This is a genomic window from Sphingomonas corticis (genome assembly GCF_012035195.1).
In the GTDB taxonomy this organism is placed as follows: domain Bacteria; phylum Pseudomonadota; class Alphaproteobacteria; order Sphingomonadales; family Sphingomonadaceae; genus Sphingomonas; species Sphingomonas corticis.
Window position 1 is genome coordinate 278,187 of record NZ_JAAVJH010000001.1, and the last position, 54,063, is coordinate 332,249.

The window sequence follows — 54,063 nt, forward strand, 5'->3', positions numbered from 1 at the left end:
GCCCCTTCGATCGTTGCCGATGAACCCAGGTTATCCGCCGATTGCCGCTTCGCCTAGCCGCGCGCGTGTCCTATAGGGCTGACACAGGCCGAGGAGTTTTCGCTTCGATGATGCACCGCCCTATCGCCGCCCTTGCGATCGCCATCCCTCTCGCCGCGTGCGGCCTCAACAGCGTCCCTACCGCGGAGGAGACGGCCAAGGCGCGCTGGGCCGACGTGCAGAACGAATATCAGCGCCGCGCCGACCTGATCCCCAATCTGGTCGCCACGGTGAAGGGCTATGCCAAGCAGGAGTCGGACGTGCTGACCCGCGTCACCGAGGCGCGCGCCTCCGCCGGACGCGTGCAGGTGACGGGCGAGCAGCTGAGCGACCCCGCCGCGGTGCAGCGCTTCGCCGCCGCGCAGAATGCGGTCACGCTGTCGCTCCAGCGGCTGCAGGAGGCCTATCCCGACCTGAAGTCGAACCAGAACTTCCTCTCGCTGCAATCGCAGCTGGAGGGCACGGAGAACCGCATCACCATCGCCCGGCGCGACTATAACGAGGCGGTACAGGCGTACAACACGCGCATCCGCACCTTCCCCGACGCGATCGGCGCCAAGGTGATCTACGGCGCGAAGCCGCTGGTGCCGTTCCAGGCCACCTCGCCGGGCGCGGAGCAGGCACCGACGGTGAACTTCGGCGGGTGACGCCGTGTCACCGCTGCGGCGAATGCCGTCGCCCGGTCGCGAGGCCATCGTAATGGAGCGCGCCGCCCGTCGAGCGCCGTTGCCACTCTCGGGCACGGCGATCGCTGCGGTAGTGGCGATGGTGTTCGCTCTCCTCCTCGTCGGCTCCGCGGCGGCGCAGGACTTCCCCAGGCTCACCGGCCGCGTGGTCGATGCCGCCGGGCTGCTCGACGCCGCCCAGGTGCAGCAGCTCACCGCCTTGTCCGAGGAGGTGGAGAAGGCCTCGTCGCGACAGCTGGTCGTCGCCACGGTGCCCGACCTTCAGGGCTATGCGATCGAGGATTACGGCTACCGCCTCGGCCGCGCATGGAAGATCGGGCAGGAGGGCGCGAACAACGGCGTCATCCTCCTCGTCGCGCCCAGGGAGCGAAAGGTGCGGATCGAGGTGGGCTACGGGCTGGAGCCGATCGTGACCGACGCCTACGCCAGCGTCGTCGTCAACCAGACCGTCCTGCCGCGTTTCCGCGACGGCGACATGGCGGGCGGGATCGTCGCGGGGGCGCAGGCGATCGCCGAGCAGCTGAGGCTGCCGCTCGAGGCTGCCGAGCGGCGCGCGGCTGCCGCCGCGGCGAAGAAACAACGGCGCGGCGAGGATGCCGGCGAGTGGATGATCGCCGTGTTCTGGATCGCGGTGGTGCTGTTCCTCGTCGTTCTCCCGCTGCTGCGCCGCGCCGGCAAGGGACAGCGCTATCGCGGCGGCTTCGCCCCCGTCGTGATATGGGGCGGCGGCGACCGGGGCGGCGGCGGCCGATCCTCGTCGTGGGGCGGCGGGGGCGGATTTGGCGGGGGCGGAGGCTTCTCCGGCGGGGGCGGCTCCTTCGGCGGCGGCGGCGCGAGCGGGAGCTGGTGATGGCGCGACTGGTGCTGAGCGAGGCGGAGCGCGCCGCCGTCACCGCGGCGGTCGCGGCGGCGGAGGCGGGCACCGATGGGGAGATCGTGACCGTCGTCAGCGAACGCTCCGACGCGTATCACGACGTCGCGCTCCACTACGCGCTGGTCGCGGTGCTGGCGGTGCCGCTCGCCTCGCTCGCGTGGCCGGGGCTGCTGGAGCCGGCCAACGGCTGGGGCACGAGCCGCCCGCGCGAACTGGCGCTGCTGCTGATGGCGCAGGCGACCGCCTTCCTCCTCGTCCGCGTCGTGCTCGCCTGGATGCCGCTGCGCCTGCTGCTGACGCCGCGCGCGACGAAGGCGCGGCGGGTGCGGCGGCGCGCGGTGCAATATTTCCGCGTCGCCACCGAGCGCCGCACCGCGGGGCGGGACGGCGTGCTGCTCTACCTGTCCGCCGACGAACACGTGGCCGAGATCGTCGCCGACCTCGCGGTCCACCGTGCCGTGCCCGCCGAACGCTGGGGCGAGGCGATGGCGGCACTGGTCGACGCGGTGCGCGCCGGCCGCGCGGGCGAGGGCATGGTGGCCGCCGTTGGTGCGATCGGCGCGATCCTCTCCGAGCATCTGCCCAAAAGCGCGGGCAACGCCAACGAACTGCCGGACCGGGTGATCGAGCTATGACGGAGACGATGTGGTCGGGCCGCTACCTGCGGGCGCTGCGCGACGGGACGTGGGAATATGCCGCGCGCACGCGGGACATCACCGCCGCGGTGATCGTGGCGGTGACCGACGACGACGAGCTGGTGCTGGTGGAGCAGCATCGCGTGCCGCTGGGCCGCCGCACGATCGAGATGCCCGCGGGCCTCGTCGCCGACGAGGACGAGGGCGAGACGCTGGAGACCGCCGCCGCGCGCGAGCTGGAGGAGGAGACCGGCTATCGCGCCGCGCGGATCGAGCGGCTGGGCGAGTTCGCCTCCTCGCCCGGCATGACCAGCGAGACCTTCACGCTGGTCCGCGCCCATGGCCTGACCCGCGTCGGCCATGGGGGCGGGCACGAGGGCGAGGATATCACCGTCCACCTGGTGCCGCGCGCGGAGATCGGCGCCTTCGTCGCGGCGCGGCGGGCGGACGGGCTGGCGGTCGACGCGAAGATGCTGCTGCTGCTGGCGGGCGCGCTGGTCTGACGCGCGGCGCGGTGCTGAGATCGTCGCCGGTCTCAGCGGAAATTGTCGGCGTAGGCCTGCAGCTTCAGCGTCTTCGTCGGCGCCGGGATCACCGTATAGGCCAGCCCCTCGCGCTCGGCATAGGCGATCGCCGCCTCGCACGTCGGAAAGCCCAGCCTGATCTGGTCGCGCGTGTCGCCGCTGCCGGCCCAGCCGGTCAGCGGATCGGCGTGCTTCGCCTCGGCGGGCTCGTATTCCAGCTGCCAGGCATCGGTGCGGTGCTTGCCCGATTGCATGGCGTTCTTCGGACGTTGGAAGATGCGTGCGGTGGCCATGACGCCGCTCTTAGCGCGTCCCCCCGCGCCGCGCATCCGCCTTTTTCGTGCGCAGCGTCGCATTGGCCGCCGCGGGATCGTCGGGCCACGGGTGGCGCGGGTAGCGGCCGCGCATCTCCTTCGCCACGGCGATCCAGCTGCCGGACCAGAAGCCGGGCAGGTCGCGCGTCGTCTGGATCGGGCGCCCGGCCGGCGAGGTGAGCGACAGGACCAGCGGCACCCGCCCCTCGCCCACCACCGGGTGCTCGGCGACGCCGAACAGCGCCTGCACGCGCAGCTCCACCGTCGGCCCGGCCTCGGCGCCATAGTCGATCGCGTGGGTGCTGCCGGCCGGGCTGGTGAAGTCGGCGGGGGCGAGCCGGTCGACCTGCCGCATCGCGTCCCACCCGGCGAGCGTGCGCAGTGCGTCGGTCAGCGCGCCGGGCGGGATCACGTCGAGCCGCCGCCGCCCCTCCACCAGCGCCGGCAGCCACTCGTCCAGCCGCGCCAGCAGCGTCGCGTCGTCCAGCGGCACGCCGGCGAAGGCGGCGCGGCGCCGCAACGCCTGCGCGCCCGCGCTCCACGGCAGCAGCGCGAGACCGTGGGCGCGCACGCCCTCCACCAGAGCGGCGGCGATGGCGGCGGGATCGGCGGCGGTGTCGGGGCCGCTCGACAGCCGGATCGCGCCCAGACGCCGCTCGCGCAGCGGTCGCACGCCGCCGGTGCCGGCGTCGAACTCCGCGGTGCGACGTGTCTCGACCCGCCCGGCGAACAGCACCTCCACCGCGGTCGCGTCGATCGCGACGGCGGACAGGATGCGCGCGCCCGCGGCCATGCCCTGCGTCTCCGCCACCGCCAGCCATTCGCTGCGCGCCAGCGGGGAGGCGGGATCGAGTCGGAAGCCCCGCCCGCCGACCGAGGCCCAGCGTTCGCCGGTCGCGTCGCGGCGGCGTGCGATGCGGTCGGGAAAGGCGAGCGCGATGGCGGCGGGCAGAGCCGCGGTGTCGGGCATCGGGTGATCGCCCCGCCCCACCGACCTCGCCCACCGCTCCGCCAGCCCGCGCGCCGCCTGCGCCTTCGCGGAGCGATCGCCGCGCCAGCGCCGCAGCCGCACCTCCAGGTCGGCGTCGGTGCCGCCCAGCCCGCGCTCCTGCAGCAGCACCGCCGCCTCTGCCGCGACGCGCCGGTCGGGCGCGAGCAGCAGCATGTGCGCCAGCCGCGGTGCCATTGGCAGCGCCGCCATGGCGCGGCCGTGCGCGGTCGGCCGCCCGTCATCATCCAGCGCGCCCAGGCTCGCCAAGCGCGCGCGCGCCTCCGCCACCGCGGCCTCGGGCGGCGGGTCGATCCAGGCGAGCGCGCGCGGATCGGCGACGCCCCACATCGCGCTCGCCAGCAGCAGCGCGGAGAGGTCCGCCTCGAGCACCTCCGGCGGGTCGAAGCGCGGCATCCCCGCCGTCGCCGCCGCCTCCCACAGGCGATACGCCACTCCGGGCCCCTGCCGCGCCGCGCGCCCGGCACGCTGGATCGCCGCCGCCTGGCTGGCGCGTTCGGTGACGAGCCGCGTCATGCCCGCCGCGCGGTCGTAGCGCGGACGGCGGGCGAGGCCCGAATCGACCACCACGCGCACGCCGTCCAGCGTCAGGCTGGTCTCGGCGATGCTGGTCGCCAGCACGACCTTGCGCGCGTCGTCGGGCTCGGCGCGGATCGCTGCGCGCTGCGCGGCGGGATCGAGGCTGCCGTGGAGCCGGTGGACGCGCGTGCCGGCAGGCTCGCCCAGCGCATCGAACGTCCGCTCGATCTCCGCCACGCCGGGCAGGAACGCCAGGATGCCGCCGTCCGTTTCCGTGAGCGCGCGGCGGACCGTCGCCGCCACTTCCGCCTCGATCCGCGCCTCCGCCGCGCGGCCGACGTGGCGCAGCTCCAGCGGGAACGATCGCCCCTCGCTCTCCACCACCGGCGCGTCGCCCATCAGCGCGGCGAAGCGCGCGCCGTCCAGCGTCGCCGACATCGCGACCAGCCGAAGGTCGGGCCGCAGACCGCCCTGCGCGTCGAGCGCCAGCGCCAGCGCGAAGTCGCCGTCCAGACTGCGCTCGTGCACCTCGTCGAACAGGACGGCGGAGACGCCGGCGAGCTCGGGATCCGTCTGGAGCCGGGACAGGAAAATGCCTTCCGTCACCACCGTCACTCGCGTCGCTGCCGATCGCTTGCTATCCAGGCGCGTCGCATAGCCGAAGGTGCGCCCCACCGCCTCCCCCGCCAGCGCCGCCATCCGCTCCGCCGCGGCGCGCGCGGCCAGGCGCCGCGGGCTCGTCACCAGCACCTCGCCGGTGCACCACGGCTGACCGATCAGCGCGGGCGCGACCGCGGTCGTCTTGCCCGCGCCGGGCGGCGCCACCAGCACCGCATTGGGTCGGTCGCGCAGCGTGGCGAGCAGCGCGGGCAGCACGGCGTGGATGGGCATGACCGGCGTCATCGCAGGGGCGGCATCGCGCCTGTGCGCGACGTCCTCACGCATTGCCGCCGCCCGCGCGGATGCGGTAGGCGTGCGGTCCGCGTGATGGAAAAAGGATCAGCATGTTCAGCAATCTGGTCGACCGTCTCAAGGTCCGCTTCGCGCGCGGCGGCGAGTATGACAGCGTCTCGTTGCGGCGTCACTTCGCGCGCAAGCACGACATCGCGATCGGCCTCTACACGTTTGGTGCGTTCGACCGCTGGCGCATGCCGCCGGGCACGCGCATCGGGCGCTACTGCTCGATCGCACGCAACGCACGGCTGGTGGAGGCGGACCATCCGGTCGGCAACCTGACGACGCATCCGTTCCTCTACATGCCCGCGTTCGGCGTGACGCAGGCGCAGAAGGAGGCGGTGCCCGGCCAGGTGATCGAGGACGACGTTTGGCTGAGTCACAACGTCACCGTCCTGCCCGGCTGCAAGCGCATCGGCCGCGGCGCGATCGTCGGTGCGGGCGCCGTGGTGATCGCGGACGTGCCGCGCTACGCCGTGGCTGTCGGCGTGCCCGCGAAGGTGGTGCGCTACCGCTTTCCGACCGAGGTTCAGGCCGCCATCGAGGCGACGCGTTGGTGGGAACTCGACAAGCAGCAGCTCGCCACCGGGCTGCGGGCGGCCCCCGCCTTCGCCACCGCGCCGAGCGCGGAAGGCGCGCGCGCGTTCTTCCGCGCGGTGCACGGGCGCGAGCTGGAGATGCCGCCGACCGCCTGACTCGCGCCGTCCGTCCCCGCGCGAACCGCTCACACGCCCGCGGTCAGCGCCTTCAGGTCGGCGAGCGGCCGCGCGCCGAAATGGCCGATCACCTCCGCGGCGCAGATCGCGCCCAGCGTCAGCGATGCCTTCAGCGACTGGCCCTGTGCCTGGCCGTGGAGGAAGCCCGCGGCGAACAGGTCGCCCGCGCCGGTGGTGTCGACCACCGCGTCGACCGGCTCCGCGGCGACGCTGACGCGATCCGCGCCGGTGATGGCGCACGCCCCGCGCTCCGCCAGCGTCACGACGACCAGCGGCACCTTGTCGCGCACCGCGTCGATCGCCGCCTCCGTGTCGCCCGTCTGCGTCAGCGACATGATTTCCGCCTCGTTGGCGAACAGCACGTCGATCAGCCCGGCGTCGATCAGCTCGATGAAGGCGTCGCGGTGGCGGTCGATCACGAACTCCGCCGACAGCGTGAAGGCGACCTTGCGCCCCGCCGCGCGGGCGATGTCGATGGCGGCCCGCATCGCCGCGCGCGGCTCCTCCGGATCCCAGAGATAGCCTTCGAGATAGAGGTATTGGGCGCCCTCGATCAGCGAGCGGTCCAGCGCGCCGGCCGGCAGGTAGTGCGACGCGCCAAGGAAGGTGTTCATCGTGCGCTGGCCGTCCGGCGTCACGAAGATCAGGCAGCGCCCCGTGGTCGGCGCGCCGGTGCGGGCGGCGACGTCGAAGCGGATGCCCGCGGCCTGGATGTCGTGCGCGAACACCTCGCCCAGCTGGTCCTCGGCCACCTGGCCGATGAAGGCGCAGCGGCTGCCCAGCGCCGCCATGCCGGCGATCGTGTTCGCCGCGGACCCGCCCGACACTTCCTGCCCCGGCCCCATCTTCGCGTAGAGGGCGTCCGCCTCTTCCGGCGAGAAGACCAGCGCCATCGCGCCCTTGGTCATCCCGTTCTCCGCCAGGAAGGCGTCGGTGGTGGGCGACAGGATGTCGACGATGGCGTTGCCGATGGCGACAACGTCGTATTGCGGTTCGGTCAAGGCTGGCTGTTCCTGCGTGAAGCGCGGTCCGTGCGGGAGGCCGCGGACGAGCGACGGGAGCGATGAGGCGCCCTATCCGTCGCCTATCGCTTGCGCAACCGGGCGCCGCGCCCCATCCCGGCGGCACGATGGTGCGCGCGTTCCTCCTGTCCCTCGGCCAGCTCGGCGATCGCGTCTTCGTGGCGGTGCTGGCGAAGTCGCTGGCGCTGACGCTGGCGATCTTCCTCGCCGCCGGTGCCGGCTTGTGGTTCGGCATCGACCGGCTGCTGGCGGACTGGAGCGGGCACGGCGCGCTGGCCGGGGCGGCGGCGCTGGTGCTGACGGTGCTGGGTGCGTGGCTGCTGTTCCGCGCCGTCGCCATCGCGGTCGTCGGGCTGTTCGCCGACGCCATCGTCGAGGCGGTGGAGCGGCGCCACTATCCCGCCGCCCTGGCGAGCGCGCGGTCCGTCCCGCTGGCCCGCGGCATCGGCATGGGCCTCGCCTCCGCCGCGCGCGTCGTCGGCATCAACCTGCTGCTCGCGCCCGTGTATGTGGCGCTGCTGGTGACCGGGGTCGGCACCGCGGCGCTCTTCCTGCTGGTCAACGCCTGGCTGCTCGGCCGCGACCTGACCGACATGGTCGCGGCGCGCCACCTGCCGCGGCAGGCGCTCGCCGGTGTCCGCGCCGAAACGCGCGGACGGCGCTTCCTCCTCGGCCTCGCCGGCACGCTGCTGCTGACGGTGCCGCTGGTCAACATCCTGGCTCCCGTGCTCGGCGCGGCGATGGCCACCCACCTCTTCCACGGACACCGCCGATGAAGCCGCTCGCGCTCTTCCCGCTCCTCCTGCTCGCCGCCTGCGCCACCACGCCGCCGGCCAGCCGCACTGCCGCGCCGCGCATTCCCGTGCCGCTGCCGACCGTCGGGCTGGAGACGGTGATGGGGCAGAACGCCAACGCGCTGGTCCGGCTGTTCGGCGATCCCGACGCCGACGTGCGCGAGGGCACCGCGCGCAAGCTGCAGTTCGCCAGCACCATCTGCGTGCTCGACGCCTACCTCTATCCGGACGGCAAGGCCGAGCCGAAGGTCACATGGCTCGATGCGCGAGAGCGCGACGGCAGCCCGATCGACCGGGCCAGCTGCGTCGCCGCGCTGTCGCGCCGCACCGGCGGCAAGTAGCCGGAAGGTGTTGCGCGCGCGCGACGAACCGTTACGACCGGCGCGGATGACCAACGCCGCCGACGCCATCACCGCCGAGGGACTGGTCAAGCGATTCGGCGACCGCCGGGTCGTCGACGGCGTGGACCTGATCGTACCGCAGGGCGCGATCTACGGCGTCCTCGGTCCCAACGGCGCGGGCAAGACGACGACGCTGCGGATGCTGCTCGGCATCATCGAACCCGACGCCGGCGCCCGCACGCTGCTGGGCCGCGCGCACCCGCGCGACGCCAGCGACGAGGTCGGCTACCTGCCCGAGGAGCGTGGGCTCTACCCCGCGATGAAGGCGAAGGAGGCGATCGCCTTCATGGGTGCGTTGCGCGGGCTCGACTGGCGCACCGGCCGGGCGCGCGCGGTGGAGATGCTGGAGGCCGCCGGACTGGGCCACGCGGTGGACGAGAAGATCCGCAAGCTGTCGAAGGGCATGGCGCAGCTGGTGCAGCTGCTCGGCTCGGTGGTCCACCAGCCGCGGCTGATCGTGCTGGACGAGCCGTTCTCGGGCCTCGATCCCGTCAACCAGGAGCGGCTCGAGCGGCTGATCCTGGCGGAGCGGGACCGCGGCGCCACCATCCTCTTCTCCACCCACGTCATGGCGCATGCGCAGCGATTGTGCGACCGGCTCGCCATCATCGCGCGCGGGCGGCGGCGGTTCGAGGGAACGGTGGACGAGGCGCGCGGGCTGCTGCCGCAGCAGGTCCACTACGTGCCCCACCACGGCGGCACCGGCCTGTCCGCGCTGCTCCCCCCCGACGCGCGGGAGAGCGGCGACGGCTGGCGCTTCACCCTGCCCGGCGAGGGGATCGAGCAACTGCTCACCCGGCTGATCGCGGCAGGTCACGGCATCTCCGGCCTGTCGATCGAGCGGCCCGGCCTGCACGAGGCGTTCGTTCGCGTGGTCGAACAGGCCGATGCCGAGGCGGGAGGCGCCCGATGACCCCGCTGCGCCGCCAGTGGCGGCAGACGCTGACGATCGCGCGGCGCGATTTCGTCGCCACCGTCTTCACGCCGATCTTCCTCCTCTTCCTCTTTGCCCCGCTCATCATGGCGTCGTTCGGCGCGATCGGCGGCATGGGCGCGGCCAGCGTGTCCGCGGGATCGACCGACAAGGCGCGGCTCGTGCTGCTGCTGGACGCCGAGGAGGCAGCGGCGGTGCGCGTCGCCGACGCGCAGCTGCGCCCGCTGTTCTCCGGCGAGGCGCGACCACCCGAGCTGGAGGTGCGCGCGCCGGAGACGGACACCGGGCGGCAGGCGCGCACCGCATTGGACGATTCGCGCGTCGACGTGCCCGCGGTGATGCGCGGCCCGCTGGCGCACCCGGCGATCGTCTATGCCGCGGGCAGCCGCGACGGCGCGCGCTACTTGGCGGCGCTGGCGGATCGCGCGGTGCTGGGGCTCGCCGCCGGCGATGCGGTGCGATCGACCGCGCGGATCGAGCGGATCGTCACCACCGCGCCGTCGCAGGGCGGGCGCAAGGCGTCGGCCTTCTTCGCCGTCTTCGGCATCTTCTTCCTCACGCTCTTCCTCTCCGGCCAGGTGGTCGGCACCATGGCGGAGGAGCGCAACAACAAGGTGATCGAGGTGCTGGCTGCCGCGGTCCCATTGGAATCGGTATTTCTCGGCAAGCTGCTCGGCATGTTCGGCGTGGCGGTGCTGTTCGTCGCGTTCTGGGGGACGATCGTCGCGCAGGGCACGCAGTTCCTGCCGGCCGACGTCGCCTCCGGCCTGCGCCAGGTGGTGCCCGCGGTCGGCTACGGCTGGTTCGCGCTGCTGTTCGCGGCCTATTTCACGACCGCCTATCTGCTGCTCGGCTCGGTGTTCCTGGGCGTCGGCGCGCAGGCGTCGACCATGCGCGAGATCCAGATGCTGTCGCTGCCGATCACGATCGTGCAGGTCGCGATGTTCGCGCTGGCCAGCGCGGCCGCGTCGAAGCCGGGGACGTGGGTGGCGACGCTGGCGGAGGTGTTCCCGCTCTCCTCCCCCTTCGCCATGGCGGGGCACGCCGCCAACTCGCCCGCGCTCTGGCCTCACGCCGCGGCGCTGGCGTGGCAGCTGCTGTGGGTGGCGATCTTCATCACCGTGGGTGCGCGGCTGTTCCGCCGCGGCGTGCTCCAGTCGGGCAGCGCCAACCCGTTGTGGAAGCGGCTGCTGCGGCGGACGGAGACGCTTCCCCATTGACACGACTGTCGCTTAGGTTTTCTCTCGCAACCAAAATCAGGAGAGAGGACCGATGGCGACCCTGGCGCGAGACGTGGCGGCGCACGACCCCTTGGACGTCAGCCGCGCGGAGCTTTATCGCGACGACGTGTGGCAGCCGGTGTTCGCGCGCGCGCGGTCGGAGGCACCGATCCACTATGTCGAGGATTCGGAGTTCGGCCCCTATTGGTCGCTGTCCACGTACAAGCCGATCGTCGAGGTTGAATCGCTGCCCGACCTCTATTCCAGCGAGAAGGGCGGCTTCACGCTGACCCGCCCGGTGGAGAACGGCGTGACGATGCCGATGTTCATCGGCCGCGACCGCCCGATCCACACCGCGCAGCGCCGCACCGTCGCGCCCGCCTTCACGCCTTCGGAAATGCAGCGCCTGTCCGTGGACATTCGTCGCCGCACCGCCGAGGTGCTCGACGCGCTGCCGTGGCACAGCGAGTTCGACTGGGTCGACACCGTGTCGATCGAGCTGACGACGCAGATGCTGGCCATCCTGTTCGATTTCCCGTGGAAGGATCGCCGCAAGCTGACCGAATGGTCGGACTGGATGGGCGACATCGAGCTGTTCCGCGACGAGGGGCTGCGACAGAAGCGGCTGGAGAAGGTCTACGAGGCGGGAGCGTATTTCAAGCGGCTCTGGGATGCCAAGGTCGATGCCGAGCCGACGCCCGACCTCATCTCGATGATGATCCACTCGGACGCGATGAGCCACATGGACCATAACGAGTTCATGGGAAATCTCATCCTGCTGATCGTCGGCGGCAACGACACCACGCGCAACACGATGTCGGGCCTCGTCTACGCGCTCGACCGCTTTCCGGAGAGCCGGGCGAAGCTGGAGGCCGACCGCGCGCTGATCCCCAACACGGCGAGCGAGATCATCCGCTGGCAGACGCCGCTGGCGCACATGGCGCGTACGGCGACGCAGGATACGCAGCTGCACGGCCACCGCATCCGCGAGGGCGACAAGATCGCGATGTGGTACATTTCCGCCAATCGCGATCGCGAGGTGTTCGGCGACGATGCCGACGATTTCGTCGTCGACCGCGCCAACGCCCGCCGCCACCTCGCCTTTGGCCACGGTATCCATCGCTGCGTCGGCGCGCGACTGGCGGAGCTGCAGGTCGGCATCCTGATGGAGGAGATGGCGGAGCGGCGGATGCGCGTGAACGTGCTGCGCGAACCGGAGCGGGTCGCCGCCTGCTTCGTCCACGGCTATCGCCGGATGCCGGTGGAGATCACGCGCTACTAGGGTCTCGCCGCGCCTGAACGCGGGGCGGGCAGGCGACGGGGCTTGACCGGCGGCACGGCACGGGCACAACCCGTTGTCATGGTTGACGGGATCGAGGCGGCGGGGGATGTCGCGACCGGATCGTTGCTGGCCCGCGCGGTGGAGCCGCAGGCGGGCGGCGCGCACGGGCGCGACCATGGCCTGTGCCGCAATTGCGGCACGCACCTGATCGGCGAGCATTGCCATGCCTGCGGCCAGGCCGCCCACGTCCACCGCACTTTGGGCGCGTTCGGGCATGACATCCTGCACGGCGTCTTCCACTTCGAGGGCAAGTTCTGGAACACCCTGCCCCTGCTGTTCTTCCAGCCGGGCGAGCTGACGCGCCGCTACGTGGACGGCGAGCGGGCGCGCTTTGTGTCGCCGATGGCGATGTTCCTGTTCTCCGTGTTCCTGATGTTCGCCGTGGTCGCGAACCTGCCCGGCTGGACCTTCGCCAACTCGGACCTGCTGAAGACCGATGTCGCCGGCGGCATGGCGCAGGCGCGCGAGAAGCTGGGCGAGGAGAAGGCGAAGGCCGCCGCCGCCGTGGCCGAGGAGCAGGCCGCGCTGGCGGCGGAGCGCCGCGACAAGGCGCCCGACGCCGACCGGATCGTGCGGCTGGAGAAGCGCCTGGCGGAGGCACGCGAGGCGCAGATCGGACTGGAAACCGCCGCGCGGATGTTGCCGGCGCCCGCCTCGGCCACCGACGCGACCCCCGCCGCGCACGAGAATTGGTTCGAGGCGAAGTGGCGTCACGCGCGGGAGAACCCGAAGCTGATCCTCTACAAGGTGAAGACCAGCGCCTACAAATACAGCTGGGCGCTGATCCCGATCTCGCTGCCGTTCATCTGGTTGCTGTTCCCGTTCCGCCGCGACGTGAACATGTACGACCACGCCGTCTTCGCCACCTACTCGCTGACGTTCATGTCGCTGCTGACGATCCTGCTCGCGCTGCTGGGCGCGATCGGCGTCAGCGAGAGCGCGCTGTGGTTCGCCGCCATGCTGGCCCCGCCGCTGCACATCTACAAGCAGCTGAAGGGCGGCTATCGCCTGTCGCGCAGCGGTGCGCTTTGGCGCACCTTCCTGATGTTGAACTTCGCGCTGGTCACGACGATCCTGTTCGTCACGCTGCTGCTGTACCTGGGCCTGGCGGACTGAGGCGAGCACCCCCGTCCCACCCGTTCGGCCGAAGCGAAGTCGAAGGCCTCGCGCGCGGGTTCAGCGCGCCGTGCCGCCGTCAATCCCACCGCGCCGCGGCGGCATCGTCGCTGCCGCGCGCATCCACCCAGCGGGTCCCGCCGCCGACCGTCTCCTTCTTCCAGAACGGCGCGTGCGTCTTCAGCCGGTCGATCAGATAGGCGCACGCCTCCAGCGCGGCGGCCCGGTGCTCCGCGGCGGTGCCGACGAAGACGATGCGCTCGCCCGGGTGCATCGGGCCGACGCGGTGGACGACGCTCGCCGCGGACAGCGACCAGCGCGCCGTCGCCTCCGCCGCCAGCCGCTCCAGCGCCGCCTCGGTCGCGCCGGGGTAATGTTCCAGCTCCAGCGTGGCGACGCTGCCCTGGCCCTCGACCACGTCGGCGCGGACCAGCCCGGTGAAGGTCGCCACGGCCCCGCCGCGCTCGATCGACGCCATCTCCGCGGCGAGGTCGATCGGCTCGGTCGAGACGCGGACGCGGATCATCCTCCGGTCACCGGCGGGAAGATCGCCACCTCGCGCGCCCCGGCGATCGGCGCGTCGAGCGGCACGAACGCCTGGTCCACCGCCGCGCGCAGCCGTGCCGGCTCGGCGAAGGCGGCGGCGTGGCCCTCGCTTCGCCCCGCCAGCCACGCGGCGAGATCGGCCACGGTGGCCACCTCGCCGGGCGGCGTCACCTCCTCCTCGCCCGCGCCCACGCGCTCGCGCACCCACGCGAAGTACAGCACCCGCACCCGCGTCAATCCATGTGCTTCAGGCCGACGCGCAGGTAGTCCCAGCCCGTCACCATCGTCAGCGCCGCCGCCCCCCACAGGCAGGCGAGCCCCGTCACCTTCACGAAGGCGACGCCCGGCATCGCGCCCGCCAGGATCAGCGCGCCGAACGCGACCAGCTGCAGCGTCGTCTTCCACTTGGCGAGGCGCGAGACGGGGAGCGACACCTGCAGCCCGGCCAGGAACTCGCGCAGCCCGCTGACCGCGATCTCACGCAGCAGGATCACCAGCGCGGCGATGATGTGGACGCCGGTGATGACCGCGCTGTCCTCGTGCCGGGTGCCGACCAGCATCAGGATGACCGCCGCCACCATGATCTTGTCGGCGATGGGATCGAGGAACTGGCCCAGCTTCGACACCGTGCCGCGCGCGCGGGCGACATAGCCGTCGAAGTAATCGGTGATGCCCATCAGGCAGTAGAGCGCGAAGGCGAGCGCGAAGCCCGCCTCCCACCGCGGCCACCACAGCAGCGCCACCAGCAGCGGCACCGCGACGATGCGCGACAGGGTGAGGAGGTTCGGAAGCGACAGCATGGCCTTCCCCGACAGGTGGCGCGCCGCGCCGCGCAACGCAAGCGCGGATCGGCGCGCGGGCGAAATGCGTTGGTTCGCGGCATGACAGCGGTTATGCCGGATCACCGATCGGCTACCGGGGTTGTGTTCCGCGTCATGATTAATGCCCTCGGGCTTCTGAAGCGTCGGCGGTTCCTGCCGCTGTTCACCACCCAGTTCCTGGGCGCCTTCAACGACAATCTGTTCAAGACCGCGATGGTCCTGTTCGCGACCTACGAGATCTTCGCCGACGAGGCGCAGGAGAGCTTCTTCAACGCGCTGACCGCGGGGCTCTTCATCCTGCCCTTCTTCCTCCTGTCCGCGCTGGCCGGACAGCTGGCCGACACCGTCGACAAGACGCGGATCATCCGGATCGTGAAGACGGTGGAGATCCTTATCATGGCGGTCGGCGCCGCCGGCCTCGTGCTGGCGCGCACCGGACAGGTCACGCTGCCGCTGGCGCTGATGCTGCTCGCCATCGTCGGGCTGGGCGTCCACTCCACTTTCTTCGGCCCGATCAAATATGCGATCCTGCCGCAGCACCTGGGTGAGGACGACGTGCTGGGCGGTACCGGCCTGGTGGAGGCGGGGACGTATCTGTCGATCCTGCTCGGCACGATCGTCGCCGGCTTCGTCTACCATTCCACGGCGATCGTCGCGGTGCTGACGCTGGGCGTGGCCGTGCTCGGCTGGGCGACGGCGCGCGCGGTGCCGCCCGCGCCGCGGCTGGGGCCGCCGCTGAAGATCGACCTCAATCCCTTCCGCGCCTCGTGGAAGCTGGTGGCGGGGACGATGCACATCCCGCGGCTGTTCCTGGCGATCTGCGCGATCAGCTTCTTCTGGACGATCGGCAGCGTCCTCATCATCGTCTTTCCGCCGCTGGTGAAGAACGTGCTGACCGCCGACGCCAGCGTCGCCAGTCTGGTGCTCGCCGTCTTTTCCGTCGGCGTGGCGATCGGCTCCGTCGTCATCAACCTGCTGCTGAAGGGGCATATCTCCGCGCGCTTCTCGCCCGCGTCGGTGATCGCGATGGGCGCGACGGTGCTCGGCTTCTATGCGGTGATCCAGGGGTGGACGCCGGCACCGGCGGGCCGGCTGTACGATATCGCCGGCTTCCTCACGCAGCCGATCGCGCCGCTGGTGCTGGGTGCGCTGCTGGGCGTCGCGATCTTCGGCGGGATGTTCGTCGTCCCGCTCTACGCGTTCCTGACGACGACCGTGCCCAAGGACCAGACCGCGCGAACGGTGGCGGCGAACAACGTCGTCAACGCGGGCGCGATGACGCTGGGGTCGATCGTCGTCGCGGCGCTCTCGGGCGCGGGTGTCACCGCGCAGCAATTGCTGCTGGCGGTGGTGGCGATGTGCGGCGTGTCGGCGTGGATCGCGCAGAAGCTGCACCGCGCGTGCGACTGATCCGCGCCGTCCGCTACGCGATCATGGTGTAGAAGCAGATGAAGAAGGCGGCGAAGCTCAGCAGGAAGAGCTTCACGTCGTCGTCGCCGCTCCGCGTGGCCGCGACCTTCGGCGGCGGCGGCAGGGCACGGCGGAAGGGGTGACGGGCGGCTTCGTTGGTGGTGACGAGTCGACGGGTCATGGCGGATGCTTAACGCGCCGTTAGCGTTTCGGCCCATGAACGAAGAGGGTTAACGCCGGTCCCGGTTCGGGACATGGTCACAGGAGGACGAGGATGCCGCTCTACGCCTTTCGCGGGCAACGCCCGACCCGCCACGACACCGCCTGGGTGGCGCCCAGCGCGGACGTGATCGGCGACGTGGTGCTGGCCGAGGACGTCAGCGTCTGGTTCGGCGCGGTGATCCGCGGCGACAATACGCGCATCCCGATCGGCGCGCGCAGCAACGTGCAGGAGGGCGCGATGCTCCACTCCGATCCGCATGCGCCGCTGTCGATCGGCGAGGATTGCACGATCGGCCACCATGCCATCCTGCACGGCTGCACGATCGGTGACCGGGTGCTGATCGGCATGGGCGCGACCGTGCTGAACGGGGCGACGATCGCCGACGACTGCATCGTCGGCGCCAACGCGCTGGTGACGGAGGGGAAGAGCTTCCCGCCCGGCAGCCTGATCGTCGGCGCGCCGGCGCGCGCGGTGAAACAGCTGGACGAGCGCGCGACCGCCGGCCTGAAGCTCTCCGCCGCGCATTACGTGCAGAACGCCCGCGATGCCGCGGCGACGCTGGAGCGGGTGGAGTAAGGCCTTGCCGCGCGGCCGCGCAGGCTGGACAGCGCCGCTCCACCCTGCATAACTTGATTCATGTCCGTTCCGTCGATCCTCTCCCGCCTTCGCCTGCCGATCATCGGCTCGCCGCTGTTCATCATCTCCGGTCCCGATCTGGTCATCGCGCAGTGCAAGGCCGGGATCGTCGGCTCCTTCCCCGCGCTCAACGCCCGGCCGCAGTCGCTGCTTGACGAGTGGCTGCACCGCATCACCGAGGAACTGGCCGCGCACAACCGCGCGCATCCCGATCGTCCCGCTGCGCCGTTCGCCGTGAACCAGATCGTGCACAAGTCGAACGACCGGCTCGAGGGCGACCTCGCCATTTGCGAGAAGTGGCAGGTCCCGATCACGATCACCTCGCTGGGTGCGCGGGAGGAACTGAACCAGGCCGTCCACGGCTGGGGCGGCATCACGCTGCACGACATCATCGACGACCGCTTCGCGCGCAAGGCGGTGGAGAAGGGCGCCGACGGGCTGATCGCGGTCGCCGCCGGTGCGGGCGGTCACGCCGGCCGCCTTTCCCCCTTCGCGCTGGTGAGCGAGATCCGGCAGTGGTTCGACGGCCCCCTCGCCTTGTCCGGCTCGATCGCGACCGGCGATGCGGTGCTGGCGGCGCAGGCGATGGGCGCGGACTTCGCCTATATCGGCTCCCCCTTCATCGCCACCGACGAGGCGAACGCCGACGAGCGCTACAAGCAGGGCATCGTCGAGGGGCGCGCGTCCGACATCGTCTACTCGAACCTGTTCACCGGCGTCCACGGCAACTATCTGCGCGGCTCGATCGTCGCCGCGGGGCTGGATCCGGACAATCTGCCGGAAGGCAATCTGAAGACGATGGATTTCGGCACCGGGGGCAACGACCAGCCCAAGGCGAAGGCGTGGCGCGACATCTGGGGATCGGGCCAGGGCATCGGCGCGGTCAGCGAGGTGGAACCGGTCGCGGCTCGGGTCGACCGGCTGGAGCGCGAGTATCGCGCGGCGAAGGCGCGACTTGCCATGTAGCGCTCCATTCGTCCTGACGAGCCGTTGAGCGCAGTCGAAATGGCGTCTCGAAGGACAGCCGCCGGCGCATGTCCTTCGAGATGGGTCTTCGACTTCGCTCAGCCCCTCCTCAGGACGAACGGAAGTGGTCTCACTTCGCCCCCGCGATCCAGTCGTCGATCTTCTTCTCCAGCACCGTCATCGGCAGCGCGCCCGTGTCCAGCACCGCGGCGTGGAAGGCCCGCGGGTCGAATTTCGCGCCGAGCGCCCCCTGCGCCTTCTTCTTCAGCCGCTGGATCGTCAGCGCGCCGGTCTTGTACGACAGCGCCTGCGCCGGGTTAGCGATATAGCGCTCCACCTCCGCCGTGGCGTCGCTGAACGGCATCGGCGAGTTGTCGGTCATGTACTTGATCGCCTGGTCGCGCGTCCAACCCTTCGCATGAAGACCGGTGTCGACCACCAGCCGCATCGCGCGCAGCATCTCGTCGTTGAGGCCGCCCATCCGCTGATAGGGATCGCTCTCGACGCCCAGTTCCTTCCACAACGTCTCGGCGTAGAGCGCCCACCCTTCGACATAGGCGGTGTTCCCGCCGAAGCGCATGAACGCGGGCAGCGCCTCGTTCTCCTGCGCCAGGCTGATCTGGAAGTGATGCCCCGGCACCGCCTCGTGCAGGTACAGCGTCTCCTCGCCCCAGGTGTAGCGGTTCTTCAGGTCGTAGGTGTTGTAGAAGAAGATGCCGGGCCGCGCCCCGTCGGGCGTGCCCTGTTGGTACGAACCGGCGGCGTCGCCCTTCTCGCGGAAGGCGGGGACGGGGCGGATCTCCAGCGTGGCGCGCGGCACCAGCGCGAACTGCTCGGGAATGCGCTGCGCCACGCGGCGGCCGATCGCCTCGTAGTCCTCGCGCACCTGCTCCTTCGTCTTCGGCTGGAAAAGCGGCTCGGTGCGCAGGTAGGTGAAGAAGGCGGAGAGGTCGCCCTTGAAGCCGACCGCGGCCTTCTGCTTCTCCATCTCGCCCAGGATGCGCGCCACTTCGGACAGGCCCAGCCGGTGCACGTCCTCAGCCTTCTGCGGCAGCGTGGTCTGAGCCTCGATCAGATAGTCGTAATAGGCCGCCCCGCCCGGCAGCGCCGACAGGCCCACCGTGTCGCGCGCCTTGGGCAGATAGGTGTCGCGCAGGAAGTTGCGGATGCGCGCGTGCGCGGGGGTGATGACGTCGCGCACCTGCGCGGCATAGGCGGCACGCAGCCGCGCCTGGTCCGCCGGCGGCACGGTCGCAGGGAAGGTCTTCACCGGCGCGGTGAAGGTCGACCCCTCCACCCCCTCGGCGATCAGCGCGTCGAACTGGCCGATCATGTTGCGCACCACCAGCTTCGGCTCGGTGATCCCGTTCGCCAGGCCCTCGCGGAAGCGCGCCACGATGCGGTCCAGCGTAGCGGCATATTGCGCGTTGCGCTTCAGGTTGTTCTCATAGTCGGCGACCGTCTTGAACGGCGCGGCGCCCTTCCCGCTCGCCACGTCGGGATAGAAGGTCTGCATGCCGGAGAAATGCGTGATCGGCATCGCCCGATCAAGCTTCATGTATCCTGGCGCGAAGCCGCGCAGGTCCGTTTGCACGCCGGCGCGGAACACGTCGTAGGCGATCGCGTCGACGCGCGACAGCTTCGCGCGGTCGATCGTGCGCAGCGCGGCGAGATCCTGCTCCAGGTTCGCGCGGCGCTGCTGCTCGAATGCGTCGGTGTAGAAGTCGCCGATGCGGTCCGCGTAGCGCAGGTCGCCGCGGAACAGCGCGCCGATCGGCGACAACCGCAGCCCGGCCTCGTCGCTGTCGTGGAATAGCCGGCGCAGCCTGGCATCCTCCGCGCTCGCCCCCTGGCTGGCGGGCGGCGCGGTCTGCGCCATGGCGGGGACGGAAGCGGCGGCGAGCAGCAGGGCGATGAGGCGCAAGGTGGCGAATCTCCGATGGGGCGTGCGCGTGAGGCGTGCGCCCGGCCTAGCCGCAAAGCGCAGCTAAGCCAAAGCCAAGCATCGCTGGATTGCACCGCTTCTCGTCGCGGCCCATTTCGGCCGCATCATGGCGACCCTTCTCGATCCCGACGCGCGCGGCCGCGTCATCCTCGTCGGCGCGGGTCCGGGCGATCCCGGCCTGCTCACCGTCCGCGCGGTGGAGGCGCTGGCCTCCGCCGATGTCGTCGTCCACGACGGGCTGATCGACGATCGCGTGCTGGATCTCGCGCCCGCCGACGCGGTGCGCATCTCCGTCGCGAAGCGCCGCGCGCGCCACACGCTGCCGCAGGAGGCGATCAACGCGCTGATCGTCGCGCACGTGAAGACGGGCGCGCGCGTGGTGCGGCTGAAGGGCGGCGACCCGTTCATCTTCGGTCGCGGCGGCGAGGAAGTGGAGGCGGTGCGCGCCGCCGGGCTGCCGGTCGAGGTGATCCCCGGCGTCTCCGCGGCGCTCGGCTGCGCGGCGGAGGCGATGCTGCCGCTGACGCATCGCGACCATTCGAGCGCGGTCAGCTTCGTCGCCGGCCAGTGCAAGGGATTGAGCGAGCAGGACTGGTCGGGCCTCGCCGGCCGCGGACGCACGCTGGTGATCTACATGGGCGTCGCCACCGCGGAGGCGATCGCCGACAAGCTGATGGCGGACGGCGTCGCGCCCGACATGCCGGTGGCGGTGCTGGAGAAGGGCACCTGCCCCGGCCACCGCGCGCTCCGGACGCTGCTCGCCGATCTCGGCGCGATGGTCGCGCGCGAGGACGTGTGCAGCCCGGCGATCATCGTCGTGGGCGAGGTGGTCGACCTGTCCGATGCCGAGGATAAGCTGGCCTCCTATGCCAGAGTCGCGGAGACGATGGCATGAGGATCGTGACCGGCAACGATCTTGCCACCGGCGACGTGACGTGGTGGACCGGCCAAGGCTGGTCGCGTCACATCGAGGAGGCAGTGGACGCCGGTGCCCACGCCGAGGCGATCGCGCGCGAGGAGGAAGCCGCCCGCCGCGTCAACGGCCCCTACGTGATCGAAGCGACGGTGACGGCCGACGGCCCCCGTCCCGCGCACATCAAGGACCGCATCCGCGCGCTCGGCCCCACCGTGCGGCCGGACCTCACGCTGAAGCCCGCGGACCCGGCGGCGGGGAGTTGGGTGATATGAGCCTTTATCCTCCCCGGCACGGGGAGGGGGACCGCCCGGCGCAGCCGGGTGGTGGAGGGGGAGCACCGCGAGCGCACCTCCTGCCGCCCCCCCCCGCCACCGTCCTGCGGACGGTCCCCCTCCCCGTACCGGGGAGGATATAGGAAGCATCATGTACCGCTACGACGAATACGACCAGTCCATCGTCGACGCCCGCGTCGAGGAGTTCCGCGACCAGGTGCAGCGCCGCCTGTCGGGGGAGATCAGCGAGGACCAGTTCAAGCCGCTGCGGCTGATGAACGGCCTCTACCTGCAGCTGCATGCGTACATGCTGCGCGTGGCGGTGCCCTATGGCACGCTGGACGGGCGGCAGATGCGGATGCTGGCGCACATCGCGCGCAAATACGACCGCGGCTACGGCCATTTCACCACGCGGCAGAACATCCAGTACAATTGGATCAAGCTGGCCGAAGCGCCCGACATCCTCGCCGAGCTCGCGACGGTGGAGATGCACGCCATCCAGACCAGCGGCAATTGCATCCGCAACATCAGCAGCGACCAGTACGCCGGCGCTGCCGCTGACGAGGTGGCGGACCCGCGGCCGTGGGCGGAGCTGATCCGGCAGTGGAGCACCTTCCACCCCGAATTCAGCTACCTGCCGCGCAAGTTCAAGATCGCGGTGATCGCCGCGGACGAGGATCGCGCCGCGATGCGCCTCCACGACATTGGCCTTCGCCTCGTCGAGCGGGACGGCGTGCTGGGCGCGGAGGTGTACGTCGGCGGCGGCATGGGCCGCACGCCGATGATCGCCCCGCTGATCCGCGACTTCGTGCCCGCCGACGACCTGATGAGCTATCTCGAAGCCGCCTTGCGCGTCTACAACCGCTACGGCCGCCGCGACAACATCTACAAGGCGCGCATCAAGATCCTGGTCCACGAGATCGGCGCGGACGAGTATCGCCGCCAGGTCGAGGAGGAATTCGCGCTCGTCAAGCAGCTCGGCATCGATCCGCCCGCCGCCGAACTGGCGCGGATCACCGCGATGTTCGCGCCGCCCGCGCTAAACGACGGCGGCGCCGCGCCCGACCGGTCGGATCCCGATTTCGCGATCTGGCTCGACCGGAACGTCAAGCCGCACAAGGCGCGGGGCCACGCCATCGTCAACATCTCGCTCAAACCCATCGGCGGCATCCCCGGCGACGCCTCGGCCGATCAGATCGACGTCATGGCCGAGCTCGCCGAGCGGTACAGCCACGACGAACTGCGCGTCACCCACGCGCAGAACATCGTCCTGCCGCACGTCCGCCAGGGCGACCTGTACGCCGTGTGGCAAACGCTGGCCGACGCCGGCCTGGCGGAGGCGAATCTCGATCTCGTCAGCGACATCATCGCCTGCCCCGGGCTCGACTATTGCAGCCTCGCCAACGCGCGCTCGATCCCGGTCGCGCAGAAGATCGCGCAGCGTTTCGCCGATCCCGCGCGGCAGCGGGAGCTGGGCGAGCTGAAGCTGAAGATCAGCGGCTGCATCAACGCCTGCGGCCATCACCACGCCGGGCACATCGGCATCCTCGGCGTGGATCGTAAGGGGACGGAGAACTACCAGCTCCTGCTCGGCGGATCGGGCGCGGAGGATGTCAGCCTCGGCAAGATCACCGGACCCGGCTTCTCCGAGGACGGCGTCGTCGACGCGATCGAGCGCGTGACGGACAAGTATCTCGAGGTTCGCGAGGGCGCCGAGCGCTTCGTCGACACCTACCGCCGCGTCGGCATGGAGCCGTTCAAGGAGGCGATCTATGGCTGACCGCGACATCGTGACGCCCGCGCGGCCGCACGCCCTGTATGCCGCGCACGGCTATTCCCCTGCCGTGCGCGCCGGCGGGCTGCTCTTCGTGTCGGGACAGGTGGGCGCACGCGAGGACGGATCGCCCGAGCCGGAGCTGGAGGCGCAGGTGCGGCTCGCGTTCGACAACCTGCGCGGCATCCTCGATGCGGCAGGGCTCACCTTCGACGACGTGGTCGACGCGACGTTGATGTCCACGGTGCCGGACGAGGCCTTTCCCCTGGCCATCCGGTTGCTGCCCGACCTGTGGAACGGCAAGGCGCCGCCCGCGCTGACCGCGATCGGAGTCACCTGGCTGTCCGGCTTTCTGTTCGAGATCAAGGTGGTGGCAACGTTGCGGGAGACGAACGGTGGCTGACATGGCCGGCGATACGGACAAGCTTCTTCGTTTCCGCGACGACGAGGCGCACGACGAGCCGGCCGTAACGCTGGACTCCTTCGTCGCCGGGCAGACCAACGCGGGCGCCGTCCGGCTGGAGGCGGGCGATGACGTGCGCCAGCTGCTCGGCCGGCTCGACCGCGTGGCGCTGGTGGAGGTGAGCTTCCCCACCTTCCGCGACGGCCGCGGCTATTCCGCGGCGCGCATCCTGCGCGAGGCAGGCTATGCCGGAGAGCTGCGCGCCGCGGGCGACGTGCTGGTCGACCAGATCCCGTTCATGCGTCGCTGCGGCTTCGACAGCTTCGCGCCCGAGGCGCCGGTGGACCCCGCGGCGCTGGACCGCGCGCTCGCCCGCTACGACCATCATTACCAGCGCGCGGCCGACGCGGCGGTGCCGGTGTGGAAGCTGCGTCATGGCTGAGCCGGCCCGCGCGCTCGACCAGATCGACGTCCGCCCCGCCTTCACCGCGGCAGATGCGGCGGCGCTGGAGGCGCGCTTCGCCGGCGTGACGACGCAGGAGATGCTGCGCGCGCTGCTGACCGGCGAGCTGCGCGGGCGGGTGGCGGCGGTATCCTCCTTCGGGGCGGAATCGGCGGTGCTGCTGCACATGATCGCGGAGGTCGATCGCGACGTGCCCGTCATCTTCACGAACACGCAGAAGATGTTCGGCGAGACGCTGGCCTATCGCGACGAACTGGCCGAGCGGCTGGGCTTCACCGACCTGCGCGTGTTCCGGCCCGATCCCCGGCTGCTGCGCCTGAAGGACGACAAGGGGCTGCGCTGGTCCTACGATCCCGACGGCTGCTGCGACCTGCGCAAGGTAGAGCCGCTGCGGCGCGCGCTGGCGCCGTTCGATGCCTGGATCTCCGGCCGCAAGGGCTTCCAGGCGAAGAGCCGCACCGCCCTGCCCCGCTTCGAGATCGACGAGGGGCGATTGAAGCTGAACCCGCTCGCCGACTGGGACAAGGCGCGGCTCGACGCCTACTTCTCCGAGCACGACCTGCCGCGCCATCCGCTGGAGGCGCAGGGCTATCTCTCGATCGGCTGCGCCCCCTGCACCAGCAAGGTGCGGCCCGGCGAGGACCCGCGCGCGGGGCGCTGGCGCGGCTGGGACAAGGTGGAATGCGGCATCCACGTACCGGAAACGCCGGGCGAGGAACGCGCCTTCTAGGTTCCCCCGCGAAGGTTGCGCAACCGAAACGGCCCGCTCGGCGTTTGCGGTAGATCATGTTCCGCGCCCTCCCTCTGTTGCCGCTGATCTTGCTGTCCGCCTGTCAGCGCGACGCCGGCAATCCCGCGCCGCCGCGCGCGACGGGGCACGTCGACCTGCCCGAGGAGCGATCCACGCTGACGGTGCCGATCCTCGCCTCGCTGGACGCAGTGGAACGCGGGCTGGAGCGCGAGACGCCGCGCGTGCTGTGGCGCATCGACGAGCATCGCGACGCATGCGTGGCGGGGCGCAAGGTGGCGGGCGTGAAGGTGACGCCGGACCTCGGCTGTCGCATCGTCGGCGAGGCGCGGCGCGGGCGCATCCGGCTCGCCGGCGCAGGCGAGCGGCTGACGATCGAGATGCCGGTCGACGCGCGCGTCAGCATCCGCGACCTGGGCGGGGTGGCCGGAGAGACCGCCACGGGCGCCGCCATGGTGCGCGCCGACACCCGGTTGCGCATCGCGGGCGACTGGCAGCCGCGCGCGGCGCTCGACATCCGCTACGCGTGGCGGCGCGAGCCGGGGCTCGACATCCTGGGCCAGCGCGTCACCTTCACGCGTCAGGCCGAGGAGAAGCTGCGCGGCATCGTCGCCAAGCTGGAGCGCGACCTGCCGCGCGAGGTCGCTCGGGTGGAGCTGAGGAAGCAGCTCGACCGGGCGTGGCGGCAGGCGTTCACGACCTTCTCGATCAGCAAGCGCAATCCACCCGCCTGGATGCGCATCGCGCCGCAGCAGGTGGGCTATGGGGGCTACCGCGTCGACGGCCGCACGCTGCGGCTGACGCTGTCGGCGGGGGCGCTGACGCAGACGTTCGTCGGCGACCGGCCGGCGGATGTCGCAGCCACGCCGCTCCCCCCACCCTCTGCGGTGACGGGTACGCCGGGGCTGCGCTTCTTCATTCCCGTCCTCGCCGACTATCGGCAGCTGGAGCCGGTAGTGGAACGCGAGCTGAAGGAGCTGGCGGCGAAAGGCATCACGCTGACCGGCGTGGGGCCGGTCGACGCGGAATTCGGCAAGGTCACGATCTACGCCACCCAGGGCAATCGCCTGGCCGTGGGCGTGAAGGCGAAGGTGAAGGCGCGGTCGGGGTCGCTCGGCGCGACGAAGGGCGAGATCTGGCTGACCGCAGTGCCGTGGAACGAGGAGGGATCGCAGCTCGTCCGTGCCCGCGACGTCCGCTTCGCCACGCGCACCGACTCGGCGGTGGTGAACCTGCTGGTCGCCCTGTTCGAGAATGCGGCGGTCCGCACCGGCGTCGAGCAGGCACTGACACACGACTTCTCCGGCGATTATGCCAAGCTGCTGGCCAAGGCGAAGGCCGCGATCGAGGCGCGGCGCGAGGGCGACTTCCTCCTCTCCGCCACCGTCACCCGAGTCACCAACGGCCGGATCCAGGCGACGGCCGACGGCCTGTTCCTGCCGGTGCGCGCGGAGGGCAAGGCGCGGATCGAGTATCGGCCGCGGTAAGGCCACGGCGCAGGCCGCCCGCCGTTCGTGCTGAGCGAAGTCGAAGCGCAGCCACCGTCTCGCATGGCCTTCGACGTCGCTCAGGCCGAACGGGGGCGGGCCGCCTCAATAGCCCGCATAATCGCTGAAGCGCGTGATCGTCGGATCGAACTTCAGCGTCACCTTGCCCGTCGCGCCGTGGCGCTGCTTGGCGACGATCAGCTCGGCGAGGCCGTAGACGCGCTCCATGTCCGCGGCCCAGGCGGCGTGGTCCTCGAAGATCTTCGTGTTGTCGCCCTCGCTCGGCCGCTTCGGCTCCTTGGCGGCGACGTAATAATCCTCGCGATAGACGAACCATACCATGTCCGCGTCCTGCTCGATCGATCCCGATTCGCGCAGGTCCGACAGCTGCGGGCGCTTGTCCTCGCGCTGCTCCACCGCGCGGGAGAGCTGCGACAGCGCCAGGACGGGAACGTTCAGGTCCTTGGCCAGCGTCTTCAGCCCGCGGCTGATCTCCGAGATTTCCTGCACGCGATTGCCGTCGCTCGACTTGCCCGATCCGGACAAAAGCTGGAGGTAGTCGACCACGACCAGCCCGATCTCGTTGTTGTGGCGGCGTTGCAGGCGCCGCACGCGGGTGTGCAGCGCGCCGATGCTGAGGCCGCCGGTGTCGTCGATGAACAGCGGCAGGTTCTCCAGTTCCGCGGCGGCGGTGGCCAGCTGCTCGAATTCGGTCTTGCTGATCTTGCCCATGCGCAGCGCCTCGGAGCTGATCCGCGACTGTTCGGCCAGAATACGCGTGGCCAGCTGGTCGGCGCTCATCTCCAGGCTGAAGAAGGCCACTTTCGCGCCCACCGACTTGGCCGGCGGGATGCCGTCGCGCATGTCATGCATCCAGCGCTGCGCCGCGTTGAAGGCGATGTTCGTCGCCAGCGACGTCTTGCCCATGCCGGGACGCCCGGCCAGGATCATGAGGTCGGAATGGTGCAGGCCGCCGATCTTCGCGTTGACGCTGTCGAGGCCCGTCGTGACGCCCGACAGGTTCCCGCCCCAGTTCAGCGCCTTCTCCGCCATCGCGACCGCCATGGTGCTGGCCTGGGCGAAGCTTTTGACCGCATTCTCCGTCTGCCCGTCGGCGGAGACCTTGAACAGCTCCTCCTCCGCCGCCTCGATCTGCGCGCGCGGGTTCACCTCCTCGCTGGTGTCCATCGCGCGATCGACCAGCGTGCGGCCGACGGTGACGAGCGCGCGCAGCATGGCGAGGTCGTAGATCTGCTGCGCGAACTGGCGCGCGCCGATCAGCCCGGCGCCCGATCCGGTCAGCTGCGCCAGATAGGCCGGCCCGCCCAGCTCGCGCATCCCCTCATCCGCCTCGAACATCGGGCGCAGCGTGACGGGGGAGGCGAGCATATCCTTGCCGCGCAGCGTCTTGATCGCGGCGAAGACGCGGCCGTGGACCGGCTCGAAGAAGTGCGCGGGCTCCAGCCGGTCGACGATGTCGTCGGCCAGGCGATTGTCGATCATCATCGCCCCCAGCATCGCCGCTTCCGCCTCGACGTTGGCAGGCAGTTGGACGGGTTCGGCCGGAGCCGGTTGCGGGAAAAGCAGAGTCGCCATGATCGACCCGCAATAGCCGACAGGCGCAGATAGCGGAATGACCGAGCCTGTGGATGACGGGCAAATCCGTCGGCCCTGCACAGGCATGGGCCGATTACTGGTGCGTCGGGCGAGACAGTCCCCGCACGCGCCACATCATCGTGGCTGTCGGTACGCCACGATCCGTCAGCCAGGGACACCGGCCTTCGCAGGGGTGACGAACAAGAAAACCGTCTCTATCGACACGATCATGGCCGATCCGCGGATCATCGACATCGAACTGGACGAGCGCACCATCCTGTGGCGCTCCGCCGATATCGAGCAGGAGCGGCGGATCGCGATCTTCGACCTGGTCGAGGACAATCGCTTCGCGCCGCAACGCCAGCATCCCGACGGCTATGCCGGACCGTACCGCGTCCGCCTGTCGGTGGAGGAAGGACGGCTGGGCATCCACATCGCGCGGGAGGACGGCACGCCGCTGGAGACGCTGATCCTCGGTCTCGCCCGCTTCCGCCGCCCGATCCGCGACTATTTCGCGATCTGCGACAGCTATTACCAGGCGATCCGCCAGGCCACGCCGCAGCAGATCGAGACCGTCGACATGGCGCGCCGCGGCGTCCACAACGAGGCGGCGGAGCTGCTGCGCGAGCGGCTGGCAGGCAAGATCGAGGTCGATTTCGACACGGCGCGGCGCCTGTTCACGCTCATCTGCGTCCTCCACATCAAGGCGTGAGCATGTACGGTGCCGGTCGCCTCGTCCTGATCCTGGCCGCGCTGGCGCTCGCCGCCGTGGCGGGCTGGCGGCTCGCGGTACGCTGGCACCCGTCGATCGAGCGCTACCCGGTGCAGGGCATCGACGTGTCGGAGGGGAACGGGGCGGTCGAATGGTCGGTGGCCAAGGGTGCCGGCGTCGATTTCGGCTATGCGGTCGCGACGCGCGGCCACAACGTGCGCGATCGCCTGTTCCAGCAGCATTGGGACGCGATGGCCGCCGCCGGCGTCCGCCGCGGTGCGATCCACGTCTTCTCGCTCTGCCAGCCGGGCGCGGACCAGGCGGACGCGTTCAACACCGTCGTCCCGGTCACGCCCGGCGCACTGCCTGCCGCGATCGACCTGCACTATGACGAGGCGTGCGCCGCCCGCCCGCCCCGCGCCGCGCTGGTGGCGGAGGTGGCCGAGGCGGCGAAGCGGATCGAGGCGCACACCGGCGCGCCCGTGCTGCTGAAGCTCGCCGCCGACGTGGAGGACGACTATCGCCTCAGCGAGGCGCTGAAGCGAAACCTGTGGCTCGGCGGCAATTTCCTGCGCCCCGCCTATGCCGCCCGGCCGTGGCGGATGTGGCAGGCGAGCGACATCCGCCGCATCGACGGCGTGGAGGGTCCGGTGAACTGGGACGTGGCGGCGCAATGAACGACGCATCGATGGACGAGGCGACCCTGCTGGTCGCGCGCGCGCGCGCGGCGGCGCGGCACGCGCACGCGCCCTACTCCCGCTTCGCCGTCGGCGCCGCGGTGCTGCTGGCGGACGGCACGATCGTGACCGGCGCCAACGTGGAGAATGCGAGCTACGGCCTGTCGCTCTGCGCGGAGACGGTCGCCATCGCCACCGTGGCGGCGCAGGGCCGGCTGGCCGAGGTGGTGGCGGTGGGCGTGATCGGCGGCGCGATGGACGCCGCGGGGCACGCCACCGGCAGCGACCCGGTGCGCCCCTGCGGCCGCTGTCGCCAGGTCATCAACGAGGCGGCGCAGATGGGCGGTCGCGACGTGGCGGTGCATTGCGCGGGCGCGCAAGGCGAGGCGGTGGCGAGCTACCGCCTGTCGCAGCTGCTGCCCGACGCCTTCGGCCCCGCCGATCTCGGCATCGCCTGAAGGGCGCGCGCGAGCGCGCCTGAAAGGCGCGCGCGAGCCGCCCTTCAGGCGCTCAGCGCATCCGCGCTCGCGTCGCCCAGGTCGCTGCCGCCGTCGACGTTCAGGATCGTGCCCGTCACGTATTTCGCCGCCCCGCTCGACAGGTACAGCGCGGCCTCGGCGATGTCGCCCTTCGTGCCATAGTCGCGCAGCGCCAGCCGCCGCTTGATCGCCGACTCCCGCTCCGGATCGGCGAGCCGCTTCATGCCCTCGGTGTCGGCGATCGGGCCGGGGGAGATGGCGTTCACGCGCACGCCGGCGGGGCCCCATTCCAGTGCCAGGCACTTCGTCACCATGTTGACGCCCGCCTTCGCGGCGCAGGCGTGGACCTGGAACGACATGGGGTGCACCGCCTGTCCCGCGGTGATCGCGATCAGCGAGGCGCCGGGCTTCACCAGATGGTCGAAGCTGGCGCGGAACACGTTGTAGGTGCCGAGCAGGTCGATATCGACCACGGTCTTGAACGCATTGGCGCTCACCTTCAGCGCGGGCGCCAGGAAATTGCCCGCTGCCCCCGACACGACCACGTCGAGCGCCCCGTGACGCTCGCGCGCCGCGGCGAAGGCGGCCTCCAGCCCGGCATAGTCGCGCACGTCGCACGCGATCCCCTGCGCGTCGACGCCCGCGTCGCGCAGCCCCGCCGCCGCCGCCTCGATCTTGTCCGCGCTGCGACTCAGCACCGTCACCCGCGCTCCCGCCGCGCCGAAGGCGTGCGCGATGGCCAGGTTGATCCCGCTCGACGCGCCCGCGACGAACACGTTCCTGCCGGCGAACTCGCTCATCCGTCATCCTCCCCACCGATTGTTGCGACGGGGATGGCGCGCGAGGCGCGAGGACGCAAGTCGATCGCTTTAGATTGTGGTACGGGTGGTCGGACTCGAACCGACAATCTGTTGCCAGAGGCGGATTTTGAGTCCGCTGCGTCTACCATTCCGCCACACCCGCGTGCGCGCGGCGTGCCTTGCACCAGCACGCGGGGCGCGTCCAGTGCCGTCAGCGCGGCTTGGCGCCGCCGAACGGAGCGGCGGGCGGGGTGCCGATCGGCTTGCGCGCGCGCTGGGGATCGATCTCCCGGTCGAAGGCGATGCCGGCGCGGCCCTCGGTCTGCCACGCGACCCGGCCCTTCACCCAGCCGATGCCGCGTACCTCCACCTTCACCGCGCTCTCCGGCGCGATCGGCAACGGCAGCTCGGCCATCAGCCCGCCGGGCGACAGGTTGCGGACGCGCACCGACATTTCCTCGTCGATCCCGTCAACGCGCAACCGCGCCATCAGGAACAGGCTGTCGCGCCCCCGCGGCCCTTCCCTGGTCGCCTCGGCGTCGTCGAACACACGTTTTCCGATCTGTTCCATCGCATCCACCGGCTCGATCCCGGCGAATGCGCTACCGTCGATGCGGTAAACCAAAAGTTACCGCGTCCCGCGCCGGGACAGGTCCGGCGCGATTGGCCGGACGATGCGCCGCGCGGACACTCAATCGTCGCGCGAGACCTTCTCGTTGCGCTCGTGCCGCTCCTGCGCCTCGACCGTCATCGTGGCGATCGGTCGCGCCTCCAGCCGACCCAGGCTGATGGGCTCGCCGGTCACCTCGCAATAGCCGTACTCGCCCTCCTCGATGCGGCGCAGCGCGGCGTCGATCTTGCTGACCAGCTTGCGCTGCCGGTCGCGGGTGCGCAGCTCGATCGACCAGTCGGTCTCGCTTGACGCGCGATCGGTCAGGTCCGCCTCCCGCAGCGAGTCGATCTGCAGCTGAGAGAGCGTTCCCAGCGATTCGCGCAGCAGCGCTTCCTTCCACGCCAGCAGCTTGCGCCGGAAATACGCCTGCTGGCGCGGGTTCATGAAGGGTTCGTCGGCGCCGGGCCGATAGCCCTCGTCGGCGTCGTTCGCCGCCGCCGGGCCGCTGTTCCCGTTACCGATACGATCTATCGCCGTCGCCATCGACCCACTCCCGCCACGCGCCGGATGTCGTCAGCATCGCCGCGTCCCCGCGGGGCCTATAGAGGCGACTTTGACCTATCTCAAGCTCCACCATCGCTCCTCTCGCACGCCGCCGCTGTCGCGGCGCTGAACGAACACAGCGCGAACCGGCGCGCAGAACGTCCTGTGCCGGCACGTTAACCATAGTGACGCGGACGCTGTCCCAATACGGGTGCCCCGCCTCCGCCGGTTCGTAGTTAACAAGGTTGAACTTAAATGTTTGTTTTGCACTTTGGCCGATGAGCCACCGTTCAACGGTTGCTTTGCAAACGACGGCGACGATCGCCGCCAGGGAAAGAATGTCGTATGTCGGTCCGGATGGCATTGGCGAAACTGTGCGCCTGCACCTGCGGCGGGGCGCTGATCGGCGGCGGCGCCGTCCACGTCGCGGAGACCGGCAAGGCGCGCGCCGCCTATACGAAGAAGGTGGCCAAGCGCGTCGTGCGGCGCTCCTACGCCAGCACGGGCAAGGTCCGCCGCATCGTGAAGGGCGGGCAGGCCTGCGCCGCGACGACGGTGACGATCGCCAGCCAGGGGGCGCCCGTGCCGGTGCCGCTGCCCCCCGCGCCGGTCTTCGCCGGCGGCGGCGAGGTGGCGCCGGCGGTGGTGACGGGCGGTTTCGGAGGCGGCGGGTTCGGTGGCGGCGGCTTCTTCGCCGGCGGCTTCTTCGGCGGATCGGGCGGGGGCAGCAGCGGGTCGATCGTGGTCAGCTCCACGTCCAGCACCAGCGGGTCGAGCTCCACCAGCAGCTCGGGCAACGTCTCCAGCTCCACGTCCAGCGGGGGCGCGGTCGTCGACGTGAACAACTCGAACAACAACAATGTCGACAATTCGGCGAACAACAGCTCGAACAACAACAACAGCAGCAACAACAGCTCGACCAACACGAACAACAATTCGAGCCAGAGCAACAATCAGAACACGAACACGAACAACAACACCAACCAGCAGTCGCAGAACCAGGAACAGCAGCAGAACCAGCAGCAGGGGCAACAGCAGGGTCAGGGCCAGAACCAGTCGAGCACCACTTCGACCTCGTCCTCCTCCTACGGCTCCAGTTCCAAGGGCTGGTCGACCAGCGGCGGCTGGACGTCGAGCGGGCCGGGCGGCTGCAAGTACGGCCATTGCGGCCCCGGCGGCAGCAGCAGCGGCAACCCCGCCCCCGTCCCCGCCCCGCCAATGGTCATCCTGTTCGGCGCCGCCGCCGCGGGGCTGGTGGCGCGCCGCCGTTTGGCGAAACGGGCGGCCTGAGCCGCGAGGCGGCGGAGCGATGACGCTCCGCCCCTTCGCGACCCGGCCGCACTGCCGTCACGCCGGACTGACCCCGGCATGACGGGTCGGGGATCCGCCGTTTTAGGCCGACAGCAGCGCCTGCTCGATGTCAGGGATCGGGTGGCCGGTCAGGTCCTTGTCGAGCTCGCCCGTCAGCCGCTGGCTCACCTCCTTGTGGTAATGCTTCCTCATCTCGCCCAGCGTCTTGGGCGGAGCGATGATGATGAGCGATTCGAAATCGTTCTTCAGCGCGCGCTTCTTCAGCAGGTCGGCCACCTCCGCGGCGAAGCGATCCTCCTCCAGCTGGTGGAAGTCGGTCTGCTCGAAGCTGCCGCGCGAGGGCGCGAACTGGGCGCCGCCGCCCTGCGCGTGGTTGGACCCGTTCTGCGCCACCGCCGGCGCGCCCGGTCCCGACTGCGTCGACGATGCCGCGCCCGAGGCGTCGGTGGCCTGGTCGCGGGTCGCGGGATTGGGCTTCTCCTGCGCGGTCTCGACGATCAGATTGGGATATTCCGCATCGCCTTCGTTGCGCAGGAACAGCATCTTGCGTCCGTCCGCGACGACGACGACCGAATTGTGGGGGACCTGCACGGGGCGTTCTCCTGATTGCTTGTGCCTGCCGCTCCAACGCCACGCGCGGCCACCCGGTTGCGAAGGGGCGGGTTGCGAGAGGGGCCGGGTTGCGAGCCGGGGCGCGCCCCGCCATAGCGCTGGCATGCACGACATCCGCCTGATCCGCGACGATCCCGCCGCCTTCGACGCCGCCCTCGCGAGGCGCGGGCTCGCGCCGGTCTCGGCGGAGGTGCTGGCGATCGACGAGCGCGCGCGCGCGCTGACGACCGAGGTGCAGGCGCTGCTCGCGCGCCGCAACGAGGCGTCCAAGGAGATCGGCGCCGCCAGATCGCGCCGCGACGATCCCACCGACCTGATGGCCGAGGTGGCGGCGCTGAAGGAGCGCTTGCCCGAGCTGGAGGCCGAACAGAAGGCCGCGGCCGCCACGCTGGTCGACCGGCTGGCGACCATCCCGAACCTGCCCGCCGACGACGTGCCCGACGGCGCGGACGAGAGCCATAACGTGGAGCTGAAGCGCTGGGGCACGCCGCGCACCTTCGCGTTCGCGCCGAAGGAACACGCCGACCTGGGTCCGGCGCTGGGCCTGGATTTCGAGACGGGTGCACGGCTGTCGGGCGCCCGCTTCACCTTCCTGCGCGGCGGCATCGCCCGGCTGCATCGCGCGCTCGCGCAGTTTATGATCGACCGCCACGTCGACGCGAACGGCTACGTCGAGTGCAACCCGCCGGTGCTGGTCAACGACGCCGCGATGTACGGCACGGACAAGCTGCCCAAGTTCGCGGACGATTCCTTCCGCACCACCGATGGCCGCTGGCTGATCCCGACCGCGGAGGTCAGCCTGACCGCGTCGGTCGCCGACCGCATCCTCGACGAGCTGGCCGAACCGATGCGCATGGCCGCGCACACGCTGTGCTTCCGCAGCGAGGCGGGCGCGGCGGGGCGCGACACGCGCGGCTTCATCCGGCAGCATCAGTTCGAGAAGGTCGAGCTGGTCAGCATCTGCCGCCCCGACGAGACCGATGCGGAACACGAGCGGATGACGCGTTGCGCCGAGGGGATCTTGGAGAAGCTCGACCTGCCCTACCGCCGCCTGCTCCTGTGCACGGGCGACATGGGCTTCGGCGCGCGCCGCACCTTCGACCTGGAGGTGTGGCTGCCCGGCCAGGACGCGTGGCGCGAGATCTCGTCCTGCTCCGCGGTGGGGGATTTCCAGGCGCGCCGCATGAACGCGCGCTATCGGCCGGACGGCGAGAAGGGCACGCGCTTCGTCCACACGCTCAACGGATCGGGTCTCGCGGTCGGGCGCACGCTGGTCGCCGTGATCGAGAATTACCAGCAGGAGGACGGCTCGGTCGCGATCCCGAGCGTGCTTCAGCCGTATCTCGGCGGGCTGACCGTGCTGGAGCCGCGCCGGTGAGAATCCTCCTGTCCAACGACGACGGCTATCACGCCCCCGGCCTTGCCGTGCTCGAGAAGATCGCGGCGGAGCTGTCCGACGACGTGTGGATCGTGGCGCCGGCGGAGGAGCAGTCGGGCACCGGCCGCTCGCTCACGCTCACCCGGCCGCTGCGCGTGCGGCAGTTCGCCGAGCGGCGCTACGCCGTGGCGGGCACGCCCACCGACGCGGTGATGATCGCGCTGGCCGAGCTGATGAGCGACGGCCCGCCCGACCTGATCCTCTCCGGCGTGAACCGCGGCGGCAACCTGGCGGAGGACGTGATGTACTCCGGCACCGTTTCCGCCGCGATGGAGGGCGCGCTCGCCGGCATCCGCTCGGTCGCACTGTCGCAGCGCTACGGCGCGGTGGAGCCCGGCGACGACGTGTCCTTCGCCGCGGCGGAGGAGTGGGGCGCGCGGGTGCTGCGCCCGCTGCTCGACCACGACTGGCCTGCGCGCACGATGGTGAACGTCAATTTCCCCTCGCCCGACGCCGGCGCGGTGAAGGGCGTGAAGGTGGTGCCGCAGGGCCTGCGCGACTACGGCCGCGTCCGCTTCGACCCGCGCACCGATCCGCGCGGCTACCCCTATTACTGGCTGGCGCTGGGCAGCATCGCGCCGCCGTGCGACGACGGTACCGACCTGCCGACCGTGGCGGACGGCCATGTCACGGTCACGCCGCTGCACCTGGACCTGACGCACCACGCCTCGCTGCCCGCGCTGGAGGCGCTCTACCGCGGGTGATGCGGCGCGGCGCTGGTCTCCTGCCGCTGCTGCTCGCCGCCTGCCTGCCCGCGGGCGAGCGGCCGTCGCCGGAGGTGGCGGAGCCCGCGCCCGCGGCCGTCCCACCGCCGCAGGGGCCCGAACCGCCGGTGGAGAGCCCCGCCACCGGCGTTAGCCAGCTGCCCGCCCCCCGCCCCGCGTGGGAAGTGCGCCCCGTCGTTGCCGACGCGACGCCGGTCGCGCCGACCCGCCTGACGGTCCGCGCGGGCGAGACGCTGCGCGGCATCGCGGCGCGCACGGGCGCGGGCGTGGAGGCGATCGCGCGCGCCAACGGCCTCGCCCCGCCCTATCCGCTCGCCGCCGGGCAGGTGCTGGCCGTCCCCGGCGGGCGCTATCACCTTGTGAAGCCGGGGCAGACCGGCATCGCCATCGCGCGCGCCTATGGCGTGCGATGGGCGGAGGTGGTGGCGGCGAACTGCCTCGCCGAGCCGTTCGTGCTGCGCGTGGGCCAGCGGGTGCTGATCCCCGGCGACGCCGCGCGCCGCCCGTCCGCGGCGGAGCGTGCCGCCGCCTTCACGCTCGACATCGATTCGATCCTCACCGGCGGCCAGCCGGCCGTGGCGGCGAACCGGCCCGCGGCGAGGCCCGTTGCCACGCCGCGCCGCGTGCTGCCCGCCACCACCGCGGTCGTCGGCACCCCGCCGAGCCCCGGCCGGTTTGCCTGGCCGGTGGCCGGGCGCCTCGTCCGCCGCTTCGGCCCGGGCGCGAGCGGGGAGCGCAACGACGGCGTCAAGATCGCCGTCCCGCCCGGCACTCCCGTAAAGGCCGCCGCCGACGGCGAGGTCGCCTATGTCGGCGACGGGATCGCGGCACTGGGCGGGCTCGTGATCGTCCGGCACGGCGGCGGCTGGGCCTCGATCTACGGCCACGCCGGCAAGCTGCTGGTCCGCCGCGGCCAGGCGGTGAAGCGTGGGCAGACGATCGCCTTGTCGGGACAGTCCGGCTACGCCGACCGGCCCGAGCTGCATTTCGAGCTGCGCCGCGGGCGCACGCCGGTGGACCCGGTCGGGCAATTGCCGCGGCGCTGACCTTTCCGGCCACGCGAATCGTGCTAAGCGCGCCCGCATCATGACCGAGTTCCGCTCCGACCTGCTCCGCACCCTCGCCGCGCGCGGGTACATCCACCAGGCGACCGACGCCGCCGCGCTCGACGCGCTCGCCGCGTCCTCGGTGGTGCCGGGCTACATCGGCTTCGATCCGACCGCGCCGTCGCTGCACGTCGGCAGCCTGGTGCAGATCATGCTGCTGCGCCGCCTGCAGCAGAGCGGGCACAAGCCGGTCGTGCTGATGGGCGGCGGCACCGGCAAGATCGGCGATCCCAGCTTCAAGGACGAAGCGCGCAAGCTGTCGAGCGAGGAGACGATCGCGGCGAACATCGCCGGCATCCAGCGCATCTTCGCCCGCTTCCTCAGCTTCGGCGACGATCCGACCGACGCGGTGATGGTCAACAACGCCGACTGGCTCGACCGGCTGGAATACATCCCCTTCCTGCGCGAGGTGGGACAGCATTTCAGCGTCAATCGGATGCTCGGCTTCGATTCGGTGAAGCTGCGGCTGGATCGCGAACAGTCGCTCTCCTTCCTCGAATTCAACTACATGATCCTGCAGGGCTACGACTTCCGCGAGTTGGCGAAGCGGCTGGGCGTCCGCTTGCAGATGGGCGGCAGCGACCAGTGGGGGAACATCGTCAACGGTATCGAGCTGGCGCGACGGATGGACGGCGCGGAGGTGTTCGGCGTCACCACCCCGCTGCTGACCACCGCCTCGGGCGAGAAGATGGGCAAGACCGTGTCGGGCGCGGTGTGGCTGCACGAGGACCAGCTGCCGCACTTCGATTACTGGCAGTTCTGGCGCAACACCGACGACCGCGATGTCGGCCGCTTCCTGCGGCTGTTCACCGATTTGCCGCTGGACGAGATCGCCCGGCTGGAGGCGCTGGGCGGCGCAGAGATCAACGAGGCGAAGAAGGTGCTGGCGAACGAGGCGACCGCCATGTGCCGCGGCCCCGCCGCCGCTGCCGAAGCCGCGGAGACCGCGCGGCGCACGTTCGAGGAAGGCGCGAGCGGCGACGCGCTGCCGCAGATCGCCGCCGCAGGCTCGATCGCGCTTGTGGACGCACTGGTCGCGCTCGGCTTCGCCGCGTCGAAGGGCGAGGCGCGACGCCTCATCAAGGGCGGCGGCGCGCGCGTGGAGGGCGAGAAGGTGGCGGACGAGGCCGCGACCATCGCGCTCTCCGGCGCGCCGGTGCGCGTGTCCGCGGGCAAGAAGCACCACGGGCTGGTCGTGCCTTCCTGAGCCCCCGCTTCCCGCGCCGACCGTCCGCCGTCATCGGTACGCCTGGGATGACGCAGGCAAGGAGCGTCCTTGGCTAGGCCTTTCGTCGCATGGGCAGGGAGTTGGCCGCAGCGTTGACGCTTTGTTAACGCGTGGCTGATGAAGCCTTGGGTCCGTACCGAAAGGACCTAGCATGGCCCTGCGCCACGCCCCATGGCAGGAAGACCGCGCCACGCCGCGTGACGAGACGTGGCGCCGCGTCCGCGTGGCGGATGCGCAGGGCGCGCGGCTTCCGGTGCTGGTCGTCAACCTGTCGCCGCACGGCGCCATGGCGCGCGTGGACGAGCCGGTCGCGACCGGCGACCGCCTGCTGATCGACCTGCCCGTCGTCGGTCCCCGCGCCGCCGAGGTCCGCTGGTCGCTGGGTGGGCGGATCGGATGCAGGTTCGAGGTCGCGATCCCCGCGGAGGAGTATCCGCGCGTGCTGGCGATGATGCGATAGGCGAGCGAGCCGCGCAACGCCGCGGTAACCATCGCCGCGATACACGGCGTGCATGAGCGACGGGCGATGGCATGACGGGTGGCGCTGGGCCGCGATCGCCTGCCTGACGATCGTCGCCACGGCGCACGCGGTGAACATCGCCGATCCGTTCGGCATGGATTTCGTCAGCTTCTACGCCGCGGGGCGGCTGGCGCTCGCCGGCACGGCCGCCGACGCGTGGAACCTCGCCCGGCACCAGGCGATGGAGCTGACCGCGGTGGCGGAGCGGATGGGGATGCCCTTCCCCTACCCGCCCTTCTTCCTCTTCCTCGTCACGCCCTTCGCGCTGCTGCCGTTCGGCGGGGCCGCGCTCGCCTGGACCGTCGCCACCCTGGCGGCGCTGCTGGCGGCGTGGCGCGCGCTGATGCCGGGTGCGGTGCGGCTGGCAATGGCATTTCCTCCAGTCGTCGCGGCGGGCGTGATCGCGCAGAACGGCCTGCTCAGCGCCGCGCTGATGGGCGGCGGGGTCGCGCTGCTCGCGCGGCGGCCGTGGGTGGCGGGCGTGCTGTTCGGCGCGCTGGCCTACAAGCCCCAGCTCGGCCTCGCGATCCCGCTCGCGCTGCTCGCCGTGGCGGCGTGGCGCTCGATCGCGGCGGCGGTGCTGACGCTCGCCGCGCTGTCGCTCGCCAGCCTGGCGCTGTTCGGCCCGGCGGCCTGGACCGGGTTCGTCGAGTTGCTGCCGCTCTACGGCCGGATCGCGACGCAGGATCTGGTCGGCTGGCAGAAGATGGCGAGCCTCTACGCGCTCGCACGCGCGGGCGGCGTGCCCGATCCGCTGGCCTGGGCGATCCACGTGGCGGGGGCCGCGGCGGCGGTGGCGCTGATGCTGCGGACGTGGCGCACCACCGACGATCCGCTGGCACGCGCCGGCACGCTGGGCATCGCCAGCGCCACGATCAGCCCGTACCTCTACCTCTACGACCAGGCGATCCTGCTGCCCGCGGTTGGGCACCTGCTGGCGCGCGGAATGCGCCAGCGCACCGCCGCGCTGCTCTACGCCGTCCCCGCGCTCGCCTTCGCGATGATCGCGACGGAAGCGGGACGCCTGCCGGCCGCCCCGCTCCTCACGCTCGCCCTGCTCGCGCTCGCGTGGCGCCAGCATCTCGCCGCCACGCACCGCGACGGCCCGCGCCGCCTGCGGACCACGCCCGCCGCCGGCTGAGCCGGCGCTACGCGGCCACCTTCGGCGCCGCCGCGCGCACGCCGGGATCGACGTGGTCGGCGAATTGCGCGAAATTCTCGTTGAACAGGTCGACCAGCCGCGCGGCGGTGGCGTCGTAGGCCGGCTTGTCCGCCCAGGTCGCGCGCGGATCGAGGATCGCGGCATCGACGCCGGGCACCGCCACCGGCACCTTGAACCCGAAATTGGGGTCGGTGCGGAATTCCGCGTCGTTCAGGCTGCCGTCGAGCGCGGCGTTCAGCAGCGCGCGCGTGGCCTTGATCGGCATCCGGCTGCCCACGCCGTACTTGCCCCCGGTCCAACCCGTGTTGACCAGCCAGCAGTCCACCTGCCCGCGCGCGATCCGCTCCTTCAGCAGGTTGCCGTAGACCGACGGGTGGCGCGGCATGAACGGCGCGCCGAAGCAGGTGGAGAAGGTGGCGTCCGGCTCGGTCACGCCGATCTCCGTCCCCGCCACACGCGCGGTGTAGCCCGACAGGAAGTGGTACATCGCCTGGTCCGGCGTCAGCTTCGCGATTGGCGGCAGGATGCCGTAGGCGTCGGCGGTCAGCATCACGATGTTGCTGGGCACGCCGCCCATGTTCTCGTCCGACGAGTTCGGAATGAAGTCGATCGGATAGGCGCCGCGCGAATTCTCGGCCAGGCTGTTGTCGTCGAGGTCGAGCTGCCGCGTCACCTCGTCCATCACCACGTTCTCCAGCACGGTGCCGAAGCGCTTGGTCGTGGCGAAGATCTCCGGCTCGGCGTCGGCGGACAGGCGTATCATCTTGGCGTAGCAGCCGCCCTCGAAATTGAAGACCGCGGTGTCGGACCAGCCGTGCTCGTCGTCGCCGATCAGCGTGCGCTGCGGGTCGGCGGACAGCGTCGTCTTGCCGGTGCCCGACAGGCCGAAGAACACCGCGGTGCGCCCGTCCGCGCCCATGTTCGCCGAACAGTGCATCGGCATCACGCCGGTCGTCGGCAATAGGTAATTGAGGATGCCGAATACCGACTTCTTCATCTCGCCGGCGTATTTGGTGCCACCGATCAGCACCAGCTTCTCGGTGAAGTTCACCGCGATCACCGTCTCGCTGCGCGTGCCGTGCCGCGCGGGATCGGCGCGGAAGCTGGGCAGGTCGATGATCGTGTAATCCGCCTCGAAACCCTTCAGCTCGGGCTCTTCCGGCCGGACCAGCATGGTGCGGATGAACAGGTTGTGCCAGGCGAGCTCGTTGACGACGCGCACGCGCACCCGGTGCCCCGGCTGCGATCCGCCGTACAGGTCCTGCACGAACAGGTCCGCCTTGTCGCGCAGCTGGGCGAGGAAGTCCTCCTTCAGCGCGGCGAAATGCGCCGGGTCCATGCCCTTGTTCGACTTGCCCCACCACACGCTGGGTTCGGTTTCGGCGTCGCGGACGATGAACTTGTCCTGCGCGCTGCGGCCGGTGTGCTGGCCGGTCTCCACCACCAGCGGGCCGTCGGCGGAGAGCTTGCCCTCGTTGCGGGCGACCGCCGCCTCCACCAGCCGTGCCGTCACCAGGTTCCAGTGCAGCGTGGCGCGGGTCTCGATGCCCTGGGCCTCCAGCCCGGCGTCCGGAATGCGATCGCTCAACTCGTTTCCCCTCGGTTTCTATCTCGCGCATACGTATGCGTCGTTGCCCCGCGCATATCGGTGGCGGGCGGGGGCGTCAAACCGGCGCCGATTGACCTTTGCGGCATAACGGCTAGCGCTGGCTCGGTTATGACCGCCACGATCGCCCTGGTCGACGACGACCGCAACATCCTGACGTCGGTCTCGATCGCGCTCCAGACCGAGGGGTTCCTGACCCGCCTCTACTCGGACGGGGAGACCGCGCTGAAGGCGCTGGTCGACAATCCGTGCGACCTTGCCATCCTCGACATCAAAATGCCGCAGATGGACGGGCTGGAGCTGCTGCGCCGCCTGCGCGAGAAGAGCCAGGTGCCGGTCATCTTTCTCACCAGCAAGGACGACGAGCTGGACGAGGCGCTGGGCCTCGCCATGGGTGCGGACGATTACATCGCCAAGCCGTTCAGCCAACGCCTGCTGATCGCGCGCATCCGCGCCATCCTGCGCCGCGCCGAACTGTCCGCCGCGCCCGACGACGGCGAGGCCGAGGTGCAGGGTCCGCTGGAACGCGGCCGGCTGCTGATGGACCCGGCGCGCCACCGCGTCAGCTGGAACGGCCACCCGGTGACGCTGACCGTCACCGAATTCCTGATCCTCGAGACGCTGGCGCAGCGCCCCGGCATCGTGAAGACGCGCAACCAGCTGATGGACGCGGCCTACCAGGACGACATCTACGTCGACGACCGCACCATCGACTCGCACATCAAGCGCGTGCGCCGCAAGTTCCGCGAGGTGGACGAGGCCTTCGATTCGATCGAGACGCTCTATGGCGCCGGCTACCGTTTCGCGGAGGAGTGAGGCGCACGCAGGCGAGCAGGCGGCCAACTGGTCCGGCCGGGTCTCGCTCACGCCGCGCATCCTCGCCGTGAACGCGATCGCGCTGCTGCTGCTGGCCGGCGGCTTCTTCTACCTCGATTCCTTCCGCAGCCGCATCCTCGACGGCCGCACGGAACAGGCCGCGCGAGAGGCGCAGCTGATGGGCGAGGCGCTGGCCGCCGTGCCCGCGGCGCAGCGGCCCGCGCTGCTGACGCGGTTGGCGGTGGACACGGGCACGCGGCTGCGCGTCTACGCCGCCGACGGCGCGGCGCTGGCGGACAGCGCGGCGCTGGGCGTGCGGAACTTCCGGCTGGTCGATCCGAACACCGACGGCTGGGGACAGCGCAGCGCGCGCTGGCTGGACGCGGCGATCGACCGGATCGTCCGCGCGCCCCGCACGCCGCTCTATCGCGAGCGGCGCGACGGGCGGCGCTGGCCCGACGTGGCCGCGATCGGCTCGGGCCGCCCCACCTCCGCGTCGGTCTGGCGTGCGCCCGATCGCACGCCGGTCATCACCGCGGCCGCCGCCCTCCCCTCGGGCGAGCGCCTGCTCTCGACGGTCAACGCTCGCGACGTGACCGAGCGGGTGCGCGTGGAGCGGTTCCGCCTGTCCGTGCTGCTGATCGTCGTCGCCGCGATCAGCCTGTCGCTGTCGCTGTTTTTGGCGCGCACCATCGTCAACCCGTTGCGCCGCCTCGCCCGCGCCGCGGTGCGCGTGCGGCTGGGCCGGGCGCGCGAGGTGGTGGTGCCGCGCCTGCCCGACCGGCGCGACGAGATCGGGATGCTCGCCCGCGCGCTCAGCGACATGAGCCTCGCGCTGCGCGCCCGTATCGACGCGACGGAGGCGTTCGCCGCGGATGTGACGCACGAGCTGAAGAACCCGCTCGCCTCGCTCCGTTCCGCCGCCGACGCGCTGGAGCGCGTGGAGGATCCCGCGCTGCGCGCTCGCCTGCTCGCCATCGTCTCCGACGACGTGCACCGGCTCGACCGGCTCATCAGCGACATCTCCGACGCCTCGCGGCTCGATGCGCAGCTCGCCCGCGCCACCTTCGAACCGGTGGACGTCGGCGGGATGCTCGCCGCGCAGGTCGCCGCGCGAACCGAGCGCGAGGTGGCGCGCGGGGTGCGGCTGCGCTTCGACCGGCAGGACGATGGCGGCCTCGTCGTGCTGGGCGAAGGCGCGCGGCTGGAGCGGGTGTTCGCGAACCTGATCGACAATGCCGTCTCCTTCTCGCCCGCGGGCGGCACCGTTTCCATCGCCGCGCGGCGCGTTGGCGAGGAGCTGGAGGTGCGTGTCGAGGACGAGGGGCCGGGCGTGCCGGAGGAGGCGCGCGAGACCATCTTCCGCCGCTTCCACTCCGTCCGCCCCTCCGGCGAGGCGTTCGGCGAGCACAGCGGCCTGGGGCTCGCCATCGCGCGCACGATCGTCGAGGGGCACCAGGGCGACATCCGCGTGGAACCGCGCGAGGATCGGCTCGCCGGCGCGCGTTTCGTCGTCCGCCTGCCGCTGGCGCACGCGTGACCGCGCCGGTCCACGCCACCTGCGTGGCGATTGGCGGGCGCGGCGTCCTGATCCTGGGCGAATCGGGCGCGGGGAAGTCCGATCTGGCCATGCGATTGATCGACCGTGGTGCGCGCCTGGTGTCCGACGACTATACCCGGCTGGAGAACGACGCCGGCGCGCTGGTAGCGAGCGCGCCGGGGACGATCGCGGGAAAGATGGAGGTGCGCGGCCTGGGCATCGTCACGATGCCGTATCAGGATCGCGCCACGATCGCGCTGGCCGTCCGGCTGGGCGTGGAGGAGCGGATGCCCGACGCGGCGACGCTGACGCTGGCCGGCGTCGCGGTGCCGCAGGTGACGATCGATCCGCGCGCGCCCTCCGCGCCGATCAAGGTGGAATGGGCGATGGAGCAGATGGCGCGATGACGGACGAGCCGATCGAGGCGCTGCCGGTGGGGGCGCCGCCGGTGGAGGTGCTGCCGGTGGAGGTGCTGCCGGTGGAGGTGCTGCCGGTGGAGGTGCTGATCGTCACCGGCATGTCCGGTGCCGGCCGCGTCACCGTGATGAAGGCGCTGGAGGACCTGGGCTGGGAAGTGGTCGACAACCTGCCCATGTCGCTCCTGACCGCCATGCTGGACGGCGAGCGGCGCGAGGGCGGCGGCCGGCGCCCGATCGCGCTGGGCCTCGGCGCGCAGACCCGCGACTTCGATCCGGAAACCGCGATCGCAGCAATCGACGCGCTGCGTGCCGATCCGGCGTTCGAGATCGGCGTCCTCTTCCTCGATTGCGCCACGCACGAGCTGGAACGCCGCTACGACGAGACGCGCCGTCGCCACCCGCTGGCCGCGGACCGCCCCGCGCGCGACGGCATCGTCGGCGAACGCGCGCTGCTGTCGCCGCTGCGCGGCTGGGCCAACCGGCTGATCGACACCAGCACGCTGTCCGCGCACGATCTTGCCGCGCGCATCCGCCGCGACTTCGCGCGCGACGGGCTGGGCGGGACGACGCTGTCGGTCCAGTCGTTCGGCTTCGCCCGCGGCGTGCCGACGGAGGCGGACCTCGTCTTCGACATGCGCTTCCTGCGCAATCCCCATTGGGACGAGGCGCTTCGCCCGCTCACCGGGCGCGATCCCGCGGTCGCCGCCTATGTCGCCGCCGACCCCGCCTACGAGGAGGCGGTGGGTCGGATCGAGGAGCTGCTGCTGCTGCTGCTTCCCCGCTATCGCGCCGAAGGCAAGGCCTATGTCACCATCGCGATCGGGTGTACCGGAGGGAAACACCGCTCGGTCCACGTCGCCGAACGGATCGCGAAGCGGTTGCGCGACGCGGGGTTTTCGCCCACCATCGCGCATCGCGACCTGGCGGCGGCACCGCAGGATGCGCTCGAAGGACGGCCGCGCCGGTAAAGAGCCCGAGACGATGAACGGAATATCGATGCAGATGATCGGGCTGGTGCTCGTCACCCACGGCCGGCTGGCCGACGAGTTCGTGACCGCGATGGAACATGTCGTCGGCCCGCAGAAGCAGATCCGCACCGTCTGCATCGGGCCGGAGGACGACATGGAGGGCCGGCGTGCCGACATCGCCGCCGCCATCGCCGACGTCGACGGGGGACGCGGCGTGATCGTGCTGACCGACCTGTTCGGCGGCACCCCCTCCAACCTCGCCATCAGCCTGATGGAGCGGGGACGCGTGGAAGTGATCGCGGGAATCAACCTGCCCATGCTGATCCGGCTCGAATCGGCGCGCAAGGCGATGACCGTCGTCGCCGCGGTGGCCGCCGCGCGCGAGGCGGGGCGCAAGTACATCTCCGTCGCCTCCGAAGTGCTGGGCGAGGCCGCGGCTTGAGCGCGTCGCGCGAGGTGGAGATCACCAACCGCCGCGGGCTGCACGCGCGCGCGAGCGCCAAGTTCGTCACGCTGGCCAGCACGCAGCCGATCCCCGTGACGGTGGCGAAGGGCGGCTCCGAAGTCACCGGGACGTCGATCATGGGGCTGATGATGCTGGGCGCCGCGCGCGGCGACACGATCACGATCAGCGCCACCGGCGACGAGGCGGAGGCGGTGGTCGCGACGATGTGCGCGCTGGTGGAGGACAAGTTCGGCGAGGATTGAGCGCCCTTCCCCCCGCTTCTCCCCTCCGCTACCGCCCGGCCATGCCGCGCGAGATCACCGCCTTCTCCAACCCGCTGGTCAAGCGCGTCCAGGCGCTGCGCGAGAAGCGCCACCGGCGCGAGGAGGGCCTGTTCCTCGCCGAGGGGCTGCGCATCCTGACCGAGGCGCGCGAGACCGGGCGCGTGCCCCGCTTCCTGTTCTTCGCCGCCGCCAGCGCCGCGCACCCGCTGGTCCGCGCGCTCGTCCATGCGGTGGAGGCGGCGGGGGGCGAGGCGGTGGAGACGACGCCCGCCATCCTCTCCAAGCTGTCGGGGAAGGACAATCCGCAGGCGGTGGTCGGCGTGTTTGACCAGTTCGAGACGCGGCTCGACCAGCTGGATCGCGGCGCGGCGTCGATCTTTCTCGTCGCGGAGCGTCTGCGCGATCCCGGCAACCTCGGCACCATCCTGCGCACCGGCGACGCGGTGGGCGCGGGCGGGCTGATCCTCGTCGGCGACTGCGTCGATCCCTTCTCCGTGGAGGCGGTGCGCGCCAGCATGGGCGCGCTGTTCACCGTGCCGATCGTGCGGACCGGGTGGGAGGAGTTCCTCGCCTGGCTGCGCGGCGGCCCGGGCCAGCTCGTCGGCCTGAGCCTCCAGACCGAGCACGACTACCGCGCCGTCGCCTATGCCGCGCCCACCTTCCTGCTTACCGGCAACGAGGCGCAGGGATTGCCCGACGACTACGAGGCGGCGTGCGACCTGCTCGTGAAGCTGCCGATGCTGGGCAAGGCGGACAGCCTGAACGCCGCCGTCGCCACCGCCGTCATGGCCTATGAGGTGCTCGCGCGGCATCGCTGATCCAGCGTGCGTTCATCCGCCCGCCGGCTAGGATCGATCGCCAGGGAGATGCCGATGTTGATGCTCACGATCCTCGCCGCCGCCGCGCCCGCCGCCGCTTCCCCCGCCGCTGCCGCCACGCCGCCGAACACCTATCGCGCGCTCGGCACCGAGCCGTTCTGGAACGTCGTCGTCGAAGGGCGCCAGCTGCGCCTCAGCGAGCCGGGCAAGCCCGAGGTCCTGCTGCTCGTGCGCTCGCCCGTCGCCACCGCGCGCGGGTGGCGCTGGCGCAACCCGGCGGTGACGATGGAAACGGAGCGGCGCCCCTGCAGCGACGGGATGAGCGACCGCCGCTTCCCCGATCGCGTCACCGTCACCTACCGCGGGCGCACGCTGCGCGGGTGCGGTGGCGCGGCGGCGGGGGCCGCCGCACTCGCGGGCACCGGCTGGCGCGTGACGGCGATCGACGGCCGCACCGTGCGCCTGCCGCGCGCCGCGACGCTGCGCTTCACCGCCGATCGCATGGAGGGCTTCTCCGGCTGCAACCGCTTCAGCGGCAACTATGCGCTGGAACGCGACCGGCTCGCCCCCGGCCCGCTCCGCTCGACGCGCATGGCGTGCATCGGCGCGGGCGGCGCGGTGGAGACTCGGCTGATGACGATCCTCGGTGCGCCCGCGACGCTGCGCTGGCAAGGGAAGGAGACGCTGGTGCTGCGCGGAACAGGCGGCACGCGCGGCACGGTAACGCTGCGGCGGGAATAGCGTCTCCGCCGCCTCGCGGACTATTCCGCCGCCTCGTCCACTACCGGCGCCAGCTTGGTCAGTGGGCGTGCGATCTGCTCGCCGACTGGCAGCGATTCGATCGCACGGGTGCCGGTGTCGATGTTCAACGCCTCGAACCGCTTCGCGCTGGTCAGCACCTGGCTCTCCAGGCTGCCGACGAAGGCGTTGTACGCGCCCATGGCCGTGTCGAGGTTCTTGCCCAGTTTGGAGACGTGCGCGCCCATCGTCGCCAGCCGCGCGTACAGCTCCTTGCCCAGCGTGGCGATCTCCTGCGCCTGCGCCGCCAGCTTCTCCTGCCGCCATACCGCCGACACGGTGCGCGCGATCGCGATCAGGTTCGTCGGCGTCGCCAGCAGCACGCGCCGGTCGAACGCATCCTCCCACAACCGCGGATCGTGCTCCAGCGCGGCGGTCAGGAAATGCTCCCCCGGCACGAACATGATGACATAATCGGGCGCATCGTCGAACTGCGCCCAGTATGCCTTGGCGCCCAATGCGGCGACATGTGCGCGCATCGATTGCGTATGCGCGGTCAGCGCCACCTGCCGCTCACCCTCGTCCACCGCGCCGAACGCGTCCTGATAGGCGTTGAGCGACACCTTGGCGTCGATGATGAGCGACTTGCCGCCGGGCACCCGCACGATCGCGTCCGGCCGCAGCCGCCCGCCGTCCTCCCCGGCGACGGACACTTCCATGCGGAAGTCGGTGTGCTCGGCAAGCCCGCAGCTCTCCAGCACGTTGCGCAATTGCTGCTCGCCCCAGCGCCCGCGCGCCTTGGGCGCGTTGCGCAGCGCGTTGACCAGCTTCGCCGCCTCACCGGAGACGCGCTCCTGCCCGGCGCGCAGCGCCTCGATCTGCCCGTGGAGCTGACCGAAGGCGTCGCGCCGTGCCGCCTCCACCTGCTCGACGCCGGCCTCGTAGCGGTGCAGCCGCTCGTGCACCGGCTGGAGCAGCGCCTTCAGCCCTTGCCCCGCCGCCTCCTCGGACTGGCGGAAGCGCGCCTCCGCGCGGTCGAGGAACGCCTTCTGCGCCTCGCCCAGGGTCGACTGCGCCACCTCCTTGAAGCGGCGTTCCAGATCGTCGGCGGTGGATTTCAGGTCGGCGATCCGCTCCGCCGCGGCGCGCCCCTCCGCTTCCAGCGTGGCGACCTGCCGCGCCGCGACGTCGCGCTCGGTCCGCGCCGCTCCCAGCTCGGTACGCAGCGCCTCCGCCGCCTTCGCGCGCTCCTCCGCCGCGGCGAGATCGGCGATCGCGCGCCTGAACTGCGCCGCCTCCGCATCGCGCTCGCCGCGCGCCGCCACGACGCCGCGCTGCGCGATCAGCCAGCCGGCGACGAGGCCGAGGACGAGCGCGAGCAGCGCATAGGGGAGGATATCGGCCATCGGAGCGAACATAGCCGGAACGCGAAGGCCGGGGCAAGCCCCGCGCCCGACCCCCAGCCCGTCACCCCGCCCGGCGCAGCTTGTCCAGCTTCTTCAGCAACATGCCCCGCTTCAATCGGGAGATGTGATCGATGAACAGTACGCCGTTCAAGTGATCGATCTCGTGCTGCATGCACGTCGCCATCAGCCCGTCGAACTCGGCCTCCTGCCGCGCGCCGTCCGTGTCGAGCCACGTCACCCGGCAGCGTGCCGGGCGGGTCACCTCGGCATATTGCTCCGGGATCGAGAGGCAGCCTTCGTTGTAGGTCGACAGCTCCTCGCTGACCTCGACGATCTCCGGATTGATGAAGGCGTGCGGATCGCGCGCCGCCTCGGGCGCGGGCTCCTCCTCCTCCGTCTCGCGGTCCTGCAGGTCGATGACGACGATGCGCTGGAGGATGCCGACCTGGATCGCGGCCAGGCCGATGCCGCGCGCGTCGTACATCGTGTCGAACATGTCGGCGACGATGCCGCGCACCTCGTCCGTCACCTCGGCCACGGGCGCGCACGTCCGGCGCAGGACGGGATCGGGAACCTCGACGATGGGAAGAATAGCCATGCCGCGCGCCTTAGGCGACGGGGCAGCGCGTTCGCAATGGATAGGTTGGCTGGAGGTAGGTTGGCTGGGATTAGGTGGATGGGCGAGGACCAGAGATAGTGGCGCAGAGACGCGGAAGCGCAGAGCTGTTCGGTTCTCCGCGCAGCGGCTGTCCTCCAGGCGGCTGGGATCCTATCCGGTGCGCTGCCGCGCATGAAACCTCTCCGCGCCCCTGCGTCTCTGCGCGAGGCTCTTCTACCCGACCGGCCGCCGCGCGCGCAGCGCCTGCGCCAGCGTGCCCTCGTCGAGATAGTCGAGCTCGCCCCCCACCGGCAGGCCGTGCGCCAGCTGGGTCAGCCGCACCGGAAACTTCTCCAGCCGCTCGGCGACGTAATGCGCGGTCGTCTGCCCCTCCAGGGTGGCGTTCATCGCCAGCACCACCTCGTCCACGCCGCCGCCGGCGACGCGCGCCACCAGCGCCTCGATCGCCAGATCCTCCGGTCGCACGCCCTCCAGCGCGGACAGCCGCCCGCCCAGCACGTGGAAGCGGCCGGGGAACAGCCGCGAGCGTTCCAGCGCCCACAGGTCGCTCACGTCCTCCACCACGCACAAGGCGCGAGGGTCGCGGCGCGGGTCGGCGCAGATCGCGCATGGATCGGTCGTGTCGACGTTGCCGCAGGTGGCGCAGGTCGTCAGCCGCTCCTCCACCGCGGTCAGCGCCGCGCGCAGCGGCGCCAGCGCCGCCTCGCGCTTCTTGACGAGATGCAGCACCGCGCGCCGCGCCGATCGCGGGCCGAAGCCGGGAAGCCGCGCCAGCGCGCTCGTCAGCGCCTCGATCTCCTGCGATGCCATGGGGAACAGATAGGGGGTTGCGCGACGCCCCGCCAGCGTGTCGAGAACGCGCCCATGCGGATCGTCTTCATGGGAACGCCCGACTTCGCGGTGCCGACGCTCGACGCGCTGGCGGCGGCGGGGCACGACATCGTCGCCGCCTACACGCAGCCGCCGCGCCCGGCCGGGCGGCGCGGGCGCGGGCTGGTCGCCTCCCCGGTGCAGCGCCGGGCGGAGGCGCTGGGCGTCGCCGTCCGCTCGCCGGTGTCGCTGAAGGGGGAGGAGGAGCAGGCCGCCTTCGCCGCGCTCGACGCCGACGTGGGCGTGGTTGCCGCCTACGGCCTCATCCTGCCGCGCGCGGTGCTGGACGCGCCGCGGCACGGCTGCCTCAACGTCCACGGCTCGCTGCTGCCGCGCTGGCGCGGCGCCGCGCCGGTGCAGCGCGCCATCCTGGCGGGGGACGGGGAGACCGGCGTCGGCATCATGCAGATGGAGGCGGGGCTCGACACCGGGCCGGTGCGGCTGGAGGGGCGCACCGCGATCGACCGCAAGACCGCGGGCGAGCTGACGACCGAGCTGGCGCAACTGGGCGCGCGGCTGATGGTCGAGACGCTCGCCGATCTTTCCGCGCATCCGGCCGTGGCGCAGCGCGAGGCGGGCGTCACCTATGCTGCGAAGATCGACAAGGCGGAGGCGCGGATCAACTGGGCGCAGCCCGCCACGCAGGTCGAGCGTCTGGTCCGCGCGATGAACCCGGCCCCCGGCGCCTGGTTCGAGCTGGCGGGCGAGCGGGTTAGGCTGCTCGCCGCCGAGGTGCTGCCCTTCTCCTTTCCCGGCGGCGAGGGAACGACGGTGGACGACCGGCTGACGATCGCCTGTGGCGACGGCGCGATCCGGCCCGTCACGCTCCAGCGCGCGGGCCGCGGCGTCGCGTCGCTCGACGAGTTTCTCCGTGGGTATCCCGTGGCTTCCGGTACGAACCTGTGACGCGGTTCGCACTGACGGTGGAGTATGACGGCCGTCCGTTCTTCGGCTGGCAGCGGCAGGCGCACGGGCCGAGCGTGCAGCAGGCGATCGAGGAGGCGGTCTTCTCCGTCACCGGCGAGACGGTGGCGGTCCACGCCGCTGGGCGCACCGACGCGGGCGTGCACGGCATCGCCATGCGCGCGCACTGCGACATCGCGAAGCCGATCGCGCCGTTCCGGCTGGGCGAGGCGCTGAACGCCCGGCTGCGTCCCGCACCGGTCGCGATCCTGGCGTGCGAGGAAGCGGCCGACGACTGGCACGCACGCTTCTCCTGCCTCGGCCGCGAGTACGAGTATCGCATCGTCAATCGTCGCGCCCCGCTGACGTTCGAGAAGGGACTGGCGTGGCACGTGCCGCAGCAGCTGGACGCCGCGGCGATGCACGACGCGGCGCAGCTGCTGGTCGGCCGGCACGATTTCACCACCTTCCGCTCCGCGCACTGCCAGTCGGCCAGCCCGGTGAAGACGCTCGACCGGCTGGAGGTGGAGCGCGACGGCGATCTGGTGGCGATCACCGCGGCCGCACGGTCGTTCCTGCATCACCAGGTCCGCTCGATGGTCGGCTGCCTCGCCATGGTCGGCCTCGGCCGATGGAGCGCCGACGACCTTGCCGACGCGCTGCGCGCCGCCGACCGCACCCGACTGGGGCTCAACGCGCCGCCGGACGGGCTGTTCTTCGTAACCGCCCGCTACTGACGCGTCAGCGGCTGAACTGCCCCACCAGCTCGACGTGGGTCGACCAGCGGAACTGGCCCACCGGCACCACCCAATCCAGCCGATACCCGCCCTGCGTCATCATCTGAGCATCTCGAGCGAAGCTGCTGGGATTGCACGAGACATAGGCGAGGCGCGGTACCGCGCATGCGGCCAGCGCGCCGGCCTGCTCGCGCGCGCCGGCGCGGGGCGGATCGAGGACGACGGCGTCGAACCGGTCCAGCTCCGCCACGGTCAGCGGCCGGCGATACAGGTCGCGGTGCTCGGCGAAGACCGGGCGTTGCGCCCGCCCCGCCGCCGCCTTCAGCGCCATCACCGCGTCGCGCCCACCTTCCGCGGCGTAGACTCGGCCGGGCAGGGCCAGCGCGAAGGTGCCCAGTCCGGCGAACAGGTCGGCGACCGTGCGCGCCTCGCCGATCGCCTCGCGAACCGCGGCCACCAAGGCCGCCTCGCCCTCGCGCGTCGCCTGGAGGAACGATCCCGGCGGAAGCGGCACCGGCACGGCGCCCAGCGTCACCGTCACGGCGTCGGGCTCCCACCGCGTCTCCGGCCCCAGCCCCTCGTCGAAGGCGATCCGCGCCACCCCGTTCGCCTGCGCGAAGGCGGTGATCGCCTCGTGCGCCGCCAGCCCCTCGGGCGCGACGCCGACGATCAGCAGGTCGACGCCCTGGTCGGCCAGCGTCATTCTCAGCTCCAGCCGTCGCTTCGGCCGGAACGACGGCAGCAGCCGCTTCAGCGGCTTCACCAGCGCGAACAGCTCGGGCGCCAGCACGTGGCATTCCTGCAGGTCGATCAGCTGGTGGCTCTTCTCCGCGCTGAAGCCCAGCCGCCCCGCCGGGTCGTAGTGGAGCGTCGCGCGACGGCGGGTGCGCGGCGGCGACAGCAGCGGCGCGCGGACGTCCGCACTCAGCCCCTGCGCCGCCAGCGCGCCCGCGACGCGGTCGACAAGGAACGCGGCCCAGCTGTCGTCGTCGAGATGCTGGAGCTGGCACCCGCCGCATTGCGGAAAGTGGCGGCATGGCGGCACCCGATGGTGCGGGCCGGGCGTGACGCTGCCGTCCGCCTCCAGCACGTCGCCGGGCGCGGCGAAGGCGGCGTGGCGGCCGTCCTCCGCGACACCCTCGCCGCGCGCGGCCACTCGCAGGATCACAGACATGCGGCGATCGCTCCGGTCAGGTGGTCCGGCAGGTCGTCGGCGAGGAAAGCCGACCCGGCGCGCCGAGCCGCCTCGGTGTGGAGCCACACCGCGTCGCCGGCCGCGTCGAAGGGATCGCGCCCGCCCGACAGCAGCCCACCGACGATCCCCGCCAGCACGTCCCCCGTTCCCGCGCTCGCCAGCCAGGACACGCGGTGCATCGCCACGCGGGTGCGCCCGTCCGCGTGCGCGACCACCGTGTCCGCCCCCTTCATCACCACGGTCGCGCCGCATCCGACCGCCGCGGCGCGGGCCCGCTCGATCCGGCTCGCCTCGCCATCGCCGAACAGCGCCGCGAACTCGCCTCCATGCGGGGTCAGCACCGTCGCCGCCCCGCGTCCGCGCAGCCGCGCGGGGTCGAGCAGGTGCAGCGCGTCGCCGTCGATCACCAGTGGGCGATCGGTGGCGAGCGCGGCGTCCAGCTTCGCGCGCGCGTCATCGTCGCGCCCCAGTCCGGGGCCGATCACCACCGCGCCGATGCGTGGATCGGCCAGCGTTTCGGCGGACCAGCGGCGGCGCACCACCGCGTGGGGCAACCGGTCGGTCGCGCTGCCCAGCAGCAGGACGTATCCCGCAAGCCGCGCCGCCGCCTCCGCCGCCATCGCCGCGGCGCCGGGCATCCGCCCCGCCACGATCGCCACCATGCCGCGACTATACTTGTGCGCGTCCGTCGCCGGGACGGACAGCGCGGCGTGCGGCAGCACCGCGTCGTCGCCCGCCGCCGCCACGCCGATGTCGAGCAGCCGTATCTCGCCGCAACGCGCCGCCGCAGGCAGCAGCACGTGGGCAGGCTTCGCCGCGCCGAGCGCGAGCGTCACGTCGGCGCCGGTCTCGCTCAGCACCGCGCCGTCGTCGGTCGCCAGCCCGCTCGGCAGGTCGATCGCGATCACCAGGTCCGCCCGCTGCGACAGGCGCCGCAGCGCCGCCGCGGCGTCCTCCTCCAGCGCACGCGACAGCCCGGTGCCGAACAGCGCGTCGACCAGCACCGGCGCAGGGACCGCGTGCGTCAGCGGCTCCACCGCGCCGGCCCAGCCCGCCCGCGCCGCGATGGCCGCGGGCGTGCGCGGCTCCGCGCTCGCCGCCACGCGCACGCGACGTCCCAGCGCGGCGAGCCGCGCCGCCGCGACATAGCCGTCGCCGCCGTTGTTGCCCGGGCCGCAGGCGACCAGCACCTCGTGATGCGCCGCCAGCCGGTCGACGGCGACCGCGATCGCCGCACCGGCGCGCGCCATCAGCGTCTCCGCGCTGTCGCCGCTCGCGCCCTCCGCCGTGCGCATCCGCGCCGCGGTCAGGATCGGCTGTCCCTCGATGTCGATCACTTCGCCGCCGCCCTCATCGTCGCGGGCAGGCGGTAGACGTCGTCGCCCAGCGCCACCTCGATCTCCGTCGGATCGACGATCGCGACCTTGGCGCGCTCCGCCCCGTCCGCCGCGACCACGCCGCGGCCGTC

General features: G+C 71.5%; 61 protein-coding genes and 1 tRNA gene (1 of these 62 cut by a window edge). 41 read left to right on the plus strand and 21 right to left on the minus strand.

All coding sequences use genetic code 11. From position 1 onward, the window contains the following. The first annotated feature begins 107 nt into the window (after positions 1-107). From HBH26_RS01405 to HBH26_RS01420, 4 genes are all read left to right on the plus strand, one after another. Complete coding sequence (locus HBH26_RS01405) at positions 108-686, plus strand: LemA family protein (RefSeq protein ID WP_168132759.1); 579 nt, start codon at positions 108-110, stop codon at positions 684-686. Between the two features lie 118 nt (positions 687-804). After that, complete coding sequence (locus HBH26_RS01410; protein WP_239024522.1) at positions 805-1,575, plus strand: TPM domain-containing protein; 771 nt, start codon at positions 805-807, stop codon at positions 1,573-1,575. Beyond that, positions 1,575-2,234, plus strand: a complete 660-nt coding sequence (locus HBH26_RS01415) for a TPM domain-containing protein (protein ID WP_168132761.1) — start codon at positions 1,575-1,577, stop codon at positions 2,232-2,234. The genes HBH26_RS01410 and HBH26_RS01415 overlap by 1 nt, the downstream gene beginning before the upstream one ends. Further along, on the plus strand, positions 2,231-2,737 hold the full coding sequence (locus HBH26_RS01420) for an NUDIX hydrolase (RefSeq protein WP_168132762.1): 507 nt from the start codon (positions 2,231-2,233) through the stop codon (positions 2,735-2,737). The genes HBH26_RS01415 and HBH26_RS01420 overlap by 4 nt, the downstream gene beginning before the upstream one ends. A 32-nt stretch (positions 2,738-2,769) precedes the next feature. Here the strand turns inward: HBH26_RS01420 and HBH26_RS01425 are convergent, their stop codons facing one another. After that, positions 2,770-3,051 (minus strand): ETC complex I subunit, encoded by a 282-nt coding sequence (locus tag HBH26_RS01425; RefSeq protein WP_168132763.1) that lies wholly within the window; start codon positions 3,049-3,051, stop codon positions 2,770-2,772. Between the two features lie 10 nt (positions 3,052-3,061). Next, the gene (hrpB, locus tag HBH26_RS01430; protein WP_168133048.1) at positions 3,062-5,503 is read right to left on the minus strand and encodes an ATP-dependent helicase HrpB; all 2,442 of its coding nucleotides are present in this window, start codon (positions 5,501-5,503) and stop codon (positions 3,062-3,064) included. A gap of 101 nt (positions 5,504-5,604) precedes the next feature. Here hrpB and HBH26_RS20960 point away from each other — a divergent pair, with 101 nt between their 5' ends. Beyond that, a complete protein-coding gene (locus HBH26_RS20960) occupies positions 5,605-6,249 on the plus strand; it encodes a CatB-related O-acetyltransferase (protein ID WP_168132764.1) in 645 nt (214 codons plus the stop codon). A 29-nt stretch (positions 6,250-6,278) separates the two neighbouring features. Here the strand turns inward: HBH26_RS20960 and HBH26_RS01440 are convergent, their stop codons facing one another. After that, positions 6,279-7,271, minus strand: a complete 993-nt coding sequence (locus HBH26_RS01440) for an adenosine kinase (RefSeq protein WP_168132765.1) — start codon at positions 7,269-7,271, stop codon at positions 6,279-6,281. Positions 7,272-7,399: 128 nt separating this feature from the next. Here HBH26_RS01440 and HBH26_RS01445 point away from each other — a divergent pair, with 128 nt between their 5' ends. From HBH26_RS01445 to HBH26_RS01470, 6 genes are all read left to right on the plus strand, one after another. Further along, the gene (locus tag HBH26_RS01445; RefSeq protein ID WP_168133049.1) at positions 7,400-8,068 is read left to right on the plus strand and encodes an EI24 domain-containing protein; all 669 of its coding nucleotides are present in this window, start codon (positions 7,400-7,402) and stop codon (positions 8,066-8,068) included. Further along, complete coding sequence (locus tag HBH26_RS01450) at positions 8,065-8,427, plus strand: hypothetical protein (protein ID WP_168132766.1); 363 nt, start codon at positions 8,065-8,067, stop codon at positions 8,425-8,427. Before HBH26_RS01445 ends, HBH26_RS01450 begins: the two co-directional genes overlap by 4 nt. A 46-nt stretch (positions 8,428-8,473) precedes the next feature. Beyond that, the gene (locus tag HBH26_RS01455; RefSeq protein WP_168132767.1) at positions 8,474-9,400 is read left to right on the plus strand and encodes an ABC transporter ATP-binding protein; all 927 of its coding nucleotides are present in this window, start codon (positions 8,474-8,476) and stop codon (positions 9,398-9,400) included. Beyond that, entirely contained in the window at positions 9,397-10,641 is a 1,245-nt protein-coding gene (locus HBH26_RS01460) for an ABC transporter permease (RefSeq protein WP_168132768.1), read from the plus strand. The genes HBH26_RS01455 and HBH26_RS01460 overlap by 4 nt, the downstream gene beginning before the upstream one ends. Positions 10,642-10,693: 52 nt before the next feature. Then, entirely contained in the window at positions 10,694-11,923 is a 1,230-nt protein-coding gene (locus tag HBH26_RS01465) for a cytochrome P450 (protein ID WP_168132769.1), read from the plus strand. 78 nt (positions 11,924-12,001) lie between these two features. After that, complete coding sequence (locus tag HBH26_RS01470) at positions 12,002-13,099, plus strand: DUF3667 domain-containing protein (RefSeq protein WP_168132770.1); 1,098 nt, start codon at positions 12,002-12,004, stop codon at positions 13,097-13,099. A gap of 79 nt (positions 13,100-13,178) precedes the next feature. On the opposite strand, the gene HBH26_RS01475 is transcribed toward HBH26_RS01470, so the two are convergent. Genes HBH26_RS01475 through pgsA form a run of 3 tightly spaced genes read right to left on the minus strand, consistent with a single transcriptional unit; the run spans position 13,179 to position 14,445 of the window. Beyond that, positions 13,179-13,625 (minus strand): molybdenum cofactor biosynthesis protein MoaE, encoded by a 447-nt coding sequence (locus HBH26_RS01475; protein ID WP_168132771.1) that lies wholly within the window; start codon positions 13,623-13,625, stop codon positions 13,179-13,181. Then, complete coding sequence (moaD, locus tag HBH26_RS01480) at positions 13,622-13,873, minus strand: molybdopterin converting factor subunit 1 (protein WP_168132772.1); 252 nt, start codon at positions 13,871-13,873, stop codon at positions 13,622-13,624. The genes HBH26_RS01475 and moaD overlap by 4 nt, the downstream gene beginning before the upstream one ends. A 5-nt stretch (positions 13,874-13,878) precedes the next feature. After that, on the minus strand, positions 13,879-14,445 hold the full coding sequence (gene pgsA / locus HBH26_RS01485) for a CDP-diacylglycerol--glycerol-3-phosphate 3-phosphatidyltransferase (RefSeq protein ID WP_168132773.1): 567 nt from the start codon (positions 14,443-14,445) through the stop codon (positions 13,879-13,881). 135 nt (positions 14,446-14,580) lie between these two features. Between pgsA and HBH26_RS01490 the strand changes: the two genes are divergently transcribed. Continuing rightward, a complete protein-coding gene (locus HBH26_RS01490; protein ID WP_168132774.1) occupies positions 14,581-15,876 on the plus strand; it encodes an MFS transporter in 1,296 nt (431 codons plus the stop codon). A gap of 13 nt (positions 15,877-15,889) precedes the next feature. Here HBH26_RS01490 and HBH26_RS01495 read toward each other — a convergent pair whose 3' ends face one another. Further along, entirely contained in the window at positions 15,890-16,057 is a 168-nt protein-coding gene (locus HBH26_RS01495) for a hypothetical protein (RefSeq protein WP_168132775.1), read from the minus strand. 93 nt (positions 16,058-16,150) lie between these two features. On the opposite strand from HBH26_RS01495, the gene HBH26_RS01500 reads away from it, so the two are divergent. Further along, positions 16,151-16,675: a gamma carbonic anhydrase family protein gene (locus HBH26_RS01500; protein WP_168132777.1), complete on the plus strand. Its 525-nt coding sequence runs from the start codon at positions 16,151-16,153 to the stop codon at positions 16,673-16,675. Positions 16,676-16,735: 60 nt separating this feature from the next. Beyond that, positions 16,736-17,701 carry an NAD(P)H-dependent flavin oxidoreductase gene (locus tag HBH26_RS01505; protein ID WP_168132778.1) on the plus strand — a complete coding sequence of 322 codons (966 nt, stop codon included), beginning with the start codon at positions 16,736-16,738 and terminating at the stop codon, positions 17,699-17,701. Positions 17,702-17,831: 130 nt separating this feature from the next. On the opposite strand, the gene HBH26_RS01510 is transcribed toward HBH26_RS01505, so the two are convergent. Next, positions 17,832-19,580, minus strand: a complete 1,749-nt coding sequence (locus HBH26_RS01510) for a DUF885 domain-containing protein (protein ID WP_168133050.1) — start codon at positions 19,578-19,580, stop codon at positions 17,832-17,834. Positions 19,581-19,752: 172 nt separating this feature from the next. Between HBH26_RS01510 and cobA the strand changes: the two genes are divergently transcribed. From cobA to HBH26_RS01545, 7 genes are all read left to right on the plus strand, one after another. Then, entirely contained in the window at positions 19,753-20,541 is a 789-nt protein-coding gene (cobA, locus tag HBH26_RS01515; protein ID WP_168132779.1) for a uroporphyrinogen-III C-methyltransferase, read from the plus strand. Further along, on the plus strand, positions 20,538-20,834 hold the full coding sequence (locus HBH26_RS01520) for a DUF2849 domain-containing protein (protein ID WP_168132781.1): 297 nt from the start codon (positions 20,538-20,540) through the stop codon (positions 20,832-20,834). The genes cobA and HBH26_RS01520 overlap by 4 nt, the downstream gene beginning before the upstream one ends. A gap of 151 nt (positions 20,835-20,985) precedes the next feature. Further along, entirely contained in the window at positions 20,986-22,614 is a 1,629-nt protein-coding gene (locus tag HBH26_RS01525; protein ID WP_168132782.1) for a nitrite/sulfite reductase, read from the plus strand. Continuing rightward, positions 22,607-23,011: a RidA family protein gene (locus HBH26_RS01530; RefSeq protein ID WP_168132784.1), complete on the plus strand. Its 405-nt coding sequence runs from the start codon at positions 22,607-22,609 to the stop codon at positions 23,009-23,011. The genes HBH26_RS01525 and HBH26_RS01530 overlap by 8 nt, the downstream gene beginning before the upstream one ends. A 1-nt stretch (position 23,012) precedes the next feature. Then, the gene (locus HBH26_RS01535; protein WP_168133051.1) at positions 23,013-23,453 is read left to right on the plus strand and encodes a DUF934 domain-containing protein; all 441 of its coding nucleotides are present in this window, start codon (positions 23,013-23,015) and stop codon (positions 23,451-23,453) included. Then, positions 23,446-24,204, plus strand: coding sequence for a phosphoadenylyl-sulfate reductase (locus tag HBH26_RS01540; RefSeq protein WP_168132785.1), 759 nt, complete (start codon positions 23,446-23,448; stop codon positions 24,202-24,204). The genes HBH26_RS01535 and HBH26_RS01540 overlap by 8 nt, the downstream gene beginning before the upstream one ends. A 77-nt stretch (positions 24,205-24,281) precedes the next feature. Then, entirely contained in the window at positions 24,282-25,709 is a 1,428-nt protein-coding gene (locus HBH26_RS01545) for a DUF4403 family protein (RefSeq protein WP_239024496.1), read from the plus strand. A 105-nt stretch (positions 25,710-25,814) separates the two neighbouring features. Here HBH26_RS01545 and HBH26_RS01550 read toward each other — a convergent pair whose 3' ends face one another. After that, complete coding sequence (locus tag HBH26_RS01550; protein WP_168132788.1) at positions 25,815-27,305, minus strand: replicative DNA helicase; 1,491 nt, start codon at positions 27,303-27,305, stop codon at positions 25,815-25,817. Between the two features lie 229 nt (positions 27,306-27,534). Between HBH26_RS01550 and HBH26_RS01555 the strand changes: the two genes are divergently transcribed. The 3 genes from HBH26_RS01555 to cdd are packed head-to-tail and all read left to right on the plus strand — an operon-like array spanning position 27,535 to position 29,152. After that, the gene (locus HBH26_RS01555; RefSeq protein ID WP_168132789.1) at positions 27,535-28,017 is read left to right on the plus strand and encodes a UPF0262 family protein; all 483 of its coding nucleotides are present in this window, start codon (positions 27,535-27,537) and stop codon (positions 28,015-28,017) included. 2 nt (positions 28,018-28,019) lie between these two features. Then, positions 28,020-28,694 (plus strand): GH25 family lysozyme, encoded by a 675-nt coding sequence (locus tag HBH26_RS01560; protein ID WP_168132791.1) that lies wholly within the window; start codon positions 28,020-28,022, stop codon positions 28,692-28,694. After that, a complete protein-coding gene (gene cdd / locus HBH26_RS01565) occupies positions 28,691-29,152 on the plus strand; it encodes a cytidine deaminase (protein ID WP_239024497.1) in 462 nt (153 codons plus the stop codon). The genes HBH26_RS01560 and cdd overlap by 4 nt, the downstream gene beginning before the upstream one ends. Before the next feature lie 44 nt (positions 29,153-29,196). Here cdd and HBH26_RS01570 read toward each other — a convergent pair whose 3' ends face one another. The 4 genes from HBH26_RS01570 to dksA all read right to left on the minus strand — a co-directional run bounded on the left by HBH26_RS01570 (position 29,197) and on the right by dksA (position 31,129). Next, positions 29,197-29,973, minus strand: a complete 777-nt coding sequence (locus HBH26_RS01570) for an SDR family oxidoreductase (protein WP_168132793.1) — start codon at positions 29,971-29,973, stop codon at positions 29,197-29,199. Positions 29,974-30,050: 77 nt separating this feature from the next. Next, positions 30,051-30,136: transfer RNA gene (locus tag HBH26_RS01575), tRNA-Leu, on the minus strand. 48 nt (positions 30,137-30,184) lie between these two features. Further along, complete coding sequence (locus HBH26_RS01580) at positions 30,185-30,523, minus strand: PilZ domain-containing protein (RefSeq protein WP_338057205.1); 339 nt, start codon at positions 30,521-30,523, stop codon at positions 30,185-30,187. A 141-nt stretch (positions 30,524-30,664) separates the two neighbouring features. Continuing rightward, on the minus strand, positions 30,665-31,129 hold the full coding sequence (gene dksA, locus HBH26_RS01585; RefSeq protein WP_168132797.1) for an RNA polymerase-binding protein DksA: 465 nt from the start codon (positions 31,127-31,129) through the stop codon (positions 30,665-30,667). A 357-nt stretch (positions 31,130-31,486) separates the two neighbouring features. On the opposite strand from dksA, the gene HBH26_RS01590 reads away from it, so the two are divergent. Beyond that, entirely contained in the window at positions 31,487-32,419 is a 933-nt protein-coding gene (locus HBH26_RS01590; protein WP_168132799.1) for a hypothetical protein, read from the plus strand. 102 nt (positions 32,420-32,521) lie between these two features. Here HBH26_RS01590 and HBH26_RS01595 read toward each other — a convergent pair whose 3' ends face one another. Beyond that, positions 32,522-33,031: a baeRF12 domain-containing protein gene (locus HBH26_RS01595; protein ID WP_168132800.1), complete on the minus strand. Its 510-nt coding sequence runs from the start codon at positions 33,029-33,031 to the stop codon at positions 32,522-32,524. Between the two features lie 124 nt (positions 33,032-33,155). Here HBH26_RS01595 and serS point away from each other — a divergent pair, with 124 nt between their 5' ends. The 6 genes from serS to HBH26_RS01625 all read left to right on the plus strand — a co-directional run bounded on the left by serS (position 33,156) and on the right by HBH26_RS01625 (position 39,210). Then, positions 33,156-34,430, plus strand: a complete 1,275-nt coding sequence (gene serS, locus HBH26_RS01600) for a serine--tRNA ligase (protein WP_168132802.1) — start codon at positions 33,156-33,158, stop codon at positions 34,428-34,430. Next, a complete protein-coding gene (surE, locus tag HBH26_RS01605) occupies positions 34,427-35,194 on the plus strand; it encodes a 5'/3'-nucleotidase SurE (protein ID WP_168132804.1) in 768 nt (255 codons plus the stop codon). The genes serS and surE overlap by 4 nt, the downstream gene beginning before the upstream one ends. After that, positions 35,194-36,261 carry a M23 family metallopeptidase gene (locus HBH26_RS01610; RefSeq protein WP_168132806.1) on the plus strand — a complete coding sequence of 356 codons (1,068 nt, stop codon included), beginning with the start codon at positions 35,194-35,196 and terminating at the stop codon, positions 36,259-36,261. Before surE ends, HBH26_RS01610 begins: the two co-directional genes overlap by 1 nt. Before the next feature lie 40 nt (positions 36,262-36,301). After that, on the plus strand, positions 36,302-37,528 hold the full coding sequence (tyrS, locus tag HBH26_RS01615; protein ID WP_168132808.1) for a tyrosine--tRNA ligase: 1,227 nt from the start codon (positions 36,302-36,304) through the stop codon (positions 37,526-37,528). A 172-nt stretch (positions 37,529-37,700) separates the two neighbouring features. Further along, on the plus strand, positions 37,701-38,009 hold the full coding sequence (locus tag HBH26_RS01620) for a PilZ domain-containing protein (protein ID WP_168132810.1): 309 nt from the start codon (positions 37,701-37,703) through the stop codon (positions 38,007-38,009). A gap of 52 nt (positions 38,010-38,061) precedes the next feature. Continuing rightward, positions 38,062-39,210: a glycosyltransferase family 87 protein gene (locus tag HBH26_RS01625; protein ID WP_168132811.1), complete on the plus strand. Its 1,149-nt coding sequence runs from the start codon at positions 38,062-38,064 to the stop codon at positions 39,208-39,210. Positions 39,211-39,217: 7 nt separating this feature from the next. Here the strand turns inward: HBH26_RS01625 and HBH26_RS01630 are convergent, their stop codons facing one another. Then, a complete protein-coding gene (locus HBH26_RS01630; protein WP_168132813.1) occupies positions 39,218-40,819 on the minus strand; it encodes a phosphoenolpyruvate carboxykinase in 1,602 nt (533 codons plus the stop codon). Between the two features lie 129 nt (positions 40,820-40,948). On the opposite strand from HBH26_RS01630, the gene HBH26_RS01635 reads away from it, so the two are divergent. From HBH26_RS01635 to HBH26_RS01670, 8 genes are all read left to right on the plus strand, one after another. Continuing rightward, a complete protein-coding gene (locus tag HBH26_RS01635; RefSeq protein ID WP_168132814.1) occupies positions 40,949-41,653 on the plus strand; it encodes a response regulator transcription factor in 705 nt (234 codons plus the stop codon). After that, on the plus strand, positions 41,622-43,193 hold the full coding sequence (locus HBH26_RS01640; protein WP_168132816.1) for a sensor histidine kinase: 1,572 nt from the start codon (positions 41,622-41,624) through the stop codon (positions 43,191-43,193). The genes HBH26_RS01635 and HBH26_RS01640 overlap by 32 nt, the downstream gene beginning before the upstream one ends. Next, positions 43,190-43,600: an HPr kinase/phosphatase C-terminal domain-containing protein gene (locus tag HBH26_RS01645; protein ID WP_168132818.1), complete on the plus strand. Its 411-nt coding sequence runs from the start codon at positions 43,190-43,192 to the stop codon at positions 43,598-43,600. The genes HBH26_RS01640 and HBH26_RS01645 overlap by 4 nt, the downstream gene beginning before the upstream one ends. Positions 43,601-43,680: 80 nt before the next feature. Further along, positions 43,681-44,580 carry an RNase adapter RapZ gene (gene rapZ, locus HBH26_RS01650; protein ID WP_275402929.1) on the plus strand — a complete coding sequence of 300 codons (900 nt, stop codon included), beginning with the start codon at positions 43,681-43,683 and terminating at the stop codon, positions 44,578-44,580. Positions 44,581-44,614: 34 nt separating this feature from the next. Next, positions 44,615-45,022, plus strand: a complete 408-nt coding sequence (locus tag HBH26_RS01655; protein WP_168133054.1) for a PTS sugar transporter subunit IIA — start codon at positions 44,615-44,617, stop codon at positions 45,020-45,022. Continuing rightward, a complete protein-coding gene (locus HBH26_RS01660; RefSeq protein ID WP_168132820.1) occupies positions 45,019-45,288 on the plus strand; it encodes an HPr family phosphocarrier protein in 270 nt (89 codons plus the stop codon). The genes HBH26_RS01655 and HBH26_RS01660 overlap by 4 nt, the downstream gene beginning before the upstream one ends. Before the next feature lie 41 nt (positions 45,289-45,329). After that, the gene (locus HBH26_RS01665) at positions 45,330-46,127 is read left to right on the plus strand and encodes a TrmH family RNA methyltransferase (protein ID WP_168132821.1); all 798 of its coding nucleotides are present in this window, start codon (positions 45,330-45,332) and stop codon (positions 46,125-46,127) included. Positions 46,128-46,181: 54 nt separating this feature from the next. Next, entirely contained in the window at positions 46,182-46,868 is a 687-nt protein-coding gene (locus HBH26_RS01670; RefSeq protein ID WP_209308255.1) for an META domain-containing protein, read from the plus strand. A gap of 20 nt (positions 46,869-46,888) precedes the next feature. Here HBH26_RS01670 and HBH26_RS01675 read toward each other — a convergent pair whose 3' ends face one another. The 3 genes from HBH26_RS01675 to recR form a co-directional block, all read right to left on the minus strand. Continuing rightward, entirely contained in the window at positions 46,889-48,271 is a 1,383-nt protein-coding gene (locus tag HBH26_RS01675; RefSeq protein ID WP_168132822.1) for a DNA recombination protein RmuC, read from the minus strand. A 61-nt stretch (positions 48,272-48,332) separates the two neighbouring features. Then, entirely contained in the window at positions 48,333-48,869 is a 537-nt protein-coding gene (gene def, locus HBH26_RS01680; RefSeq protein WP_168132824.1) for a peptide deformylase, read from the minus strand. 234 nt (positions 48,870-49,103) lie between these two features. Next, positions 49,104-49,700, minus strand: coding sequence for a recombination mediator RecR (gene recR / locus HBH26_RS01685; RefSeq protein ID WP_168132825.1), 597 nt, complete (start codon positions 49,698-49,700; stop codon positions 49,104-49,106). Between the two features lie 54 nt (positions 49,701-49,754). Here recR and fmt point away from each other — a divergent pair, with 54 nt between their 5' ends. Next, the gene (gene fmt, locus HBH26_RS01690; RefSeq protein WP_168132827.1) at positions 49,755-50,666 is read left to right on the plus strand and encodes a methionyl-tRNA formyltransferase; all 912 of its coding nucleotides are present in this window, start codon (positions 49,755-49,757) and stop codon (positions 50,664-50,666) included. Next, positions 50,663-51,400 (plus strand): tRNA pseudouridine(38-40) synthase TruA, encoded by a 738-nt coding sequence (gene truA, locus HBH26_RS01695; protein ID WP_168132829.1) that lies wholly within the window; start codon positions 50,663-50,665, stop codon positions 51,398-51,400. Before fmt ends, truA begins: the two co-directional genes overlap by 4 nt. Positions 51,401-51,404: 4 nt before the next feature. Here truA and HBH26_RS01700 read toward each other — a convergent pair whose 3' ends face one another. The 3 genes in view from HBH26_RS01700 to HBH26_RS01710 are tightly spaced (each overlapping or abutting the next) and all read right to left on the minus strand, a layout consistent with a single transcriptional unit that may run on beyond the window. Continuing rightward, complete coding sequence (locus HBH26_RS01700) at positions 51,405-52,574, minus strand: class I SAM-dependent RNA methyltransferase (protein WP_168132830.1); 1,170 nt, start codon at positions 52,572-52,574, stop codon at positions 51,405-51,407. Further along, complete coding sequence (locus HBH26_RS01705; protein ID WP_168132832.1) at positions 52,565-53,932, minus strand: NAD(P)H-hydrate dehydratase; 1,368 nt, start codon at positions 53,930-53,932, stop codon at positions 52,565-52,567. Before HBH26_RS01705 ends, HBH26_RS01700 begins: the two co-directional genes overlap by 10 nt. After that, a protein-coding gene (locus HBH26_RS01710; protein WP_168132834.1) for a hypothetical protein crosses the window boundary here: on the minus strand, positions 53,929-54,063 show its 3' portion. The gene runs 258 nt beyond the window's last position; only the last 135 of its 393 coding nucleotides appear in the window; its start codon lies beyond the right edge, outside the window; the stop codon is at positions 53,929-53,931. Before HBH26_RS01710 ends, HBH26_RS01705 begins: the two co-directional genes overlap by 4 nt.

Bases quoted from the DNA above. Each gene is read 5' to 3' on its own strand.
- HBH26_RS01550 (WP_168132788.1), bottom strand. From the start codon at position 27,305: ATGGCGACTCTGCTTTTCCCGCAACCGGCTCCGGCCGAACCCGTCCAA.
- HBH26_RS01405 (WP_168132759.1), top strand. From the start codon at position 108: ATGATGCACCGCCCTATCGCCGCCCTTGCGATCGCCATCCCTCTCGCC.
- HBH26_RS01625 (WP_168132811.1), top strand. From the start codon at position 38,062: ATGAGCGACGGGCGATGGCATGACGGGTGGCGCTGGGCCGCGATCGCC.
- HBH26_RS01620 (WP_168132810.1), top strand. From the start codon at position 37,701: ATGGCCCTGCGCCACGCCCCATGGCAGGAAGACCGCGCCACGCCGCGT.
- recR (WP_168132825.1), bottom strand. From the start codon at position 49,700: ATGGCATCGCAGGAGATCGAGGCGCTGACGAGCGCGCTGGCGCGGCTT.
- HBH26_RS01655 (WP_168133054.1), top strand. From the start codon at position 44,615: ATGATCGGGCTGGTGCTCGTCACCCACGGCCGGCTGGCCGACGAGTTC.
- HBH26_RS01505 (WP_168132778.1), top strand. From the start codon at position 16,736: ATGTCCGTTCCGTCGATCCTCTCCCGCCTTCGCCTGCCGATCATCGGC.
- cdd (WP_239024497.1), top strand. From the start codon at position 28,691: ATGAACGACGCATCGATGGACGAGGCGACCCTGCTGGTCGCGCGCGCG.
- HBH26_RS01590 (WP_168132799.1), top strand. From the start codon at position 31,487: ATGGCATTGGCGAAACTGTGCGCCTGCACCTGCGGCGGGGCGCTGATC.
- tyrS (WP_168132808.1), top strand. From the start codon at position 36,302: ATGACCGAGTTCCGCTCCGACCTGCTCCGCACCCTCGCCGCGCGCGGG.
- HBH26_RS01520 (WP_168132781.1), top strand. From the start codon at position 20,538: ATGAGGATCGTGACCGGCAACGATCTTGCCACCGGCGACGTGACGTGG.
- HBH26_RS01570 (WP_168132793.1), bottom strand. From the start codon at position 29,973: ATGAGCGAGTTCGCCGGCAGGAACGTGTTCGTCGCGGGCGCGTCGAGC.
- HBH26_RS01420 (WP_168132762.1), top strand. From the start codon at position 2,231: ATGACGGAGACGATGTGGTCGGGCCGCTACCTGCGGGCGCTGCGCGAC.
- pgsA (WP_168132773.1), bottom strand. From the start codon at position 14,445: ATGCTGTCGCTTCCGAACCTCCTCACCCTGTCGCGCATCGTCGCGGTG.
- fmt (WP_168132827.1), top strand. From the start codon at position 49,755: ATGCGGATCGTCTTCATGGGAACGCCCGACTTCGCGGTGCCGACGCTC.
- HBH26_RS20960 (WP_168132764.1), top strand. From the start codon at position 5,605: ATGTTCAGCAATCTGGTCGACCGTCTCAAGGTCCGCTTCGCGCGCGGC.
- HBH26_RS01670 (WP_209308255.1), top strand. From the start codon at position 46,182: ATGTTGATGCTCACGATCCTCGCCGCCGCCGCGCCCGCCGCCGCTTCC.
- HBH26_RS01665 (WP_168132821.1), top strand. From the start codon at position 45,330: ATGCCGCGCGAGATCACCGCCTTCTCCAACCCGCTGGTCAAGCGCGTC.
- HBH26_RS01555 (WP_168132789.1), top strand. From the start codon at position 27,535: ATGGCCGATCCGCGGATCATCGACATCGAACTGGACGAGCGCACCATC.
- HBH26_RS01410 (WP_239024522.1), top strand. From the start codon at position 805: ATGGTGTTCGCTCTCCTCCTCGTCGGCTCCGCGGCGGCGCAGGACTTC.
- hrpB (WP_168133048.1), bottom strand. From the start codon at position 5,503: ATGACGCCGGTCATGCCCATCCACGCCGTGCTGCCCGCGCTGCTCGCC.
- cobA (WP_168132779.1), top strand. From the start codon at position 19,753: ATGGCGACCCTTCTCGATCCCGACGCGCGCGGCCGCGTCATCCTCGTC.
- HBH26_RS01560 (WP_168132791.1), top strand. From the start codon at position 28,020: ATGTACGGTGCCGGTCGCCTCGTCCTGATCCTGGCCGCGCTGGCGCTC.
- HBH26_RS01525 (WP_168132782.1), top strand. From the start codon at position 20,986: ATGTACCGCTACGACGAATACGACCAGTCCATCGTCGACGCCCGCGTC.
- HBH26_RS01635 (WP_168132814.1), top strand. From the start codon at position 40,949: ATGACCGCCACGATCGCCCTGGTCGACGACGACCGCAACATCCTGACG.
- HBH26_RS01445 (WP_168133049.1), top strand. From the start codon at position 7,400: ATGGTGCGCGCGTTCCTCCTGTCCCTCGGCCAGCTCGGCGATCGCGTC.
- HBH26_RS01640 (WP_168132816.1), top strand. From the start codon at position 41,622: ATGGCGCCGGCTACCGTTTCGCGGAGGAGTGAGGCGCACGCAGGCGAG.
- HBH26_RS01495 (WP_168132775.1), bottom strand. From the start codon at position 16,057: ATGACCCGTCGACTCGTCACCACCAACGAAGCCGCCCGTCACCCCTTC.
- HBH26_RS01530 (WP_168132784.1), top strand. From the start codon at position 22,607: ATGGCTGACCGCGACATCGTGACGCCCGCGCGGCCGCACGCCCTGTAT.
- serS (WP_168132802.1), top strand. From the start codon at position 33,156: ATGCACGACATCCGCCTGATCCGCGACGATCCCGCCGCCTTCGACGCC.
- HBH26_RS01700 (WP_168132830.1), bottom strand. From the start codon at position 52,574: ATGTCTGTGATCCTGCGAGTGGCCGCGCGCGGCGAGGGTGTCGCGGAG.
- HBH26_RS01470 (WP_168132770.1), top strand. From the start codon at position 12,002: ATGGTTGACGGGATCGAGGCGGCGGGGGATGTCGCGACCGGATCGTTG.
- HBH26_RS01610 (WP_168132806.1), top strand. From the start codon at position 35,194: ATGCGGCGCGGCGCTGGTCTCCTGCCGCTGCTGCTCGCCGCCTGCCTG.
- HBH26_RS01475 (WP_168132771.1), bottom strand. From the start codon at position 13,625: ATGATCCGCGTCCGCGTCTCGACCGAGCCGATCGACCTCGCCGCGGAG.
- HBH26_RS01510 (WP_168133050.1), bottom strand. From the start codon at position 19,580: ATGGCGCAGACCGCGCCGCCCGCCAGCCAGGGGGCGAGCGCGGAGGAT.
- HBH26_RS01415 (WP_168132761.1), top strand. From the start codon at position 1,575: ATGGCGCGACTGGTGCTGAGCGAGGCGGAGCGCGCCGCCGTCACCGCG.
- HBH26_RS01450 (WP_168132766.1), top strand. From the start codon at position 8,065: ATGAAGCCGCTCGCGCTCTTCCCGCTCCTCCTGCTCGCCGCCTGCGCC.
- HBH26_RS01535 (WP_168133051.1), top strand. From the start codon at position 23,013: ATGGCCGGCGATACGGACAAGCTTCTTCGTTTCCGCGACGACGAGGCG.
- HBH26_RS01540 (WP_168132785.1), top strand. From the start codon at position 23,446: ATGGCTGAGCCGGCCCGCGCGCTCGACCAGATCGACGTCCGCCCCGCC.
- HBH26_RS01675 (WP_168132822.1), bottom strand. From the start codon at position 48,271: ATGGCCGATATCCTCCCCTATGCGCTGCTCGCGCTCGTCCTCGGCCTC.
- HBH26_RS01500 (WP_168132777.1), top strand. From the start codon at position 16,151: ATGCCGCTCTACGCCTTTCGCGGGCAACGCCCGACCCGCCACGACACC.
- HBH26_RS01455 (WP_168132767.1), top strand. From the start codon at position 8,474: ATGACCAACGCCGCCGACGCCATCACCGCCGAGGGACTGGTCAAGCGA.
- dksA (WP_168132797.1), bottom strand. From the start codon at position 31,129: ATGGCGACGGCGATAGATCGTATCGGTAACGGGAACAGCGGCCCGGCG.
- HBH26_RS01465 (WP_168132769.1), top strand. From the start codon at position 10,694: ATGGCGACCCTGGCGCGAGACGTGGCGGCGCACGACCCCTTGGACGTC.
- HBH26_RS01460 (WP_168132768.1), top strand. From the start codon at position 9,397: ATGACCCCGCTGCGCCGCCAGTGGCGGCAGACGCTGACGATCGCGCGG.
- HBH26_RS01425 (WP_168132763.1), bottom strand. From the start codon at position 3,051: ATGGCCACCGCACGCATCTTCCAACGTCCGAAGAACGCCATGCAATCG.
- def (WP_168132824.1), bottom strand. From the start codon at position 48,869: ATGGCTATTCTTCCCATCGTCGAGGTTCCCGATCCCGTCCTGCGCCGG.
- HBH26_RS01490 (WP_168132774.1), top strand. From the start codon at position 14,581: ATGATTAATGCCCTCGGGCTTCTGAAGCGTCGGCGGTTCCTGCCGCTG.